53 protein-coding genes and 1 pseudogene (1 of these 54 cut by a window edge) are annotated in these 40,918 nt (G+C 49.5%); 19 read left to right on the top strand and 35 right to left on the bottom strand.

Annotated elements, in window-relative coordinates:
* Nucleotides 1–281 precede the first annotated feature (281 nt).
* The 6 genes from EDM52_RS10505 to EDM52_RS10480 form a co-directional block, all read right to left on the bottom strand.
* Nucleotides 282–1,640 carry an IS4 family transposase gene (locus EDM52_RS10505; RefSeq protein WP_122908952.1) on the bottom strand — a complete coding sequence of 453 codons (1,359 nt, stop codon included), beginning with the start codon at nt 1,638–1,640 and terminating at the stop codon, nt 282–284.
* 102 nt (nt 1,641–1,742) lie between these two features.
* Nucleotides 1,743–2,063, bottom strand: coding sequence for an SDR family NAD(P)-dependent oxidoreductase (locus tag EDM52_RS10500; protein ID WP_122908951.1), 321 nt, complete (start codon nt 2,061–2,063; stop codon nt 1,743–1,745).
* Between the two features lie 158 nt (nt 2,064–2,221).
* Nucleotides 2,222–2,818, bottom strand: coding sequence for a sulfite oxidase-like oxidoreductase (locus EDM52_RS10495; protein ID WP_122908950.1), 597 nt, complete (start codon nt 2,816–2,818; stop codon nt 2,222–2,224).
* Nucleotides 2,819–2,959: 141 nt separating this feature from the next.
* A complete protein-coding gene (locus tag EDM52_RS10490; protein WP_122908949.1) occupies nt 2,960–3,391 on the bottom strand; it encodes a CoA-binding protein in 432 nt (143 codons plus the stop codon).
* 44 nt (nt 3,392–3,435) lie between these two features.
* The gene (locus EDM52_RS10485; RefSeq protein ID WP_122908948.1) at nt 3,436–4,935 is read right to left on the bottom strand and encodes a leucyl aminopeptidase; all 1,500 of its coding nucleotides are present in this window, start codon (nt 4,933–4,935) and stop codon (nt 3,436–3,438) included.
* Between the two features lie 57 nt (nt 4,936–4,992).
* On the bottom strand, nt 4,993–5,364 hold the full coding sequence (locus EDM52_RS10480; protein ID WP_122908947.1) for a DUF309 domain-containing protein: 372 nt from the start codon (nt 5,362–5,364) through the stop codon (nt 4,993–4,995).
* 221 nt (nt 5,365–5,585) lie between these two features.
* On the opposite strand from EDM52_RS10480, the gene EDM52_RS10475 reads away from it, so the two are divergent.
* Complete coding sequence (locus tag EDM52_RS10475) at nt 5,586–6,065, top strand: divergent PAP2 family protein (protein ID WP_245996770.1); 480 nt, start codon at nt 5,586–5,588, stop codon at nt 6,063–6,065.
* A 25-nt stretch (nt 6,066–6,090) separates the two neighbouring features.
* Complete coding sequence (locus EDM52_RS10470) at nt 6,091–6,867, top strand: cobalamin-binding protein (protein WP_122908945.1); 777 nt, start codon at nt 6,091–6,093, stop codon at nt 6,865–6,867.
* Between the two features lie 129 nt (nt 6,868–6,996).
* Here EDM52_RS10470 and EDM52_RS10465 read toward each other — a convergent pair whose 3' ends face one another.
* The 3 genes from EDM52_RS10465 to EDM52_RS24620 form a co-directional block, all read right to left on the bottom strand.
* A complete protein-coding gene (locus EDM52_RS10465) occupies nt 6,997–7,617 on the bottom strand; it encodes a 3D domain-containing protein (protein ID WP_122908944.1) in 621 nt (206 codons plus the stop codon).
* Nucleotides 7,618–7,766: 149 nt separating this feature from the next.
* Complete coding sequence (locus EDM52_RS10460; protein WP_122908943.1) at nt 7,767–8,027, bottom strand: YuiB family protein; 261 nt, start codon at nt 8,025–8,027, stop codon at nt 7,767–7,769.
* Nucleotides 8,028–8,205: 178 nt separating this feature from the next.
* Nucleotides 8,206–8,349, bottom strand: a complete 144-nt coding sequence (locus EDM52_RS24620; protein ID WP_183184975.1) for a YuiA family protein — start codon at nt 8,347–8,349, stop codon at nt 8,206–8,208.
* Between the two features lie 215 nt (nt 8,350–8,564).
* Between EDM52_RS24620 and EDM52_RS10455 the strand changes: the two genes are divergently transcribed.
* Nucleotides 8,565–8,903 (top strand): MarR family winged helix-turn-helix transcriptional regulator, encoded by a 339-nt coding sequence (locus EDM52_RS10455; RefSeq protein ID WP_183184973.1) that lies wholly within the window; start codon nt 8,565–8,567, stop codon nt 8,901–8,903.
* 18 nt (nt 8,904–8,921) lie between these two features.
* Here EDM52_RS10455 and EDM52_RS10450 read toward each other — a convergent pair whose 3' ends face one another.
* Genes EDM52_RS10450 through EDM52_RS10440 form a run of 3 tightly spaced genes read right to left on the bottom strand, consistent with a single transcriptional unit; the run spans nt 8,922 to nt 10,903 of the window.
* Nucleotides 8,922–9,398, bottom strand: a complete 477-nt coding sequence (locus EDM52_RS10450; RefSeq protein ID WP_122908941.1) for an NUDIX domain-containing protein — start codon at nt 9,396–9,398, stop codon at nt 8,922–8,924.
* A gap of 58 nt (nt 9,399–9,456) precedes the next feature.
* Entirely contained in the window at nt 9,457–9,708 is a 252-nt protein-coding gene (locus tag EDM52_RS10445; RefSeq protein WP_122908940.1) for a hypothetical protein, read from the bottom strand.
* A 4-nt stretch (nt 9,709–9,712) separates the two neighbouring features.
* Entirely contained in the window at nt 9,713–10,903 is a 1,191-nt protein-coding gene (locus tag EDM52_RS10440) for an NAD(P)/FAD-dependent oxidoreductase (protein ID WP_122908939.1), read from the bottom strand.
* 386 nt (nt 10,904–11,289) lie between these two features.
* Here EDM52_RS10440 and EDM52_RS10430 point away from each other — a divergent pair, with 386 nt between their 5' ends.
* The gene (locus EDM52_RS10430; RefSeq protein ID WP_122908964.1) at nt 11,290–12,300 is read left to right on the top strand and encodes an NAD(P)/FAD-dependent oxidoreductase; all 1,011 of its coding nucleotides are present in this window, start codon (nt 11,290–11,292) and stop codon (nt 12,298–12,300) included.
* Between the two features lie 214 nt (nt 12,301–12,514).
* Nucleotides 12,515–12,793: a hypothetical protein gene (locus EDM52_RS10425; protein ID WP_057134107.1), complete on the top strand. Its 279-nt coding sequence runs from the start codon at nt 12,515–12,517 to the stop codon at nt 12,791–12,793.
* Between the two features lie 27 nt (nt 12,794–12,820).
* On the opposite strand, the gene EDM52_RS10420 is transcribed toward EDM52_RS10425, so the two are convergent.
* The 5 genes from EDM52_RS10420 to EDM52_RS10400 all read right to left on the bottom strand — a co-directional run bounded on the left by EDM52_RS10420 (nt 12,821) and on the right by EDM52_RS10400 (nt 16,948).
* Nucleotides 12,821–13,369, bottom strand: coding sequence for a hypothetical protein (locus EDM52_RS10420; RefSeq protein ID WP_122908937.1), 549 nt, complete (start codon nt 13,367–13,369; stop codon nt 12,821–12,823).
* 165 nt (nt 13,370–13,534) lie between these two features.
* Complete coding sequence (locus EDM52_RS10415) at nt 13,535–13,894, bottom strand: hypothetical protein (protein WP_122908936.1); 360 nt, start codon at nt 13,892–13,894, stop codon at nt 13,535–13,537.
* 160 nt (nt 13,895–14,054) lie between these two features.
* Entirely contained in the window at nt 14,055–14,441 is a 387-nt protein-coding gene (locus tag EDM52_RS10410) for a cupredoxin domain-containing protein (RefSeq protein ID WP_122908935.1), read from the bottom strand.
* 125 nt (nt 14,442–14,566) lie between these two features.
* Nucleotides 14,567–15,391 carry a metallophosphoesterase gene (locus EDM52_RS10405; protein WP_245996768.1) on the bottom strand — a complete coding sequence of 275 codons (825 nt, stop codon included), beginning with the start codon at nt 15,389–15,391 and terminating at the stop codon, nt 14,567–14,569.
* 54 nt (nt 15,392–15,445) lie between these two features.
* Nucleotides 15,446–16,948: a DUF4153 domain-containing protein gene (locus EDM52_RS10400; RefSeq protein WP_245996765.1), complete on the bottom strand. Its 1,503-nt coding sequence runs from the start codon at nt 16,946–16,948 to the stop codon at nt 15,446–15,448.
* 139 nt (nt 16,949–17,087) lie between these two features.
* Between EDM52_RS10400 and EDM52_RS10395 the strand changes: the two genes are divergently transcribed.
* A complete protein-coding gene (locus tag EDM52_RS10395; protein ID WP_122908934.1) occupies nt 17,088–17,546 on the top strand; it encodes a DinB family protein in 459 nt (152 codons plus the stop codon).
* Between the two features lie 84 nt (nt 17,547–17,630).
* Here EDM52_RS10395 and erpA read toward each other — a convergent pair whose 3' ends face one another.
* Together erpA and EDM52_RS10385 are read right to left on the bottom strand one after the other, a co-directional pair.
* Nucleotides 17,631–17,987: an iron-sulfur cluster insertion protein ErpA gene (gene erpA, locus EDM52_RS10390; RefSeq protein WP_122908933.1), complete on the bottom strand. Its 357-nt coding sequence runs from the start codon at nt 17,985–17,987 to the stop codon at nt 17,631–17,633.
* A gap of 180 nt (nt 17,988–18,167) precedes the next feature.
* Entirely contained in the window at nt 18,168–18,395 is a 228-nt protein-coding gene (locus EDM52_RS10385) for an aspartyl-phosphate phosphatase Spo0E family protein (protein ID WP_122908932.1), read from the bottom strand.
* Nucleotides 18,396–18,650: 255 nt separating this feature from the next.
* Between EDM52_RS10385 and mqnE the strand changes: the two genes are divergently transcribed.
* The gene (gene mqnE, locus EDM52_RS10380) at nt 18,651–19,754 is read left to right on the top strand and encodes an aminofutalosine synthase MqnE (protein ID WP_122908931.1); all 1,104 of its coding nucleotides are present in this window, start codon (nt 18,651–18,653) and stop codon (nt 19,752–19,754) included.
* Nucleotides 19,755–19,855: 101 nt separating this feature from the next.
* On the opposite strand, the gene EDM52_RS10375 is transcribed toward mqnE, so the two are convergent.
* Nucleotides 19,856–20,116, bottom strand: coding sequence for a DUF1450 domain-containing protein (locus tag EDM52_RS10375; RefSeq protein ID WP_122908930.1), 261 nt, complete (start codon nt 20,114–20,116; stop codon nt 19,856–19,858).
* Between the two features lie 174 nt (nt 20,117–20,290).
* Between EDM52_RS10375 and EDM52_RS10370 the strand changes: the two genes are divergently transcribed.
* On the top strand, nt 20,291–21,358 hold the full coding sequence (locus tag EDM52_RS10370) for an NAD(P)/FAD-dependent oxidoreductase (protein WP_122908929.1): 1,068 nt from the start codon (nt 20,291–20,293) through the stop codon (nt 21,356–21,358).
* Between the two features lie 104 nt (nt 21,359–21,462).
* On the top strand, nt 21,463–21,786 hold the full coding sequence (locus EDM52_RS10365) for an NUDIX domain-containing protein (RefSeq protein WP_276330106.1): 324 nt from the start codon (nt 21,463–21,465) through the stop codon (nt 21,784–21,786).
* Nucleotides 21,787–21,793: 7 nt separating this feature from the next.
* Here EDM52_RS10365 and EDM52_RS10360 read toward each other — a convergent pair.
* Nucleotides 21,794–22,375 (bottom strand): annotated as a pseudogene (locus EDM52_RS10360) (beta-eliminating lyase-related protein); the annotation flags it as partial.
* 231 nt (nt 22,376–22,606) lie between these two features.
* Here EDM52_RS10360 and EDM52_RS10355 point away from each other — a divergent pair.
* Entirely contained in the window at nt 22,607–22,864 is a 258-nt protein-coding gene (locus tag EDM52_RS10355) for a hypothetical protein (protein WP_122908926.1), read from the top strand.
* A 77-nt stretch (nt 22,865–22,941) separates the two neighbouring features.
* Nucleotides 22,942–23,799 carry an AraC family transcriptional regulator gene (locus EDM52_RS10350; RefSeq protein ID WP_183184971.1) on the top strand — a complete coding sequence of 286 codons (858 nt, stop codon included), beginning with the start codon at nt 22,942–22,944 and terminating at the stop codon, nt 23,797–23,799.
* A gap of 106 nt (nt 23,800–23,905) precedes the next feature.
* On the opposite strand, the gene EDM52_RS10345 is transcribed toward EDM52_RS10350, so the two are convergent.
* Nucleotides 23,906–24,247 carry a hypothetical protein gene (locus EDM52_RS10345; RefSeq protein ID WP_122908924.1) on the bottom strand — a complete coding sequence of 114 codons (342 nt, stop codon included), beginning with the start codon at nt 24,245–24,247 and terminating at the stop codon, nt 23,906–23,908.
* Nucleotides 24,248–24,357: 110 nt separating this feature from the next.
* On the opposite strand from EDM52_RS10345, the gene EDM52_RS10340 reads away from it, so the two are divergent.
* Nucleotides 24,358–24,687 (top strand): hypothetical protein, encoded by a 330-nt coding sequence (locus EDM52_RS10340; RefSeq protein ID WP_122908923.1) that lies wholly within the window; start codon nt 24,358–24,360, stop codon nt 24,685–24,687.
* 199 nt (nt 24,688–24,886) lie between these two features.
* Here the strand turns inward: EDM52_RS10340 and EDM52_RS10335 are convergent, their stop codons facing one another.
* Genes EDM52_RS10335 through cysK form a run of 3 tightly spaced genes read right to left on the bottom strand, consistent with a single transcriptional unit; the run spans nt 24,887 to nt 27,318 of the window.
* Nucleotides 24,887–25,222, bottom strand: a complete 336-nt coding sequence (locus EDM52_RS10335; RefSeq protein ID WP_122908961.1) for a YuzD family protein — start codon at nt 25,220–25,222, stop codon at nt 24,887–24,889.
* 36 nt (nt 25,223–25,258) lie between these two features.
* On the bottom strand, nt 25,259–26,392 hold the full coding sequence (locus tag EDM52_RS10330; RefSeq protein WP_122908922.1) for a bifunctional cystathionine gamma-lyase/homocysteine desulfhydrase: 1,134 nt from the start codon (nt 26,390–26,392) through the stop codon (nt 25,259–25,261).
* A 2-nt stretch (nt 26,393–26,394) separates the two neighbouring features.
* Entirely contained in the window at nt 26,395–27,318 is a 924-nt protein-coding gene (gene cysK / locus EDM52_RS10325) for a cysteine synthase A (RefSeq protein ID WP_122908921.1), read from the bottom strand.
* Between the two features lie 188 nt (nt 27,319–27,506).
* Between cysK and EDM52_RS10320 the strand changes: the two genes are divergently transcribed.
* Entirely contained in the window at nt 27,507–27,734 is a 228-nt protein-coding gene (locus EDM52_RS10320; protein ID WP_122908920.1) for a NifU family protein, read from the top strand.
* 58 nt (nt 27,735–27,792) lie between these two features.
* Here EDM52_RS10320 and EDM52_RS10315 read toward each other — a convergent pair whose 3' ends face one another.
* Genes EDM52_RS10315 through EDM52_RS10305 form a run of 3 tightly spaced genes read right to left on the bottom strand, consistent with a single transcriptional unit; the run spans nt 27,793 to nt 29,973 of the window.
* Entirely contained in the window at nt 27,793–28,701 is a 909-nt protein-coding gene (locus EDM52_RS10315) for an alpha/beta hydrolase (RefSeq protein WP_122908960.1), read from the bottom strand.
* Nucleotides 28,701–28,931, bottom strand: a complete 231-nt coding sequence (locus EDM52_RS10310; protein ID WP_122908919.1) for a hypothetical protein — start codon at nt 28,929–28,931, stop codon at nt 28,701–28,703. The genes EDM52_RS10315 and EDM52_RS10310 overlap by 1 nt, the downstream gene beginning before the upstream one ends.
* Nucleotides 28,888–29,973 (bottom strand): hypothetical protein, encoded by a 1,086-nt coding sequence (locus tag EDM52_RS10305; RefSeq protein WP_122908918.1) that lies wholly within the window; start codon nt 29,971–29,973, stop codon nt 28,888–28,890. The genes EDM52_RS10310 and EDM52_RS10305 overlap by 44 nt, the downstream gene beginning before the upstream one ends.
* A 132-nt stretch (nt 29,974–30,105) precedes the next feature.
* Between EDM52_RS10305 and EDM52_RS10300 the strand changes: the two genes are divergently transcribed.
* The gene (locus EDM52_RS10300; protein ID WP_122908917.1) at nt 30,106–30,648 is read left to right on the top strand and encodes a phosphatidylglycerophosphatase A family protein; all 543 of its coding nucleotides are present in this window, start codon (nt 30,106–30,108) and stop codon (nt 30,646–30,648) included.
* On the opposite strand, the gene EDM52_RS10295 is transcribed toward EDM52_RS10300, so the two are convergent.
* From EDM52_RS10295 to hepT, 3 genes are all read right to left on the bottom strand, one after another.
* Nucleotides 30,610–31,392, bottom strand: a complete 783-nt coding sequence (locus EDM52_RS10295; protein WP_122908916.1) for a TIGR01457 family HAD-type hydrolase — start codon at nt 31,390–31,392, stop codon at nt 30,610–30,612. The genes EDM52_RS10300 and EDM52_RS10295 overlap by 39 nt on opposite strands.
* A 65-nt stretch (nt 31,393–31,457) precedes the next feature.
* Nucleotides 31,458–32,087 carry a helix-turn-helix transcriptional regulator gene (locus EDM52_RS10290; protein WP_122908915.1) on the bottom strand — a complete coding sequence of 210 codons (630 nt, stop codon included), beginning with the start codon at nt 32,085–32,087 and terminating at the stop codon, nt 31,458–31,460.
* Between the two features lie 91 nt (nt 32,088–32,178).
* Nucleotides 32,179–32,613: a type VII toxin-antitoxin system HepT family RNase toxin gene (gene hepT, locus EDM52_RS10285; protein ID WP_122908914.1), complete on the bottom strand. Its 435-nt coding sequence runs from the start codon at nt 32,611–32,613 to the stop codon at nt 32,179–32,181.
* Nucleotides 32,614–32,855: 242 nt separating this feature from the next.
* On the opposite strand from hepT, the gene glpX reads away from it, so the two are divergent.
* The 3 genes from glpX to EDM52_RS10265 all read left to right on the top strand — a co-directional run bounded on the left by glpX (nt 32,856) and on the right by EDM52_RS10265 (nt 34,541).
* The gene (gene glpX / locus EDM52_RS10275; protein ID WP_122908912.1) at nt 32,856–33,830 is read left to right on the top strand and encodes a class II fructose-bisphosphatase; all 975 of its coding nucleotides are present in this window, start codon (nt 32,856–32,858) and stop codon (nt 33,828–33,830) included.
* A 10-nt stretch (nt 33,831–33,840) separates the two neighbouring features.
* A complete protein-coding gene (locus EDM52_RS10270) occupies nt 33,841–34,110 on the top strand; it encodes a DUF3055 domain-containing protein (RefSeq protein ID WP_122908911.1) in 270 nt (89 codons plus the stop codon).
* A 164-nt stretch (nt 34,111–34,274) separates the two neighbouring features.
* Complete coding sequence (locus EDM52_RS10265; protein ID WP_122908910.1) at nt 34,275–34,541, top strand: hypothetical protein; 267 nt, start codon at nt 34,275–34,277, stop codon at nt 34,539–34,541.
* Nucleotides 34,542–34,672: 131 nt separating this feature from the next.
* Here EDM52_RS10265 and EDM52_RS10260 read toward each other — a convergent pair whose 3' ends face one another.
* Nucleotides 34,673–35,302 carry a YutD family protein gene (locus EDM52_RS10260; RefSeq protein ID WP_245996763.1) on the bottom strand — a complete coding sequence of 210 codons (630 nt, stop codon included), beginning with the start codon at nt 35,300–35,302 and terminating at the stop codon, nt 34,673–34,675.
* 135 nt (nt 35,303–35,437) lie between these two features.
* Here EDM52_RS10260 and EDM52_RS10255 point away from each other — a divergent pair, with 135 nt between their 5' ends.
* Nucleotides 35,438–36,337, top strand: a complete 900-nt coding sequence (locus EDM52_RS10255; RefSeq protein WP_122908908.1) for a YhcN/YlaJ family sporulation lipoprotein — start codon at nt 35,438–35,440, stop codon at nt 36,335–36,337.
* Between the two features lie 63 nt (nt 36,338–36,400).
* On the opposite strand, the gene lipA is transcribed toward EDM52_RS10255, so the two are convergent.
* From lipA to EDM52_RS10240, 3 genes are all read right to left on the bottom strand, one after another.
* Nucleotides 36,401–37,288: a lipoyl synthase gene (lipA, locus tag EDM52_RS10250; protein ID WP_122908907.1), complete on the bottom strand. Its 888-nt coding sequence runs from the start codon at nt 37,286–37,288 to the stop codon at nt 36,401–36,403.
* A 99-nt stretch (nt 37,289–37,387) separates the two neighbouring features.
* Nucleotides 37,388–39,580: an ATP-binding protein gene (locus EDM52_RS10245; RefSeq protein WP_122908906.1), complete on the bottom strand. Its 2,193-nt coding sequence runs from the start codon at nt 39,578–39,580 to the stop codon at nt 37,388–37,390.
* A complete protein-coding gene (locus EDM52_RS10240; protein ID WP_122908905.1) occupies nt 39,577–40,701 on the bottom strand; it encodes a metallophosphoesterase family protein in 1,125 nt (374 codons plus the stop codon). Before EDM52_RS10240 ends, EDM52_RS10245 begins: the two co-directional genes overlap by 4 nt.
* Nucleotides 40,702–40,865: 164 nt before the next feature.
* Between EDM52_RS10240 and EDM52_RS10235 the strand changes: the two genes are divergently transcribed.
* Nucleotides 40,866–40,918: the start of a M23 family metallopeptidase gene (locus EDM52_RS10235; RefSeq protein WP_122908904.1), read on the top strand. The gene runs 955 nt beyond the window's last position; only the first 53 of its 1,008 coding nucleotides appear in the window; it begins with the start codon at nt 40,866–40,868; its stop codon lies beyond the right edge, outside the window.

Below are 40,918 nucleotides of genomic sequence, written 5' to 3'. Positions count from 1 at the left end.
TTTCACGTACTTGTCCTGATCCGTTTCGTCTATCCGTTATTGAAATTTCACAATATTAATGGGTGAAATGTATTTACCAAATGAAGAAAATAGGGTATTCTTGTCCATGGCTATGTCCTTTATGTTGGATTTGGACAGGAACTACCTGACCTTTCCAGTGTAAAGGATTTTTTTATGCTCGTGAACGCTTGAATACAGAAGATTATGGTGATTTTTAATGATGTGAAAAGATTTATGCAACGCTAGTGAAGAATTATATATTAATTTAATTATTTGGTAACTCAACTTTCGCAGCTCAAATTAGGTAGGTAACCCTTGATATAGCTGGGTAAACCCATGATCCATTGTTGGAGTTGCGTTTTAATCAGTTTTGTGATCTTCTTGTTTGCCTTTTGAGCAATGTCCTCGATGAGATCAATGAGTTGCTTTAAAGCAACTGCCCAATCCAGTTGACTCACTTCATCGCAGAGCAGATGGAATAACCCGCCCAGTGTGCGTTGATCGGTGCTTTGCCTATGCTGCCATGCCAGCAGAATGTAACGAGAGAAGACAATCGTTGTATGACTGATCAGCAGATCATATGATCTGCCCTGGGACTCTTTTTGTAACCGCAATAGTGATTTGGCACACTTAAAGAAAACCTCAATATCCCAGCGGATACTGTAGATTTTGATAACCTCTTCTTCCGTCAACGAGCAATCCGTACACAATATAGCGAGCCACTGCTTTTTATTCGAGCGGTGGCGCACAAACACCATGATGACAGGGATACCCGGAGACAATTCTGTGTGAATGGAACGCAGAATACCTTTCTTTTTTCTTCGTACAGGTGTTGCCGTATGATAAAGTTCCTGTAACGATAGGCGACGCTGACCGACAAGGTAGCGTTTATTGTCTGCCTTCACCATTCCGATTACGTCCAAATCTCGCGCACGAACCGATTGAATTAAGGGAGCGTGCGTAAACCAACTGTCCATAAGCACGTAAGAGGCACTCATGCCTGATTGGATAGCTCGGTCGATCATGGCAGGAATAACTTCCGGGGCAGGCAACAGCGCTTCTAAGCGAGGCTTATAGCCCGATGTTCGCTTGTCGATTCCCTCCATCATTCCGTTGATTTGAGATTTTAGAGAAGCGAGTAAAGAAAAATCAACGGGAATAAACGTGTGACCGTCAGACCATCCCAGCGTGAGCATGCGAAAGCCTTTGTAATAGCAACCTGTCGCATGGTCTTTGAATCGAGACAGCATCTCGACAGCCTTGCTGCGGTTACGTTCAAACATGGAATCGTCGACTACAAAAACCGATACACGGTGCATGGATGTGAGGGTTTGCACCTTATCGATGGTGGAGCAACTAAGCAGTGTTAAAAAGCGACGCCACGCATAACCGCTATGGTTGAGAAAACGGTATACCGTATCCTTGCCGGGGAACATCTCACCTTTCTTGCTCTCCAACAAGCGAAACCAGTTCTTGTGATGAAACAAGAGGACAAACACAAGTTGGAACAGATACGAGCAGGTAAAGCCAAAATTCTTTTTAAAACCTGCGGTTTTCAAGTGATGCAGCACTTTCAGTTCTTTCCAAGCCATTTTGATTTCGGCAGGGAGTTGATTGTTTTGTTGAGTTTGCTCTATCATAGAAAGGACACCTCTCCTGTATGGTAGTGATTCCTCGACACTTTCACTTTACCAAACGGAGTGGTGTTTTTCTATTTTTCAAGGAGTACTCTAAAATTGGTTTTAGACTTGTTGTACCAAGGGAATACGCTCATTTTCGCTCTGCGAAAGTTGAGTTACCAATATATGAACGGCTCCGTAAATGGAAACTACTTTTTGGACCATTGCCTCGACTTGCTCTTTGTTCGTGACATCTGCTTGGATAGCTATACAGTCACCACCGTGCCCTCGAATGGCTTGAACAGTTTCTGTCGCACCCTTTTCGTTTGAATTGTAATTGATAACAACCTTCGCCCCTCTTGAAGCCAATAGTTCCGCTGTCGCACGACCAATTCCAGAACTTGCTCCCGTAATAAGCACTACTTTTCCGTTCAACTCCTGCAAAGTTTCTCCTCCAACCTATTCATTTATTTCAATATTTTGATAGTACAGCAAATACAAATCAGTGTGTCAAAATCATCCTCTCATAACGAAACAGCAGGAGAAAATAATTTCTCCTGCTGCGCACTCTGCCCAAAATTATTATGTTGCTCGGTTAAGGACTAATCCCATGCAAACCTCTGCTCTTTCCACGGATCACCGTACATATTGTACCCATTCTTCTCCCAGAAGCCCTGCTTGTCTTTCTCCATAAACTCAATCCCGCGCACCCACTTGGCGCTCTTCCAGAAATACAGATGCGGAACGACAAAACGAAGCGGCCAGCCGTGTTCCGGGGTTAGCTCCTCGCCATTGTGCTTGTTCGCAAAGAGATTGCCAGGAGTGAGAAAATCCTTGAGTGGCAGATTGGCTGTCCAGCCGTGCTCCGCATGCAGCATGACGTATTTGGCTTCTGGCTTGATCCGGACCAGCTTGGTCACTTCTTCTACCGGAACTCCTTCCCACTCGTTATCCAGCTTGCTCCAGCCTGTCACGCAGTGGATGTCGTTGGTCGTATTGCCCTTTGGCAAAGCCATGACCTGCTCATAGGAAAGCGTTACCTCTTCCTCCACAAGTCCAAAAATGCGCAGGTTCCACTGGGTTGCCAGATCGGTATACTCGGGTACCTCACCGTAATGAAGAACAGGAAATCCTGTCGTTTGCTTCTGATTGGGAGGAATCCGATCCTGTTTCGTCTCCGCTGACGGGTTGAAAAACATGTTGCCCACTCCTTCCACGATGTTTTCGTATGCTTCTTTTCTTATCACATCAAGCCCTGCTCCGCAAGAGATGTTTCTCCGCGAAATGCGCTGGCTGCATGTGTGACAAAACCCCCGCGAGGAAGCGAGGGTTTTGCTTTCTTATTTTCCGATTCGCAGCAGTGCATGATCGACCTTGATGCACAAATCGCTGACGACCTCGATTCCAGCTTCTCTGACTTGCTTAGCCGCTTCGTCATTGGAAATCCCTTGCTGCATCCAGAACACTTTCGGCTTGTTCTTCATGTTCAAGGTTTCCTGCGCTACTGGCGGGATGTCCTCGCTTTTGCGAAACACGTTGACGATATCTACTGGCGAATCGATTTCAGCGAGTGTAGCTACTGCCTTTTCTCCCAGAACCGTCTCACCCGCAATCACTGGATTGACCGGAATGATGGTGTAGCCCGCGTTTTGCATGGCGGCTGCTACCATATAGCTCGTGCGGTCCGGTTTATTGGAGAGACCCACGACTGCGATTGTTTTCGCATCCTCAAGCAGTTGGCGACGTGTTTCATTACTTGGATTTTGTACCATGAACTCCACTCTCCTCTATATGATTAATGGTTTGAATGAATTTGTCAGGCTTTCGCTCGATTGGTCACGAACTGTGTGATGGTCCTAGTCATGACACCTGTACCACCGGCTGGCTGCATATCGCCCTGATTGACGTTGTAGGCTGTACCCGCGATATCCAGATGCACCCACGGCGTATCCTCGGCGAATTCCTGCAAAAAGACCCCACCGACGATGGCATGACCGTTGCGTCCACCCGAATTCTTCAGGTCGGCATAATGACTCTTGTTCAATTCCCGGTATTCTTCAAAAGTAGGCAGCTGCCACAAACGCTCACCCGCTACCTCTGCAGCATCCAGCAGCTCGTTCACCAGCTCCTGGTTATTGGTCATGGCACCGGAGCAGTAGTTCCCCAATGCAACGACAATTCCACCCGTCAAGGTAGCGGCATCTATCAGGCAGGATACTCCCTGCTCCTTGGCGTAGGTGATGCAATCTGCCAGAACCAGACGGCCTTCTGCATCTGTGGTGATGATCTCCACGGTTTTTCCGCTCATCGTGGTGATGACATCTCCTGGTCGGAACGCCGAACCCGATGGCATATTCTCGACCGTACCGATGACTGCAAGCACATTCACTTTTGGCTTGAGCTGACCCAGCGCTTCCAATGCGCCGATCATCGCTGCTGCCCCGCCCATGTCCGACTTCATATTTTCCATACCTGCGACCGGCTTGATGGAGATGCCGCCTGTATCAAACGTAACCCCTTTTCCGATCAAGCCGATCACATCATCCCAGGTTTCCCGTCCCTGGTAGCGAATGGCGATTACGTAAGGCTCCTCCACACTTCCCTGTGCGACGGAGAGGACGCCCCCCATGCCCAGCTCCTCCAGCTTTGCTTTTTCCAGCACGTCAACCTGCATGCCATGGCGTGTAGCCACTTCCACCGCCGCATCCTTCAAAACGCGAGGTGGCAAGTAATTACCCGGCTCATTCACGAGAGTACGGGCGAGATTCGTGCCCTGAACCAAGGCCCATCCGCGCCCAACGCCTGCGCTGATCACTTCGTTGGCATCTTCTGAAGCCAGGATGCGCACGTTGTCGACTGAATCCGTCTCACGCTTCGCTTTTTTGCGGTATCCCTCGTAATGATAGTCAGCCAGCCCGAATGCTTCTGTCGCCGCCTGCGCTACCCGATCCGCGTCCAGTCTGTCTGTCGTCGGCAGATCGATGGCTACCGTTTTGCTGCTTCCCTTGGAAAGGACGGTTTTCGCCGCTTTTCCCCACGCATTGCGAGCAGCGACAAAATCGAATTTCTCCGGTTCGCCCATGCCGATGACGATCAGCTTTTTCGCAGCTATTCTGCCCATTCCGTGGATCACCGCAACAGCTTTGGCATCGCCACTTATTTCCTTGTTCTCTTGAAGCGCTTCCAAACCGCCGTCAAAAGCCTGATTCAGCTCCGGGTAAACCTGCGCTAAAGACTCGCCTTTCCATAGAGGAACAATCAGTTCGTCACATTCGGTGCTCACGAGCTGCATCCGTTTTTCCACGATTACTTTCATATACTCTTCCCTCTTTCCCTAAGTTAGGATACAATTATCATCGCATTTGTTTTTTCACTAGCTAGTGTCTAATCGCAAACGATAAGTAGGATACGAGATGGCCTTTGCTTGGGCATAAGGAATGACTTCGACATCAGGAAGTGTAGCCTCACAGGTTTGTATGTATGTGATCACGTCATGGACATCAAGGCCCCAATGATTGGGACTATAGCGCAACAGATACTTGCGCGCGTTGCCGAGCATCCAGCGAGCACCTTTAATATTGCCGTACTCCAGATGGTATAGGCCGACAGACAGCTGCAAAAGTCCTTGCAGGAACTTGTCTGATTTATCCTCCATCCAGATTTCCTCCAGCAGGTCGTGGCACTCGTAATACTCGCCCGCATTGAACTTATCGATGAACTGAAGATATTGCTCGGGAAAATGCATCCCATGCACCCCTTCCGTTTCCCCTGTTCACTTTCATCGTATCACAGATTGTCATTCGCTGACATCCAGTAAAAAGGGCATCAACACTTTTGACGAATGCGTGAGCGATCATACGCACTCTCTAAAAAAGATCAAGCTTTTTCTTATAAAGTTAACGGATGATCCATACGCCCATCTGTTACAATAAACCTAGAAGCGTACATAGAAAGGAATGGAATTCTGTGGCAAATGACTTTCTCGATAACTTTCCCTTGTGGGCTGCGCTGCTTGCCATAGGAATTGCCCAATTCATCAAAATCCCGTTGCATTTTCTCACCACCAAAACGTGGATGTGGTCCTTGATGTTTAGTACGGGCGGCATGCCCAGCTCCCACTCCTCTGCCGTCACTGCTCTCTCCACTGCAGTAGGATTGCGCGAAGGCTTTGGCAGCAATATGTTTGCCATCTCCGCCATCTTGGGAGTCATCGTCATGTTTGACGCTGCTGGGGTACGTCGTCATGCCGGGATGCAAGCTGCCGTGCTCAATAAGCTGGTTGATGAGTTCAATCACCTTTTGGAAAACATGAAAGTGTTCAGAGCACGCCCTGCACAGGAAAAGGCAAAAAAATTAAAGGAACTGCTCGGACATCAGCCCATTGAAGTTCTGATTGGCGGTACGCTGGGCGTTGTAGTCGCACTGCTCGTCCATCCGCTTTTCTAGGAAATGCCCTGAAGGAGGAAGGTTCATGCGTATTGTATCCATCTGTCCGAGCAATACGGAAATCCTTTACTATTTGGGACTTGGCCAGCAGGTAGTCGGGCTCGATAATCATTCTGACTGGCCTGCTGAATGGCAGCATCTGCCGCGAGTCGGTCCTGACCTGACGATTGATATGGACCGGGTGGCTGCACTGCAGCCCGATCTCGTGGTCGCCTCGCTCAGCGTTCCGGGAATGGAAGCCAATATCGATGCGTTGCGCGCTCGCAGCATTCCGCACATCGTCCTGAACCCCTCTCGTATCGGGGAAATACCGGATGATATCCGGCTTGTCGGAGAAGCGACAGGAACACAGCAAAAAGCAGAGGAACTTGCGGCTCAATTTGACGAAAAAATGGAAACCATCCGGCAAAAAACCTCCTCCTATGAACAGAAACCAGCTCTGTACTGGGAATGGTGGCCCAACCCGATCTATTCGCCTGGCAGAGAAAACTGGCTGACGGATGTCAGTGAATGCGCGGGCGCCACAAACATTTTCGCTGATTATCCGGTCGCCAATGTAAAGGCGACACGTGAAATGGTGATGGAGCGAAACCCGGATCATATCTGTGTAGTCTGGTGCGGAATCGAGCTGAAAAGAATCAAGCCAAGCATGATTACAGAACGACCTGAATGGCAGAATATGAAGGCCATCCGTCTAGGCCAGGTCCATCTCTTGGAGGAAGGGCTCTACTGTCGTCCATCTCCTCGCATTCTCGATGGATTGGAGCAGCTGGTCTCTCTCCTTCACCCCAGCGAACATTAGATAATCCGCCTACGCCAAGCTTTTGGCGAGCCTTGATACCCAAAGGGTACGCGTGCACCTATACTTTCCAACAGTACAAAAAAACGTCCAAGGCCGATTGTCATTTGCCCTGAACGTTTTTTCCTTTTCTTACTGGACGGGGTCTGCCATAGCGGCTACTCCTCTTTGATTCAGAGAATTGAGGAAGGCTTCTGTGACCTTGCCCTCTCCCTTCTTTACCACGTAGACATCTACGGACTTTTTCCCCCACAATTTATACACATCTTGTTTCGTCTCGAAATAGAGATCAATCTTGTTTCCGCGAATGGCCCCTCCTTTATCGGCTACAACTCCGTACCCATAACCAGGAATGTACAGAATCGTCCCCAGTGGGAAGACACGCAGGTCAGCAGCGATCGTCGAATAATCATCTCTTCGCACTTTGACACCCGAATAGGTAATGCCGTAGGACGGGTGCGATGGGTCCTTGCCGGTAGATTCTACTCCGGCGTAATAGCCTGTAGCAACAACACGCACTTTTGGATATTGATCCAGCATGCTTTCCGTTTTATCTATCACCTGTGTGAGTGAGCTGGCGGATACATTCCGCTTTTTGACGACTCGCTGACCTTCCTTGACTTCCTTGATTCCAAACGCGGAGTTGGCTCTCAGACCATCTCCTACTGCGTTATAGCCGTACCCGTCGCTGGCAAAGCCACTCAAGAACATGACGCTCAGCATAAGGATACTTACTATCCGCTTTCCATTCATTTCTGATAACCTCCTCTCGGTTCTAGTCATGTCCCGAGGAGGAGGAAAATATACACAAATTTTGTTCCATTACAGAAATATTCGGTTTTTTTGTGATCTTTCCATTTGCATGAAAGTAAAAACAAGCCTTTTTCAAGGCCTGTCCGCTGTTAAAACATCCGATATCCTTTTTTGCGAAGCGTTTGAATCGTCCAGCCGCTGGCAATCGTACCGATCATTCCGCAGCCCAGAATAATAGCATCCCAAATGCCTGGAACAATGCCCTGGAAAATCAGAGTGCCTACCAATATTCCAATCGCGATGACAACAGGAAACCAGGTTGTACGTAAAATCATGTTAAAAATAAATCCGATCCCAAAGCCAAGAACGGAGAAGAGGACAATGGAAACGATAAATTGCAGCACACTCATGGACCTATAGACCTCCTGCCTATCTTTGCACCGAAAGACGAACCTATTGAAAAAAGATGGCTTGTTTTCGTATCTCAGTGTATCGAAATCAGTGGAACAGGTCAATACCACCAAGCGCGCAGCAAAAAGCCGAATCGCGAAATGCGATCGGCCTGTCAATTCCATTTGATCTCTTTCGTTACTTGCTTCCAGAGGTTACCGTCTCTTTTAGGGAATATTCCCCTGTGCCTTCACACCCCGGACAGCTCTCCGTTCCTCCCAGCAGCAGTTGAAAGTACCCTTCTCCCTTGCAGTATGGGCATTGTTCTTGATTCGTTCTCATGCTGATCTCCCCTTTCCAATTCATGCGCTGGCAAATATTGCATGTATTTTCTGATTATTTAGATGAATTCAATAATAACATTTGTTTTTTTCTTTTTTCAAACAGCTTCATCCCTAAAACAGCAAAAGTACCGCGGATGTAAGCGATATCATCTTTCTCTATCTACGTCATTCTCTGAATTTCTTGATTTTTTATTCAACCAATCAGCCGGTAAAGTGTCCACAGAGCAATGGATCATCCTCAATGAGCTATGGCGAAAGGATGGCTTGTCCCAGCTGGAGCTGGCTACAGCAACCATGCGTGACCAGCCAAGTACATCCCGTATTATCAATACGCTTACGAAGCGAGGTTTGGTCTATCGGGCCCAGGATTCCCTGGATAAACGAAAAAATCTCATCTTCCTGACTGACAAAGGAAAGGAGCTGCAAGAAGCCTTGATCGGGGTCGTCAAACAGACGATCGCCGAATCCGTGAAAGGCATTGCTCCGAAAGATCTGGACACTTGCATGGAGGTTTTACGTCTCATCAGAGCCAACACCCGTTCGAATCGATAATTCTCTCCCCTAGTCCTGTCATTTGAAGATCTTGTACGAGGTATAGGAAAACACAGGATCGATGTCGTGGCTTTGCCCGCTCAGCCCGCTCTCCCGTTCCTTGTATTTGGGCAGGATGATCTTCAGGTAAGTCGAAGAAAGCGGATGCGTCAACAGCTCTTCGATGGGCATAAACCGCGTCTCCAGAATCTCTCCTTCTTGTGGACGCGGTTCGCCGCTGACGTAATCCATCCAGAAGACCACCATGTTGTCGCTGATGCTTTCACGAATCACACCGGAGCGGATCGCAGCAACGTGACGAATGATCGCCTCGATGCCTGTCTCCTCCAAGACCTCTCGAACGGCAGCCACATCTACTGTCTCACCCTCCTGGACAAACCCCGCTGGAAACGACCACTGCCCCTTCAAACCGCTGTACGCCTTTTTCACAACCAGTGCTTCTTCACCGCGAATCACAATTCCGCATGCACCAAGCCATACCTTGCCTGCTCTCATCTATTTCGCACTCCTTCTCGATGCAAAACCCCCGAACTAAGGTCGGGGGCACATGTGTCTATTCGTCGTCTTCATCCAACAGTCCATTGTCGATCATATAGCGGAGGTTTTCTCTGTCCCGCTCACGCCCTTTTTCCTTCAACCGCTCTATCGCGGGCAAGATCAAAATGTCCACTTCGCGTTGCACATGCCAAGCCAGGTCGTGTCTGTGCTGCTCTTCCAGAAACCCGCCTACTTCCATTAAGGCATTGTAGCGATCAAGCTCTTCTCTGGTCATCAATCCTCTGACCTGTACACTCGCATGACGCATGGCTCTACAGCTTGACTTTCTTCATCGCGAGGCCAACGCCGCCGATTTTGTACAAGTAGCGCAGATCACTCGCTTTTTTCATCATCGCTGCCGTGCTGCCAAACAGCTTTTTCGAGCCTACCTGACCGATCCCTTCGCCTTTGCCCAAGGAAGCCAAGGTTCCTTGCAAATGAGGGGTAAACTTATGCGGCAGCTCGCCGCGCAGCATAGCGACCAGGTTGTCACCCAGGGTTTCGCCTTCCTGTACAGCGATCTGTGCCGTTGGCGGGTAAGGACGGCCTTCTTCATTGAAAATCAGGGCGCAGTCTCCGACGACGAACACATTTTCATGACCTGGCGCACGCAAGAATTCGTCTACCTTGACGCGTCCACGCATGACTTCAAAGCCTGCTTTTTCCACGATGCTGTTGCCGCGAACACCTGCCGCCCAGACGACGGTCTTGGATTTGATCTCTTCACCGGTCGCCAGCAGGACACCATCCGGCGTGCATTGCTTAATTGGTGTGCCGATTTTGAATTCGATTCCTTTGCGCTCCAAAACTTCCATCGCATAGCTGATCAGCTCTGGATCAAAGCCAGGCAAAGCTGTCGGAGCCGCCTCGATGCAATACACCTTCACGAGCGAAGGATCGACGTCGAATTCCTCGCACAGCTCAGGGATGCGATCGCCCAGCTCGCCGCAAAACTCGATTCCGGTAAAGCCTGCTCCCCCAACGACAAAAGTGATGTAGTCGGTGCGCTCCGGCTCGTTTTTATACTTGGAGAACATGTACTCGATGTGCTCGCGAATGTGGCGCACAGCGTTGATGCTGCGGATGCTGAAAGCGTGCTCCTTCAAGCCTTCGATGCCAAATGTTTCAGGCTCGCTGCCCAGTCCGATGACCAGATAGTCGTAGGAAAGGACTTCTCCGCCTTCCAAAGTGACAGTCTGCTCTTCTGATTGGATGGATTGAACCGTCCCTTTGACAAAATTGACCTTGTTTGTGTTGATGATGCCTTCCAGATTGACACGTGCATGATCTGCCGAAGAAGTGCCCGCTGCCGGCTCATGCAGCCAGGTTGTGATGTAGTGGTAGTTATGCTTGTTTACCAAAGTAACTTCTGCTTCGTTGTAATTCAGCTTCTTCTGCAGTTGCAGAGTGGTTAATAATCCTCCGTAGCCTGCACCTAGGATGAGGATTTTGGGTGTGCTCATGGTATCCCTTCCATTCGTTTGTTTGGTATTTGGTGGAAGTTTGTGCGAAATTTCACTTGATTAGTTAGTAGTAAGATGCCCATCATGATTACATACGTATGAACGGAATAATTGCCCTGTCACTTTGAACGTCCTACCTGTGAAAAAATGCACAAACTTGATCGAAGCAAAATGTGACAATTTTTTTACAGTCACTCCCATCATATCGGCAGTGATTCGCTTTTGCAAGGCTTTTTTGTATGATCTGAATATTTCGGGCTCTGCCAAAAGCTTGCCAGCATGCATTCTCTTTTCCAGAAAACCTTCATCGTTGGCGCTTTTTTTCAATTGGAAGTACAGGTATAATGAGGAAGGAGTTTGTTCAGAATATTTCGGAGGTGCTGAGATTGAATTTTCTGCAAAAGGACGAGCAAGTCTATGACATCACGATCATTGGCGGCGGACCTGCCGGCTTGTTTACTGCTTTTTACGGCGGAATGCGACAAGCTAGTGTAAAAATTATCGAAAGCATGCCTCAGCTTGGCGGGCAGCTTTCTGCTTTGTATCCGGAGAAATACATATACGATGTAGCCGGATTTCCTAAGGTTTTGGCCCAGGATCTGATCAATAATCTGAAAGACCAGATTTCCCAATTCCAGCAGAGCGTATGTCTTGAGGAAAAAGTGGAAAACGTGGTGAAAAATGATCAGGATGTGTTTGAGATTACGACCGACAAAGGCATCCACTACTCTAAAACGGTGATTATTACCGCAGGTGTAGGCGCATTTGAGCCGCGCAGACTGGAGCATCCAGACGCCGTCAACTACGAAAAATCCAATCTGCACTACTTTGTCACCGATCTGAACTCCTTCAAAGGTAAGCGCGTAGCCGTCATTGGTGGTGGCGACTCTGCCTTGGATTGGTCTCTGATGCTGGAGCCTATCGCCAAGGAAGTGACGCTGATTCACCGCCGGGACAAATTCCGCGCTCACGAGCACAGCGTAGAAATGCTGATGTCTTCCAAAGTGAACGTAACAACTCCTTATGAAATCTCTGCTTTGCACGGAGAAAACGATATTGAACGCATCACCCTGGAACACTGCACAACCAAAGAGCTGAAGGATCTCGAAGTAGATGCTGTCATCGTCAACTTTGGTTTCATCTCCTCCCTCGGCCCCATCAAAAATTGGGGACTGGAACTGGAAAAAGGCTCGATCGTGGTCAATTCCCGCATGGAGTCGAATATTCCAGGCATCTACGCAGCAGGAGACATCGCGACATATCCAGGTAAAGTAAAGCTGATTGCAGTCGGCTTCGGTGAAGCTCCTACTGCCGTCAATAACGCCATTGCCTACATCAACCCCAACGCAAAATTACAGCCTGGGCACTCTTCCAGCATGGATAATTTCAAATCGTAATTGTACACGTAGAATTAGATTTCTCTACATTCTGACTAGACGAACTCCACTAAAGCCCTGCTGCCACTCGCCTAGAGTAGCGCAGGCTTTTTTTCATTGAAAACGTCCCCTCTCATCGGGGGATCGAAACCAAATAAACGGTCCGTTCATCCTGCATATCCCCTCCCGCCATCGCACACAGTAAAAGAAAAGAAAGCACGGGGAGGTTTACACCATGAGTCATCTGTGTCCAGTTTGCAATGGCTTTGATACGTTGCAGGAGGAGTGTCCCCGCTGCCAGCAGCCGTTGATCGATGGTGGGCGCCTGTATGACTATTACGGCGACTACAGTCCGTACCGGGAGATTGACGATTCCAAGCTGGACAACGGATATGCAGATTTTATCCACCACCAATGCCTGCATGCCTGCTGGTGTCCCGGGTGCAGTGCGGAACAAACCGTCATCGTGCAGGAGTGGAATGCGTTTGAACAGCAAAAGAAACAGGACGTATGAGCTTGTACGTCCTGTCGGTGTCCAACCTTATTTTTTGGTCTCTGCCAGCTTCTTGGCCATCCGTTCATTCTTGGCTTTCAATTGCTCCAATAGCTTTGGCAGCACTTCCTTGATTTTCGCCGCATCCTCGGTCTCGATTGCCGTATCGAACTCTTCATGCACCTTTCTGAACTTCTCCATCTTCGCACGTCGATTTGTATCCTCGCCTTGCTTCTCCTTGCGATCAGCGGACTCCGGCGCTTTTCCTTTTTCCTCTACTTTTTCTTCCTGACCAGATGTTTCTCGTGCGGCTTTCAGCTCGGTGATCAGCTTTTCACGCTCTTTCAGTACAGTTTGCCATTCCGCTACCTGGGACGGTGTGTACTTTTCTGCCAGGAGCGTCATGTACATTTTCTGGTGGGCGCTCATACGCATGCGGAATTTATGGTGACCGTGATGGTTATTTTCCTGCTCGGGAACCGATGTGTATGTACCTGCTTTCGGCTGTACCTGATGATCAGCTGCCTGAGCGCCGAAAGGCATCACCATCCCCATCAACAGCACAGTTGCTACTATTCCTTGTTTCCAATGCTTCATTCTTTTCACTCCTTGTACTTTTGTTTGGTTCTAAAAATAGGTCACAGGAAAGCAATGCGAAGAAAACCTCGCTGGGGCCCCGCTCAAATTAGAAGAGCATGTTTTAGAGGGGGGCTTGCTTGAGGCATCGGACTGATTACGCTTGAGAGCTTATTACCGATACGATTAGAAAGGCTTTAACTCTTCTCGATCCAATCCAAACAGCTTCACGATTCCCATCTCCTCCAGATCGTTTCTGGTTTTTGGGGTCCCGTTCTGATAAATGATCTGGTAAATCGCGCGCAGGTTGTCATCGTATTCATCGTTGTCCCGGTCTGGCATATCGGACCAAAGTGTGTGGCCATGCATCCACATCATGAAATCTCCATGAATACAGTTGTTGAACAAATCACGCAACACCCCTACTTCTACTTCAGTCGCCTCGATTTCATAGTCGTACGTAGAAGAACCTTTGACGTTGCGGATCTCGGCAACCGTCGTCCCGGACTGCAATGTGACGTAATAGTGTTGTTTCTCCAGGTCCATCCATCTCCTTTTTTCCTGCTTCCATGTTCGACCTGTTCGCTTCCTGCAAACCTGCTTTCTTACCTTGCACCAATTCAAGGTAAAATATGTATAAAAATTAAAAAGCACCCTGCCCGATGACGGACAAAGTGCTTGGTAACAAGGTTATCGGATTGTAGCCTTACTTCACGACCAGTGTGGCAACCATCTTGCCGTGGTCAGGACCGCAAGTGATGTTACAGAAGATTTTATATTCTCCTGGCTGATCTACTTTCAGTGTTTTGCTGCCGTCCTTTTGCAAATCTACATCGAGGCCTTCAATTCCGATTCCGTGGAAACCCTCTGTGGACTTGAAGTTGATGGTGAATTCTTCGCCAGCTTTTACTTCAAATGTATCCTGATTAAATTTCCAGTTGCTTGCTTCGATGTTTACCTGTGTTCCAGAAGAAGCCGCAGCGGGAGCCTCGTTGCCACTGGCAGCCTGGTCTTTTGTTTCTCCACCACATGCTGTCATTAACATCGCGGATACGGCTACTGCCGACACCAGCAAACCCCACTTCATTTTCATAAGAGACCCTTCTTTCTTAAAATCTTATTCTAATCTTTACAATTCCATTGTACTGAACAGTTGATGTCCAATATATGGGAAGCTGTGAACGAATCATGACAAACTGGCAAAGGTTTGGTGAACTTCTATCTTTTCTCATCCTTATTGATGCGATAGATGGTGACTTCCGGAAAACAATGCATGCGCACCGGTATTTTCGTCGTTCCGAGACCTCGGCTAATCGCAAAGATCCCGACCTGCTGATCCGCTTTGGCACCGATGTGAAAATGCTTGTAAGCACCTGCCGTTTTGCCCAGGATCCGGATTTGTCCGCCGTGTGTATGACCCGTCAACAGCAAATCAGCAGTCAGTTCGTGTCTTTTTATAGAGGAAATGATGTTTGGCGAATGCGCGAGAAACAGGGTGAAGGCCTTCTCTTTTCCCTTTCCGTCATGTTCGCCCGTATAGCGCTCATTTCCGTACTCCGAGTTGTCAAAGCCGTACACCTCGAGCTTCCCCGTATGATAGGAAAGGCTGGCACCACTGTTTTCAAGTACGATCATGCTTTGCTGCCAGACTTGCTTCATCCTGTTATACGTGTCTTTCGGGTACTTTCTTTTTCGAAAGCCTCGCAGCTCTTCCCGCTCGTAATTGCCTGGCACAAAAAAGATCCCGTCTTTCGCCCGTATCCTGGCTATTTCTTTCATGACCCCCTCCAGCTGCTCTGGATGCTGCGCCAAATCCCCCGTCACACATACCAGATCGGGCTGCCAATCGTTGATGAGACGGTGCAAGGAACCGTTGAGAAAACGGGTACGGCCGTGAAGATCCGAGATATGGACAATGGTCAAGGCCGGGAGTCGGGCATGGTTCATGTCCACAACCGTCGTTTGCACGAACAAAGTGTGAATGAGCAGCCAAGCAATAACGCTGATTCCTGCAATGATCGTTGCGATGAGACCAATCTCCACGCCCTTCCCCCCTTCCCTGATCCGTTGCCTGATGAATCCTTCGAAAAAAGCTGGCTATTTTCCTGCTGACTGGCTCACCCATTTTTTTGCCTGATAGGTGGAAAAATTAAAGGACTGCCATTGGTCATTCGCTGGGAGCTTTGCAATTCGCCTCTCCAGCTTGGAAACCACCTCGCTCCCAACCCTCTCATCCTCTGCTAGCGAAAGTATGATCGGAACTGCGTCATACGACAGCTCTGTCAGATAATCGATGTCGAGTATCTTTGAGTCGTGATAACGGGCAATGTTGTTTTTGGCAATGATGGCATCCATGTTGACATAGTTCAAGAGAACGTAGGAAGCCAGTCCAACAATCGCAAAGGATTGGATCAAGGAAAATCTGTCGTGCCAGATCTTGACCAGCGAGATGACCAGCAAGACGGCCAGGAAGATCATAAACGCATGGCCCAGCAGGCGCGAATAGGTATACCCGTAGTACGCTTCATACAAGGAAAGGCGGAAATACGCAGAGAACAGCATGAATCCGGTACCAACGGTCAACAGGCTGAGCAGACCTTGAATCAACCGATACAGCAAGCGCTTTGCACGGGAGGCAAAATGCATGGTCATCAAAAGAATGGCGAAGTTGATCAGAGTGACCATCACCAGCTCGTTGAACCCGTTTTTTGCATACTCCGCGTATGTCATCCCCGCAGGTAGAAGCATTTTGTTTCCCGTGAACAAATAGGAGATCTGTATCACCGTAAACGCGATGTACACGATATTGATCATCGTCAGGACTGTCACCATGATAACCCCATCCCAGACGATCTTCTGCTCTTCGCGGGTAGGATCCGGGATCTCGACATGCTCCTCACGCTCTTCCATCAGCGCATGGAAATAGGCGAACAGCCCCAATGCCACCAGCGCAATTAAAAAGAGTCGCCATAACGTCTCAAATGAAGTCCAGGACAGCAGTACCCGAGGAATTTCACTCAGATAGAAACCAAACACCCCGTCTGCTTGTGACAGAAGCGACAGCACAACGAGCAAGATAGGAAGTGAAATTCCGATTCCCGTGGCGACCTTCAATCCGACACCGTACTTTTTTTGATCGACTCTGCTTTTGAGCCACTCCTTCATTCCTGAAAAAGGTGTCCTCACATGCCGCAGGGTATGAATGAACACGATCCCGAGCAGCTCGCCCAAAAAGTCCAGTGTGTACCATTTTTTGCGATTGCTTTCCGTCAGCAGAATCGTCTGGACGATGAACAAGAACGGAATCAGCAGACAATTGATGAAGTGAAACAGCGTGTTGGAAAATAAGGGAAAGGTCGTGGAAAGCAGAAGAATCGGCAGCGATAACCCCCAGGCGAAGTGATGGCGACGCCGGAGAACCAGCATGCTCTTCTGTTTCGCCTGCCAAAAAAACAAGGCATAGACGCTGAAGACAAACAACATATAGGAGATTCCAATATCCTTGCCGAAGAACAGAAAATCTGCCCAGATCCCGATCACAAGTGAGGCTATGCCGAGACGCAGCATCCCTTTTTGCGCGGTTGTTTCTTCCATCATCATTCGTCGCACTCCTCTAATGGATATTCGCTGGTAAATACGAGGAGGACAGCGTGTACGATACAGCCAGGTTCCAAAATCCCCCAGACAGTCCTTCGCCAATCGCTTACACTAGTAGAAAGATGATGAGGGAGTGATTCCTTTGAAGGTTCTTTTTCGCTACAACTGGGAGGTACGGAGGGAGTGGTTTGAAAGATGCAAACAGCTCTCGCACGAGGAATTACTGAGAGATCGCATCGGTGGGGCAGGCAGCATTCTTTATACCCTCTATCACATTGCGGACGTGGAGTATAGCTGGATTCGCGGCATTCAGGGGAAGCCGGACGTGCAGGTGCCTTTTGAAAAAGTGAAGACTCTCCAGCTCATCCGGGAGTTGTCTGATACCTGGCTAGAGGAGGTCGCCCCCTTTGTCGAAGGCTGGTCGAGCGAGCTGGACCGCGAAATGGTTCACATCTCCTGGAATGAGCAGCCCTATGCACAAGGCGATATTCTGCGCCACCTGATCGCTCACGAAATCCATCATATCGGACAGCTATCCATCTGGAGCCGGGAGCTTGGGCTTGCGCCAGTGTCGGCCAGTTTGGTGGACAGAAAGCTGTAGATGAAAAAGAAGACCTCTTTGACGGCAATTGAATCTCGCCAGTCAAAAAGGTCCTCTTTTCTCTATTCCATGTTCATGCTCGGATTAATCGCACTTCTCTTCCTTGCCCTTGGCCAGCGCCGTCTTGAACGACGACCCACAGCCACAAGAAGCGATCGCATTCGGGTTGTTGACGGCAAACCCACCGCCCATCATGGACTCCTTGTAGTCGATTTCGGTACCTTTAATGTATAGATAGCTGTCCTGATCGACAACGATTTTAATTCCGTCCTGCATGAAGGTCTCGTCGCCTTCCTTCATCTCTTTATCCCAGCCAATCCCGTAGGAGAAGCCACTGCAACCGCCTGGTCGGACACCCACTCGCAAAAACACGTTTGGATCATTTTCTGCAGCCAGCATTTCCTTTACCTTCAGGCTGGCTTGCTCTGTCAATGTAATCATGCTTGTTTCCCTCCTTTGCCAGGTCACTTGGAGCACCTGCTTCCTTATACTCAGTATACAAAAGAAGCATCCTCTCCCACAAGGTTCCCCTACACTTACGGAGCCCATTCTCTCCCCCAGAGGGCAGGACTTCGATTTCTGGGCAGGGAGACAAAAGAAAAAAAGAGAGGCTCTCCCTCTCTATGCAAAATGCGCTTGGTTTTCCCTTAGAAAAAAGCGATACTGTTTCTTATTGGTATTGTCTACTGCCTGAGACAGAGAATGATCGATATGGTTTAATTCGTTGTGTAGTTTGTCAATTTGTATGCTGTATTCTAGGACTTTTGGATGATCCAGTCCAAACTCCAGCCCGAAGTTAACCATTCGCTGTCGAAGGAGTTCGATATTTTCGAGTAAAATGTCCCGCATTTTGGAGCTCCTCCTAAAAGTAGATCGAACTAACATACCTATATCTTACAAGAATAGCCTAGATATAGCAAACAAATTTTACCACCATTCTCCTATCTTTGGTTGCTTTTTGCCGAGAATTGTTAGAATTTTACAGTCGACACTTGGAGAACTTATGATATTGTTCGTGCATGGTAAGAAGTTTATAATATAGATGCCCTTGTGTCCGATTTTCAAGCCGATTTTTTTATGACTAGTAGAAAGGAAGTGATTGGAATGGCACTCGGTACTATTGCCATCCAAGACAAATCGCTTACCGGTGTAGCAGAAAAAGTTCTCCACGGCGAACGCTTGACCCTTGAGGATGGCGTTGCACTGTTTCATTCCAACGACCTGCTCACCATTGGTCAGCTAGCCAATTTCGTGAACCAGAAGAAAAATGGTGACAATGTTTACTTTTTGCAAAACCTTTACATTAATCCGACGAACGTCTGTGAAGCGCATTGCAAGTTTTGCGGATTCCGTCGAGATCAAGGTGAAGATGGCGCCTATACCATGAATATGGAAGAGCTGCTGCACTATGTAGAAACGCGCTTCCATCCAGGTATCCGCGAGTTCCATATCGTAGGTGGCCACAACCAGCACATGCCATTCGACTACTACCTGGATACCCTGCGCACGCTGAAAAAAGCATATCCAGATGTGACGATCAAATCGTACACAGGTGCAGAGATCGAATTCTTCTCGCGCATCTCCGGCCTCTCCATTCGCGAAGTGCTGCAAGAGCTGATGAAAGCAGGTCTGCAAAGTCTGACTGGTGGCGGTGCGGAGATCTTGACCGAACGCTATCGCATGAAGATGAGCCCGGAAAAAGCGAGCACGGACATGTATCTGCAGGTACACCGTACTGCGCATGAGCTTGGTTTGAAAACCCATACTACCATGCTCTACGGTTCGATCGAGACATTGGAGGAGCGCGTGATCCACATGCTGCGCCTGCGTGAGCTGCAAGACGACACCAACGGCTTCATGGTATTCATTCCGCTCGCTGTACAGCCGATCAAAGCAACAGCTGGAATCAAACGCCGCAACTCCGCGATTGATGACCTGAAAACGATGGCGATCAGCCGCCTGATGCTGGACAATTTCCAGCACATCAAGGCTTACTTCATCAACATCGGTACCCAACTGACTCAGCTCTCTCTGACGATGGGAATCTCCGATGCTCACGGTACATTGATCGAGGAGCGCATTAGCCATGCTGCAGGAGCTTTGACTCAACAAGCGCTGACTGTCGATGAGCTGGTATGGCTGATCAAAGGTGCAGGCAAACGCGCCCTGGAACGCGATACCTTCTACAACGTAATCAAAGAGCACTAATTCAAAGAAAAAAGCTGATTCCATCTCTTGGGAAAGATATATGGAATCAGCTTTTTCTTTTTTTGCCATAGTAAGAGGAAGCAAGATCAGCTGGTTTACGTCTACAACGGCAAATCGCCGTAGATGTCTTCCTCATCCTGCAATTCTTTCTTGATTTTATCCAACAACGCCTCTGCACTCGGCGCTTGTACCAGTTTCCCGTTGACCAGAGCGAACGGCTCCATATAGCACTCTCCGCAATAGCCTAAACAGCCGTATTCGAGTACGTCCACATCCAGCTCAGGATCGTTTTCCAGCGCATCCACCACGGCTTGCGTGTAAGAAGCGACGTTGCTCGCGCAAAATTCTACCAAGGGCTTCACCGTTTGTCACCTGCCAATTGCCAAGACATATTCATGACCTTTATTGTACCTCGTCTTCGGTAAAAATCCAGCGGAGATTACGGGAAAAAGATTCTGCTTGCAATTTTGGTGAAAGAGAACTAAAAATAGAATGGGTGCTGTAAAAAACGGACAGAAGAAAGGACTAGACCTTCTATGAAACGACTTGTGATCCTTGGCGGAGGATACGGGGGTCTTCGTATTATTGAGCGAGTCCTGTCCCCGGAATTGCCGGACGATGTAGTGATCACACTAGTAGACCGGATGCCGTTTCACGGTTTGAAGACAGAGTATTATGCTCTGGCTGCAGGGACACAGCCAGAATCCCATCTGCGCGTCGCCTTTCCCAATGATCCACGCCTGACTGTGAAATACGGCGAGGTATCAGCAGTTGACATGGATGAGCAACTGATCAGTTTTGCCAACGGGGACAGTCTCTCCTACGACTGGCTGGTGATCGGTTTGGGCTGTGAGGACCGATACCACGATATCCCCGGAGCTCAGGAATTTACCTGCTCCATTCAATCCATGCGTTCCACTCGTAACACATACACAGCAATCAACGGTCTGAACCCGTATGGTACCGTTTCTGTAATTGGTGGCGGTCTGAGCGGTGTGGAATTGGCAGCCGAGCTGCGCGAGAGCCGTCCTGACCTGAATATACGGATTATAGACCGAGGACAAAGCATTTTGAGTCCATTCCCGAAAAAGCTGCAAGAGTATGCATCTCAATGGTTTATTGAACATGATGTACAGCTCGTTTCGATGGCTAGCGTAACGCGTATCGAGCCTGGTGTGGTCTACAACCACAATGAGCCGGTAGAGAGCGATGTCATCGTCTGGACAGCAGGAATTCAGGCCAACTCGATACTGCGAAATCTTCCTATTGAAAAAGACAACATTGGACGTGCCAAGCTGAACTCGTACCATCAAATTCCTTCCCACCCCAACGTCTATGTCGTAGGGGATTGCGCCAGCACAGAAATTGCTCCAAGTGCGCAAACCGCAGAGCTTCAGGGTGATCAAATCGCCATGATTCTGAAGCTGGATATCAAGGGAGAAATGTTCCCTACTGCCTTGCCACCACTCAAGCACAAGGGCTTCCTTGGTTCGCTGGGGAAAAAAGAAGGCTTTGCCAGCATGGGAAAAGTCTCTTTGGTCGGTCAAATGGCACGCGTAATCAAAAGCGGACAGCTGTGGATGTACAAAAAGCATATGGGATAGCTGAAAAACCTATTTGGCCCACTAGCCGGATAGGTTTTCTTTTTTGTGAAGAAATGTGCGCTCGTAACGTTTGATCGTCCGAAACGTAGTGTCTTCCCGGTGGCTTGATGGAAATTGGGGAAACCTTTCTGGAAACTCTACTCCGTGAAGTTCAGGAAGAATCAGGCCTCGTCCTGGAAAATCCGACCCTCTTCGGAATTTACTCTGGTCCTCGCGGTTACAAGAAATATCCCAACAAGGACAAGGTCTACAGCGTGCAAGTGATCTTTCATACGACATCTTATCACGGTGAGCTGAAGCAAGAAGGACCAGAGAGCTATGAACACGGATTCTTTGAACGTGACTGCCTCCCCCACCCTCTCAATGAAAATCAAGAGCCCTTTATCCGGGATTGGGCACGAGGTATCGAAACACCTGTTGTCCGATGAGCGTCCACTAGGCCTGGAGCGCTTTTATTCTCTCATTCAGCAATTGAAACGCTCTCTTCAAATCTTCCTTGGGTACCTGATCATAGCGATCTCCAATGCTCACCTCATAGTAACAACCCGTCTCTTTGTCATCTCTCAGATAATGAGTCAGAGCAACATCCGTCTCCTCGTAGATCGTGACCAATAGCGGCTCCAGCTTCTCTTTTGGCACTCCGACATGGACATGAAACATGTTGGAGACTGGAATCGCGGGTCGAGTGACAATCGCGTGGCATTCATTATACAATTGGGCAAGCTCGATTGCGTTTTCGTAGTATTTTGGAAAACGATGCTTCCTTTGCTCGAAGTTGTGGTCAGCGCTGACAATATACGGGTACAGACTGATCAAATCTCCGCCGTGACGTCTTTTCCACACCTTGGATTCGGTAGTAAAAGCTTCGTCTCCTGCGAGGATAGCTCCCGCGATACCGCCAATTCCTTTGTAGAAGGACAGGTAAACACTGTCGAACAAAGCGCAAACCTCGGCTGCCGTCTTTTGATAATAAGGGAGAACCTCCAAGAGTCGTGCGCCATCCAGGTGGATTTTGATTTCCTCGTTCGGTGACCGGTCAATGGGTATTTCGCTCGATCATAGGCCTGTTGCAAATGCGTCATTGGACTCATCGGGTACAACTCCTTTTCTGTTTCAAAGGGTAAAGCTCTACTCTCTCCTCTGACTATACACCTACTTTCCTTAGGGAACAGCATAATCACATGTTTTTTTACTGAAGATTTCAACAGGTCGTATTAGATTACCCCATTTAGTAAGGAGTGAGGAAGCATGGAACCCATTGACAAGCGAAATCGTTTAGACGACGAGCCCTTTAGCTACCGCATTGCCAAAAACAATACGATTTTCCTCGACTATCTAGGCAAGCAGGTAAAAATGCTGAAAGGAAACGATGCTGAGAAGTTTCTCCAAAAAATCAACGCAGCACAGGATAGCAAGGAGGTACAGCTCATCCTGGCGAAAATTACTGGAAACTTCAAAAGAGGCAATGAACGCTTGGCCTCTTCTAAGAATAAGAGATTTCCCTAGCATTATCCGGCAAAAAATGCACGGCGACCATCGGAGCTATCCGTTATCGTTGATTTGTGGAAAGGATGACAGTGAAAATGAATGGGGTCACGAGAATGAATGATGTGATTGACTACATCGAAGAGCATCTCACGGAGGAAATCAACTATTCGCAAGTAGCCAAAATCGCTTGCTGCTCCATCTACCACTTCCAGCGCATGTTCTCTTCGATTACGGAGGTTTCGCTGGCAGAGTACATCAGACGGCGCCGCCTAACTCTCGCTGCCTATGAGCTCCAGAATAGTCCGATCAAAGTGGTCGATCTCGCTCTCAAGTACGGCTACGACTCACCCGAAGCATTCACCCGTGCCTTTCACAGCATGCATGGAGCCACTCCGACAGCAGCGCGTGCACGAGGGACGAAGCTGAAAGACTATCCACGCATGTCTTTTCAAATCAGTATTAAAGGAGCTGTGGAAATGAACTATCGCGTAGAAAAACTGGACGCTTTTCAGATCGTCGGAGTCAGCGAAAAGGTCAACATGAAAGAGGCTTTTCAGGTGTTGCCACAGCGTTGGGAGCTCGCGAGCAAGCAGGGGATTTTTGAAGCACTCTGGAACATTCGCCGGGAGAACCATCCGATCAGAGGGATTTTGGGTGTCTGTGCCGATGGCGACTTTGGCAGGAATGAGGAGTTCGATTACATCTTATCCATCGTCTCTGAAAAAAATCCTCCAGAAGGCATGGTCAAGCTCGACTTTCCAGAAGCAGCATGGGTGGTCTTCGATGTTCCTGGCGCTCCGGACGCCATGCAATCTGCTTGGCAACGCTTCTATGCGGATTGGCTGCCAGCCTCTGCATTCGAGCTCGCCTACCTGCCAGCCATCGAATGTTACCTGCCGCCTGAAGAACAGCGCAATGAGCTTTGGATTCCTGTTGTAAACAAAGACAAGTAGAAACAAGTAAATTTTTGCTGGTTCTTGATTCATGTAATCCCAAATAAAAAAGGGTTGGGCATGCTCACACCTCATGCCCAACCTGACCGTATTCTTTCATGCTCCATTAACGTTTTTGCACCCGTACCACGGGTACCTTGCGCAGCTCGTAGGTCCCTGTCAGCCATTGTTCCTGTACGACGTTCAGCTTCAGCAGGCTGGCAATTTTGCCGGTGTCTGCTCTCGACATGAGCCGCCACAACGATGCGTCAGGCAGTGCGTTGAATACCTTGTCATCGTTGTATTCCCGCCGCTCCTGGTGGTTGATGGTGAGCTGGTACTTCCCTGCTTCCGCTTTTCCCGCTTCTGCATATGCCTCCAGAAGCTCGTTGCGCAACAGATTCAGCTCTTCTTCTATCAGCTTTTGTGTTTCCTTCAATTCGTAATATCGGGCCAAAGGATTGTCCATTCGTTCGTCCCTCCATCTGATTACGCCTTCATCAAGGACTATATGACCCGACAAAAGAATGCAGAACCTTCACGCTAGAACCGATTCAAGACGTTCCTCAGGAGGCCGCGATGTTTGTAAAAGTATACAAGTACCGAATTAAGCCTGACCGGGAGCAAGAGTATCTCGAGATCCAGAAAGCAGCCGAAAGCATCTACGAAAGGTTTGTAGATAAACAATCTGTCCATTTAAAAAGCAAGGAAGATGACTCCACGTGGATGGAGATCCATTGGTACAAGGATGAGCCAACCTATGATCAAGCGGTCCAGCTCATCAATGAGCAAGAGGAACTGCAGCAACTATACAGGGAATTTATGGATATTCTTGTCTCAGAAGAAAACGTGCTTGAAGAAAACTATTTGCAAGTCCTAAGATTTGTTCGTTTTATCCATCGTGAATAACCATTTTCTCATCATATCGGGACTTACCCAAGCGTCGAATACTTTATCCGCTGTGACCTGAAAACGCCGCCATACTATTTTAACCATTGCACGTGATGGTCTGCATCATAGGACAGAAATACGACTAAAAAAACGACCAGATGCTTCACCCCCTCACGAGTGGGAGGCTGAACATCTGGTCGTTTGCTATAAGAATGCTTTATTCACTATCTACGGCTTCGACAACCGGCTGAAGACCCATGCTCTCCAGCTTCGCGTAAATATTCTTCAGCTTCGGATTTCCCTCACCGACAATTTCCCCGGAAATTACGACAAGCGGATACCACAAATCTTCCTCAATAATACGCTTCGACCAGCTTTTGTCTTCCTCTGTCTGTGGTTGTTGAAAATCGCTGTAGGTGATGCAAATGCTGTCGCTCCCGAATTTGCGGGATAGGGCTGCCTGCAGCCATTCAGCTGTTTCCTTGGCAGATGGCAGATTGACGCAGCTCGCACATAATTGTTCTGTCCCGTAGACCTTGACTTCGACACTCATCGCTTTGGTCACCTGCCTATTCGCTTCCTGAGGCTTTTAGGAGAGAGCTTGCTCCAGATCCTCGATCAGGTCCTGTACGTCCTCGATCCCCACAGAGATGCGAACGAGACCATCTGAAATGCCCAGCTCTGCGCGACGCTCTGCCGGAATGGAGGCATGTGTCATCCGCGCTGGTACGCTGATCAGACTTTCTACTGCCCCGAGCGATTCTGCCAGTGTAAAGTACTTCACCTTTGCCAATACTTCATCGGCGCGCTCCGCACTGCCTACGTCAAAGGAGATCATGCCGCCAAATCCACGCGCTTGTTTTTGAATCAGCTCATGACCGGAATGACCGGACAGACCTGGGTAAATCACACGCTTGATATCACTGCGCTCGGACAGCCACTTCGCCAACGTGCGTGCGTTGTGCTCATGTTCTTCCATACGCAGACCCAATGTTTTCATACCGCGAAGCAAGAGCCAGGAATCCTGCGGTCCAAGGACGCCGCCAATCGCGTTTTGAACGTAGTGCATCTCTTCACCCAGCTGTGCGTCCTTCACTACGACCAGACCTGCTACGACGTCACTGTGTCCGCCCAGGTATTTGGTCGCGCTATGGAACACGATATCGGCTCCCAAATCGAGTGGATTCTGCCAATAAGGCGTCATGAACGTATTGTCGACCACCAGCAGTACATTTTTTGACTTCGCAATGTCTGCAAGGGCGGAAATATCACTTACTTTCAGCAACGGGTTGGTTGGCGTTTCCATGACGATCGCCTTGGTTTCCGGGCGAATGGCTGCCTCCACTGCCTTCAGATCACTCGTATCTACATACGTAGCTTCCAGACCCAATCGGGAGAACACGCGGGTGATGACACGGTATGTACCGCCGTATACATCGTCCCCTACTACCAGATGATCCCCTTTGTTGAACAGGGAAAGAATCGTCGAAAGTGCTGCCATACCGGAACCGAAAGCAAATCCACGCGCTCCGCCCTCAAGCTCGGCGATGTAGGTTTCCAGTGCATGGCGTGTCGGGTTGCCCGTACGGGAATATTCAAAGCCCTTGTGTACACCGATTGCTTCTTGCTTGTAGGTGCTTACTTGATAAATCGGAACCGAAACGGCTCCTGTATTCGGATCTCCCTCGATTCCGCCGTGGATCAGACGTGTTTTGATTCTCATGGTTAAATACCCCCTTGGTAAATTTTCTTACTGAGATAACGCTCACTGCTGTCCGCGAACAGCACGACGATGTTGGTACCAGGTGCGGCTTCCTTCGCTTCCCGCAGGGCAGTTGCCATTGCAGCACCAGCAGAGCTGCCGACCAACATACCTTCTTTGGCTGCCAGTTGCTTGACCCAATCAAACGCCTCGACATCCAGAATGGTGTGGATCGCGTCGAAATAGCTGGTGTCCATGAATGGTGGCAAGAATTCCATTCCAATGCCCTCTGTTTTATGTGGACCGGATTCGCCGCCATTCAAAATAGAGCCTTCTGGTTCGACAATCACGGTTTTGATGCTAGGATTTTGCTCCTTCAGATAACGAGCTGCACCCATGAACGTACCGCCTGATCCCGCACCAGCAACAAATACTTGAACTTGACCTTCCATTTGTTTCCAAATTTCAGGTCCGGTCGTTTTGTAATGGGCATCCGGGTTGGCAGGATTGGCAAATTGTTGTGGAACAAACGAGCCTGGAATGGATTCCGCCAGCTCCTGTGCCTTGGCAATTGCCCCTTTGATGCCTTGTTCTGTCGGCGTATTGACCACCTCGGCTCCAAGTGCACGCATGAGCTCTTGCTTTTCCTCGGAAAACTTGGCCGGTACGCAGAAAATAACTTTATAACCCGTGCCTACCGCAGCTAATGCTACCCCAATACCTGTATTTCCTGCTGTAGGTTCAATAATGGTGCCGCCAGGCTTGAGTTGTCCATTCTCTTCTGCCGCCCGGATCAGCTCCATTCCCAATCTGTCCTTGACGCTGCCGCCAGGATTGAAATACTCCAATTTGGCAAACAGGCGAACTCCCTCTGGCAGTTCAAACTGTGTAATTTCCACAATGGGCGTGTTTCCGATCAGTTCCTTGACATTCCGATATACGTTCACGTCAATGACTCCTTATCACAAAGTTCTTTTTTCTTGTCTATTATAACATGTGATTTCGTTGAAAAGGGGATACACTGCATACAAGAAGCATATTGCCATCCAAAGTGTAGACCAGGCATGTAAGGCGTGGATTTATCATCGCGTAATGATTATAATAAAGGAGAAGCTGGGAAAGGAGTGAATGTAGCATGGAAGTTATGGATCAAGTACAAGAAGTACTCGATAAACTGCGTCCGTATCTGCAACGTGACGGTGGCGATGTACAACTCGTCGATGTGGAAGATGGCATCGTGAAACTGCGCCTGATGGGAGCATGCGGTAGCTGCCCATCATCCACGATCACCCTGAAAGCCGGGATTGAACGCGCTCTGATTGAAGAAATCCCTGGTATTAAGGAAGTACAACAAGTATTCTAAGCCGATACAGGCGTAGAAGCAGCTAACGGATTTTTCCGCTTAGCTGCTTTTTTCATTCTCAAAGAACCTCGTTAAAAAAGTGAATCACTTTTTGCCCGTACTCTTCCGGGTAACGGGCATAGCTGCGTACATGTCCCGTCTTGGGCACCAGCCAGAGCTCCGTTTGCTCATTCGTCGCCAAGGCACGAAGCCGCTCGCTGTTCTGGCAAGGCACGGTTTCATCTCCGGTTCCATGAATGAAAAATATCGGCTTTTTCGCCTGTTTTACAGCTTCGTAAGGCTTTACTTCACGTGGATTGGCGCCCAGCAGGATCGGACTTAGCGTCAAAATAAACCAGTTGAAAGGAAATCGTGGCAGGCCCGTCCATTTTGGCAAGTTCTCTTCCAGATATTCTCGCAGGGAGTAAAACGGCGAATCCGCAACGATCGCCTCAATTCGATCATCCATTCCCCCCACCAGCAAAGAAGTGGCTGCCCCCATCGAAAATCCGACTAGCCCCAACGCATGTCCCGGTCTGCTGCTCTCTACGTAATCAATCGCCGAGAGCAAGTCCTGCTGCTCGCGAAGACCGATTGTCGTCAAGGCATCACTCGATTCTCCTGCATTGCGAAAATCAAACATGAGCACGTCATAGCCATCCTTTACCAGCTGTGCGGCCAATGACAAGGCTGGCAGATGTGGCTCCTGCCTGTTCTGACTGTAGCCATGCGAAAAAATCAAGGTTTTCTTGCGTGAATGTCCCGTCTCACGCTCGGCAGACATATACCAGCCTGCCAGCGAAATCCCTGCTTCTCTGCTGGAAAATCGTACGTTCTCCACATGTTCCAGCCCAAAATCCTTCGGGTCCATATCCAGCGGCTTTCGCTTGGGGTGCGTCAGTTTCCAGGTAACTTGGAATGCGATCAGTGCGATGATGACAACGATTGCCAGCAATAGGCCGACTACACTGTAGAGTATAGTACTCATCATGAGGGGAACGGCTCCTTTCCAATCAGCACGTGGACGAAGACGAACAGCGACAGTGCCTTGTCACCGGTTTTCTTTTGGGACACAGCGACAGACACGGCCGTCGGTTTCAACAGCGAGCATTTCCGCTTTTCCATTAACCGCCGTGTCTGTGCTGTCAGCTGTATCAGCCTAAACCCGATGGATTTATTCGCTTTGAGCCTCGTCACGATTTTGAGTGGTATTTTCATCTTCCAACCTCCACAACCAGTCAATGTGTGGAATGGACGTGCCGTACTGTTGTGCGATCATCTGAGGATACCGACGGAGTGCAGTTTCCATGTGAACAAGCTCGTCTTCCAAATGCGAATGCCAGACTTCTGCGTTTACATCAGCGCGTTCTTCTTCCGGAATCTGATGATACGACTCCACCAGCTTGAGAAAACGGCCCGGATACAGCATGAGACCGTAGATGATGGCATATTCGCTATCGAGCAGAGGAGATACATCGTTGTACCCGTCGAGGAAGCGGATCGCCGTCTCATCCTGCCATCCGTTGCGCCTGCTCTCTGCCTTTAACCACTGTCCAATATCACGGGTGCGCATGTCGAACACCCAGTCCCATTCCCCAGCCATCAGTCTGCTTTTCTTTTCATTCCAAAGCATAAACCCTTGATCAAAATTTTGGTAGGCTACTTTTCCAAACTGAGCCGTCTCTTTTACGACCTTGTCGTAGCCTGCCGCATACAAATATTGGACAGCCGTTTCTCCCAGCTGATGGACGTAGGTATAGCAGGTCAGCAAATACTCATCCATAGCCGTAAGCTCTGCCCTCACATCGTCCAGTTCATCCCGATATTCGTTGTATCGGCGGAGCTTTCGCCGCCACATGCTGGGCCAGCTTCCCAATGAACTGTAGGGAAGAAAAATTTTGTCACCGGTGAATGAAGCCGTTGATTGGTGAAATCGAGCCAATGATTGACCACTGGCATAATGAGGGTCCTCCAGCTCTAGCTCCCGGATCCCTCGATACAGATAATACAGCTGCTCGTCATGAAAGGTATGTGTATGACCCCCGACAGTCTTTACCAGCTTCAGCATTCCGATCTCCTGCTGCTGGCTGATATGCTTTCTTACCCGCTGAATCATTTTGCTTTTATATTTGTAACCTGCTGGTGCAGTAAACAGATAAAACAAACCCTGGTCCGTTTCCAATACACGGCCGGCGCCTGATTCACGCGATCCGTTAATGACGAATCCGTATTCCTCTTCCAAAAATTCTTTTTCCTCCATGTGATGCCAACCTCCTCACGCACCTTCACCCTCATGGCCCATTGTATGTAAGAGCGGTAGGATAGGTGCCTACCTGGATGCAGATACTAGATTCATGCCTGCTCGGTACATAACTGGAAAGGTGGCGAAAACATGGAAGATCATCCGTTGAACAGTACGTCCTGTCTACATATCGTCATCGATCTGCTCAAACAGCGCGGCGTCACTCTGGATGATATCGCAGACATCGTGATGTTTCTACAAAAAAATTACATCCCGGATCTAACCCTGGAATACTGCCGCGAAAGCGTCTATTCCGTACTCAAAAAACGGGAAGTCCAAAACGCGCTTTTGACCGGCATCCAGCTGGATATCTTCGCAGAGGAAAAACGGATTCTCCCGCCTCTCCAGGCTATCATCGAAGCCGATGAACCGCTCTATGGAGTAGACGAAGTGCTTGCCCTGGCGATCGTCAATCTGTATGGCAGCATCGGATTTACCAATTTTGGCTATGTGGACAAGCTCAAGTACGGGAAACTGGAGCAGCTCAACGACAAGAGCGCTGGTGTGCATACTTTTCTCGACGATCTCGTAGGCGCGATTGCAGCTGCAGCCTCCAGTCGTATCGCGCATCGTCAGAAGCAGCGCGAGGAGTGTCTAGACACCCCTGCTGATTCTTCGCCGCCACGCAGTTAAATCCTCTGTGATATAAGTCGGCTGTACGGCGTGATCTTCTGCATCCTCGCGAGTCGAATAACCAGTCAATACGAGCAGGCTGTCCAGTCCGCTATTGGCCCCCGCTTCAATATCGGTATGCAGGTTATCCCCCACCACCAGAGTCTGTGCAGCTTCAGTCCCCAGCCTTTCCAACGCATAGCGGACGATGATCGGCTCTGGTTTGCCGATCACGATCGGCTTTGTTGCAGCTGCTACTGAAACAGCGGCAATGAGAGAGCCATTCCCTGGCTGAAGCCCTTTTTCGGTCGGAATAGCGGGGTCAGGATTGGTTGCGATCAGTTTGGCACCTTTACGTACAGCGGTCGCAGCAATCGCCAGTTTTTCGTAGGTAAATGTGCGGTCAATGCCCACGACGACATACTGTGGCGATTCTTCCGTCAACACAAAACCATGCTGAACAAGCTCTTGGCGCAATCCCTCCTCCCCGATCATGTACACCGTACAGCCTGCTTCGTGTTCGGACATGTATTGGGCTGTCGCCATGCTTGAGGTGTACACCTCATCGGGAGAAGCATCTATGCCCATCTTTTGCAAGCGAATAGCCACCTGCTGCGGGGAAGCAGACGAATTGTTGGTCAGAAAAAGATACGGAATGTGCTGATCTTTGAGATGACTGAGAAATTCTTTGGCTCCCTCTATCGCTTCTGTTCCGCGGTAGATTGTCCCATCGAGATCAAGCAGATAGCCATTGTATGATTTCACTCTACTGCACTCCTTTATAGAAAAACAACATCCACTCAAGCAACGAGTGGATGTTGTTTTTCAGCTTACTTCGCTTCTTTGATCTCAAACACGCATTTTTCTCCACCCTTGGCCATACACGAGGTCTGCTCCACCTGGGCGTTCAACACGCGTCGAAACAGAGAAAGCTCACAACTGCACGCTTGGTTGTATTCACGAGCTACCTGTGAGATCGGACAGTTAAACTCCTGGATGCGGTACCCGTCACCTGACGAGTCCTTTTCCCATTCCACCATATACCCTTTATCATTTTGCAGTTCGGCCAGCTTGGCTACACGTTCCTCCAGGTCTCCCTGTATTTGAGTCCGGTACGTTTCTTCCAATCGATTTTCGCGACGACGGAACAGCATTTCCACTTTTGACAATCCATCTATATCTTGCAGATCACGCAAAAAATCCAGTGTCAAATGAGAATAATTGCGAGGAAACAGCTCATCTGCCTCCTGCGACAAGGAATATACGTTGGTTGGGCGTCCCATCGCTTGGCGTACAAGCGTAGACTTGATTAGATTATCCCTCTCCAGGGTATTCAAATGACGTCTCACTGCCATTTCCGTGATCCCAAGATCGACGGCCATGTCGCTGACAGAGAGTGATCCTTTTACCTTCAGCATGTGCAAGATTTGATCACGGGTGGATGTTCCTTCATTTGTCATACGTATCACCGCCCTTTCACATTATTGTAGCGGATTTCGATACGTTAGTAAACTAATGAAAGCGTTTTGTATAAAAAATCCGCACACTGTACTAAAACAGCTCTTTGTCCAGATAAGCACGAACAGCAGGTTCAAACTGACGCAAGGTAGGAAGCGAATCCTGCACGACCTCAAGCATCTGTGGTACAGGCACATCGGTGTACTCGTTGACCAGGTGCTTGCGGAAATCGGTCACTTGGGTCAGTACACGTGCCTGATGCTCGTCGATCACCTGCTCATCGCGAAGGATTTCGACAATATCACTGTAGCTTCCCGGATCACGCATGATAAAACCGTCGATGAGGGCATTGCCTACATCAATGACGGCTTCAATCGACAGATGCAGTCCCCGCTCCATCGCCGCTACCGCTACTTCATCCGCTACGACGGCTTCCTTTCCACGATCATTCAGTGTTTCCAGCAATTCCAGCATCTTGTTCATATGGACAAAAACCTGATCTATGCGCTTTGTATTTACGTCGTACATGGAATTCTCCTTACTTTCGCTTTTTGGCTTTTCTTTTTGCATAATATATAGTGATGACGAATGTGAGTACAAGGACGAGAAGAACCAATTCCCCTTCCTGCAGATAGGAATTGCTCACGGCTTTCACCTCTTTTCATCCATCAGTATACCAAATTTGTACACGCTGTCACGAATCTGCTTGTACTTTATGTTACAATGGTGTGGTGTATTTTTGCCGGGATGAAATAAGGGAGGAAACACTTGTGGAACGCGAACTGGCACTGGAAATCGTACGAGTAACGGAAATGGCGGCACTCGCATCATCCCATTGGATGGGGCGCGGCAAGAAAAACGAAGCAGATGGAGCCGCTACAAGCGCCATGCGGTCCATGTTTGATACCATCAACATGCGGGGTACAGTGGTCATCGGTGAAGGCGAGCTGGATGAGGCCCCCATGCTCTACATTGGTGAAAAATTGGGTCATGCGGATGCAAACGGACCCGAAGTAGACGTGGCTGTTGATCCCCTAGAGGGCACGACCATTGTCGCCAAAGGGCATAACAACGCAATGTCCGTCATCGCCATCGGAGATCGTGGCACTTTGCTGCACGCTCCTGACATGTACATGATGAAAATGGCCGTAGGCAAACGTGCCGCCGGGAAGATCCAACTCCACGATCCAGTGGATAAAATGATAGAAATCGTTGCAGAGTCCAACAACAAGCGCATACAAGACGTTACAGTCATCATCCAGGAACGCGAGCGTCACCAGGCGATTATCGACGCAGTCCGGGAAAAGGGAGCACGAGTGAAGCTGTTCGGTGATGGTGACGTCGGAGCGGCAATCGCAGCCTGTTTGCCACAGACTGGAATTGACCTCTTTCTTGGGATCGGAGGCGCTCCAGAAGGCGTCATCAGTGCTGCTGCGATCAAATGCCTGGGTGGCGACATGCAGGCTCAGCTCAAGCCGCAAGACGACGCGGAAAGGGATCGCTGCATCCGCATGGGGCTGGCCAATCCAGAGCAGCTTCTCACCTTGAACGATCTGGTCAAAGGAGAAGATGCCATCTTTGCCGCAACAGGTGTCTCGGATGGCGAGCTTTTGCAAGGTGTCCGTTACCTTGGCGACGACATGGTAGAAACGCATTCCATCGTCATGCGCGCCCAAACCAAGACGATTCGCTTTGTACGTGCGCTGCACAACACAGAGCACAAACCAAATTTCAACTGGAGATAGGGGGATTCGCATGTCTCAAGAATTGTTCTATTTGTACGACGACGTGGAGGAAACCAAAACCCGCTTCGTCAGCTTCATGGCAGAGTCTACTCGATTTGATCTGGCGATTACGACAACCAATCGTTTCTATGGCAAAAAACTCGTCATCAACATCCAAAACGGCCGTTCTGCTATTATTGGACACGACGATTTGAAAGAAGAAGGTTACCTGGAATACGCTTTTAACCTGAGCGAGTCTGAAGCAGAAGAGCTGCACTCCTTTTTGGAAACCATCATTTAAGCCATTATCCTGTTGTTCTCATGAAAGGGAAGAGCTATCCATGCTCTTCCCTTTTTGCATTGGCGTGTTGGCGCCCATTTCACGGGGGACAACGCTCCTCTAGGGCAAATATCCCGTATAATGCTACTGCACATACAGACATCGAGAGGAGTGCATATCGCACGATGCAACCTTATCAACCTGACTATCACCAACAACAGGCCATGACGCATGAACAGGATTATCAGACCATTCCAGAAGATCAATATCACCCCGTTTTTTTCCGCGGGAGAAGAAATAGCCCTGAAGTCATCGTGATCCCGTTCTATCCCTATCCCTATCCGTATCCCTACCCTTACCCGTACTATCCCTACCCTTATCCGTATTCGGGATTCGGTGGGATTGGGGGATTCGGCGGACCCGGTGGAATTGGCGGATTCGGCGGGTTTTGACGGTAATGGAGGATCTTGTTGCCTCCCCATGATAGCGAGATTAAGCAAACAGCCCCTCTCTCCATAGGAAAAGGGGCTGTTTGGTTTGCTTTTCAATCATATGATCTAAAGGTTAAGCGATGCCACATGGTTTACGATTCGCGCTTGGGTTGGTTGGAACCACTCGACACTTTATCTCGTTCGCGATTGGGGCGTGCTTGATTCGGACGCCGATCCTTGGAGGAATCCCGTCCATTTCGCTCAGACTTTTCTTTGTTGAATCTGGGCTTGTCAGACCTTTCATTGCGACCTGTCGCTGATCGTTGCTCAGGTCCATTCCCATTGCTATTTCTATCTGCCCGATCCTGTTTGCCTTGTCGGGGATGAAAACGGCGGCGTTCTTTGCGCTCTGTCTGGATCGTTTCGTCACGACCCTGATCCTGCCGGAAATCAGCTTCTACATCCAATCCCGATTGATCTATCAACTTGGTGTCATCCGTTACCAGAACACCTTTTACCTTTTGCAAAACAAAGTACGGACATCCAAAGTTGCAAAATTCGTGCAGGTATTCATCCAAAGCGGAAATTCGCTGCTCGAACGGCACTTTGCGATTCGCGTCGGAATAAAACCCCCGCAGACGGAGCTGACCGTAACCCCAGTCGCCTACGATGTAGTCGTATTTGTCGAGTATATCGCTATAGCGCTCCTTGAATGCTTCGGGGTTCCAGCCATCACGATTTTCTTCCATGATTTCATAAGTACCGGCTTGCGTGCGAATCAAGTCCGCTTCCTCCTCACACATGCATACTACAACCATCTTACCATATTTCACCCAACAACAAAATTCTTATCGACTAAAATTCCCACGAAAACGCCGATGACTCCGTGGACATTCTATCGTGTAGGAGGTGTTCCAATGAATAAGAAATGGCTCGTCCCAGCAATTGCAGGTATCGCTTTGATGGCTTCTGCTTGTGGTAATAACGCAGCTCCGAACTACACCACTCCGAACAAGACAAACACCCAGTCTGTGCGCAATTTCGATGGCATGCACGGCCTGAGTATCGATGGACTGCGCAACCGTACCAGTGATGGCAGAGGAACCCAGAACAATGCTGGGAACTACAACAGCTACTCCAATGCAGGAGCTGGCAGCTTTGCCGGCATGGGTACAGCAGCCAACAACAACTACAACGCCTTTACCAATGGCAGCCGACCTTACAATGCCTTTTCCGACGGCCATATCGGCAGCAATTACAGCTACAACAGCGGCATGAGAGGTCACTCGATTTACCAAAATACAGAAAACCGCGGAATGGGCACTATGAGTACAAGTATGCCTCAATTGGGATATGCCCAATTCGTGAAGAATACGACTGGCAACACAGCTGGCGTCAGGGGCATGAACAACGCCAATCATGTCTATGTTGACCGCGAAGCTTTGGCACAAGTTGTTGGCAATGTAACCTCCAGCTGCCCAGGTGTTCAACGCTCAACCGTATTGGTAACGGACCGAGAAGTTCTTGTCGGTCTGCAGACAGATGGCAAAAATGTTCGCGAAGCCAAAAAACAGGCGAAAATGAACGCGATGTCCGTCTCTCCTCGTTACTATAAAGTACATGTGACCGACAACGCAGCACACATCAGGGAAATAACGCAGCTGGCCAGCCGTTCCAGCAAGTTTTCTGTAGCAGGTACGAATGGAAACCACCCTGTGCGAGCTTTGGTTCAACGCATTACAGGTACGGATGGTAAGCACGCTGGGGTTAAAGCAAAAAATACCTCCATATCCCCTATCGGCATTTCCAGCCGCTAAATGAGAAGTAAAACAAGCCACCCATCCTGCACTTTGTGGTCTGGATGGGTGGCTTTTCCATTCTTATTGGGCTTGAGCGATTGTTTCCTTTGCCGCGTTGGCTTGTTCATGAGCGTGATAAGAGCTTCGCACCAGAGGTCCAGCCTCGACGTGGCTGAATCCGCGTTTCATGCCTTCTTCCTTCATTCGGGCAAATTCATCGGGATGGTAGTAATGCACGACATCCAGATGCTTTTTCGTCGGCTGAAGGTACTGACCGATTGTCATAATATTGACGTCAGCTGCACGCAGGTCGTCCATGGTCTCCAAAATTTCCTCCACTGTCTCGCCCACCCCGATCATCAGGCTGGACTTGGTCGGGACATCCGGCTGCAGCTCCTTTGCTTTTTTCAACAAAGCGAGTGTCCGATCGTATTTTGCCCGGGCACGTACACGGTCTGACATGCGGCGTACTGCCTCGATGTTGTGATTCAGAACGTCCGGTCGTGCATCCATCACAATTTTCAATGAATCCCAGTTTCCAAGAAAATCAGGAATCAGTACTTCTACAGAGGCGAGCGGCAATCTGCGACGTATTGCCTTGATCGTTTCCGCAAAAATTTGTGCGCCCCCATCAGCCAGATCGTCACGAGCTACAGAGGTCACGACGACGTGCTGCAACCCCATCTGCTCTGCTGCTTCCGCTACACGTTCTGGCTCAGCCAGATCCAGCTCCGTGGGCAGACCGGTTTTGATTGCACAGAATCTACAGGCACGGGTACAAATATCTCCCAAAATCATGAACGTAGCTGTCCGATTGGCCCAGCACTCATGAATATTGGGACACTTTGCCTCTTCACATACCGTATGTAAAGTCTTGCTCCGCATCGTCTGTTTCAGTTCTTTAAAGTTGGCCAGTTCTTTGCCTGATACAAGGTTGATCTTGAGCCACTCGGGTTTCCGTTGCGACATAGGGCCCACTCCTCATCTGACTTATTCCTTACGAACATTATAGAGGTTGGTCATGGGTGGGGCAACCTCTTTACCCATTCCAAAGGTTTTGCCCAAACCTTAGGCCAGCTGATGGATGGCATGTCTGTCATGGGCACGCAGCCATTTGGCTAAAAAAAGCTGCTCGCGCTCCACACAGGTAAACAGGAATATCTGGTGCTGTTCACCCAATTCGAGCAGGTACATCAAGGCTCTTTCCAATCGATCTTGATCGTAGTGAACAAAGTGATCATCGAGAAACAAGGGCAATGGCTCCGTCTGCTGACTGACGTGCTGCAAAAGTGCCAGCCGCTGCGCAAAGGTGAGTTGGTCCTGGGTACCCGTCGAACACTGCTCCTGTTCTAGAATTTGTTTTCTGGCGGGTTCGAGCACACGTACTGCAAAGCCTTCCCGTGGATCGAGCCGTACTTCGCGATAGACGCCCGCCGAAATTTTGTCCATCACCATGGAGGCGTGCTGGTTTACAGCAGGAGAGACGTCGCGGTTCCACTCCTCCAGCGCTTCCTGCAGCATATCCCGCGCGAGCTTTAGCGCTTCACGCCTAACCTGCAATTGCTCAAGGCTCATCACCGCGTCTTCATATTCACTCCTGGCTTGTGCCACGAAGACTCCTTCATGGGCTTCCATCTGCCCATTGGCTTTGGCAATCTGCTCCCTGATCTCCTGTAATCGCTCTTCACTGCGAGACAATTCCGTCTGCCAGTTGGTGCGCTCACTTTCCCATGCTTCTTTTTCCCGAGCCAGACAGGTACGCACCTTCCTTCCCCACTCTTGCAACAAGGTGCTTTCTTCCTCTTTTTTGGCGATCTCAGAAGTCAACCGCTCTGATTCGTGCGAGCGCAGCTGATGATGCAGCTCTTCTTTTCGCTCCAGAAACGCATCCCAATCAGTCACTTGCCATTTTCGCAGCAGCATCCCCAGCTTTTCGTCCAGCTGAGAGATCTCCTGCTGGATGTTCTGCCATTCCTCCGATCTCCCGTCGTCCGTCGCTTTACGTGGTGCTTTCGACTTGCTTTTCATCCACCAGCCGTATCCTGCTGCAATAAAAGCCAATGCCAGAGCAATTCCACCACTGCCAGCTTGATCAAATAAAAAGGAAATACATCCAAGTCCCGCCAGTACAACCGCAATCGCCCAAGGCCAGACAGCTCCTCCAGAAGATTGTCGAGCTTCCCTCCCGATTGAAAGCCTCGATGCTGCAGCCTGTCGCGCCAGCTCCATGTGAGCCTCTTCCCAGTGACGCCTGAGTCGTACGCCCTGTTCGTAATCCTGCTGGATATGCTCCAGTTCTCTTCGCTGCTTGATTTGCACAGAATTAGACAGGTTCACGGAAAGCTCATCCTGCATTGTCGTTTGAAGTCGCCTAAGCGCCTGTCTCGTCCCTTGATGCAAGCTACGCTCCTCCTGGGACTGGGCGCTGTTCTCCCACCATACCCACTGCTGTTCATCCGGTGCCGTATAGCTGAGCTGCCATCGTTTCTGCCATTCCTCATCCTTTTTGGCCCAATGCTCTCTGCCTTGAAGCAGTCGCTGGCGCTGCTGCTCCTGCCTCACCCGCTCCATCTCCCAGTCAGCGATCTGCCGGGACAACCTGCCGACCTCGTGCGAGACGGACTCCGCATGCCGGAGTTCTTGTTCCTTCTGGGCTACGAGGGTAGATGCCTTGCCCAGCAATGTGTTTTCCGCCCGTTCCTTCTTTCCGATCGTGCTCACCTCTCGATCCAGCTCACCCAGAATTTTGTGAATCATCGGGTTGGCTTCCTCCGTCTCTGCCTTCAGCGCCGGCATGAGATGTTCACCTGCTGTCAGCGGCTCTCTCCTGATCCAAGTCACATCTGTAAACAGGCTGCGGCCAAGCCCCAGATGCTTCTCCACAAAATTGCGTTCCTTGCGTCGATCCTCCTGATACACATCGGTCAATTCCGTCCATTCGGGATCGAGAAACAGGCGTGCCTGTTCTCTTTCCTTCAACAACGAGCGATGCAACCGATACGTCTTGCCAGCCAACTGGTAGGTAACGATCGTTTCGTATTCTCCCTGATGCCACGGACGGTATTTTTCATATTCAGGCAGATAGCGCGTAGTTTTCACATAATCGCGCTTCATCCCGTAAAGTGCAGCGAAAATGCCCTGCAACAAAGTGGATTTGCCCGCTTCATTCGGCGCATAGAAAAGATTGATCCCCGGGGCAAAATGAAACTCGGCATCCTGCCACTTGCCAAATCCCTTTAGTTGAAGCTCGTCGATTCTCACCCTGTATTCCCCCCAATCCGGGCCAACGCTTCCCTGCGAGCCATCCGGACGATCTGGCGCTCCTCTTCAGCTACTGCCTGAGCTTCCGTTTCTGCCAGCTTAGCCAGCCACCTGCCCAGTACACCGCCTTCCGAGATCAGCTTCTCTTCATCCACATCCGGCCAGGTCTGATCGCGGAATTGAATGAGAAAAAAATGGCGGAAGCGTTGTTGCAGCACGGGAATAGCCGGGGTGAAATGAGCTGCCCTCTCGCCGGTCAACGTGACGTACACCAAATTTTCCACAGGTTCGTTCGCCAGTTCGCATTGCAGCCGTTCCACCAGCTGCTCCATCGTCTCGGCACCATCTAGCGTAATTTCTCTTTTGCTCACCCTGCGCTGGGCGACCGGAATGGACTGCAGCAACAGCTTTCCCGTATGGTCCAGCTCACCATAGAGGACACAGCGATCTCCTTCTTCCTTGACCGTTATCGCTTCAGGCGTTCCAGGGTATGCAGCAAATGGCTGCCTTTTGACAGGATGTGAGAACTGCATGGGCTTGTGGATATGCCCCAGTGCAATATAATCCATCCCGGTATCTGCCATTTCCTGTACGGAGACTGGAGCGTACGGATGATGCTCTTCCCCTGCTCCATGGAGAACATGGGCATGCAAAACCATCAGGTGATGCCGGTACCCGTCCAGCTTCCCTGGGAACGTGTTCAGTGGCGACTCGTAGAAATGAGGCTCCGGAAAACCCCAACCGTAGACCACACAGGATTTTTCCGGAAATTCAAAAGCTCCCCACTCCGGTGTGAACCAGTAGACATTGCCAGGCCAGCTCAGGCTTTGATAAAAAGAATCGGCTCTCCAGGGGTCATGGTTGCCTGGAGCGATACATACTGGCACCGGAGCTACGCTGGCAAAAAGATCGCGGAGAAACAGAGCAGTCGAGCGACGTCCTCCGTGATATTCCAAAAGATCCCCTGCGACCAGCCAGAAATCTACCTGCCTGTCCACCACAAGATCGCGAATCTGGCGCATCGTCCGTCGAAAATCATCCTGTCTGAGCTCATACACATCAGACAAGGCTTGCAGCGGCGCATCCAGATGCACGTCCGCCGTATGAATAAATGACAGCAAACCCCTCAACTCCTCATCTGCAGCCAAAAACTACGAACATATTTTCCCTTTTATATTACAGGATGCAGGGAAGCGTTGAAAAGCCCTTCCAAAAAGTATCTGGGATAATTCACGGTCGCTGTCAGAAACTACAAAGGAAACTACCTTGGGTGGAGGGAGACGGCATGAGAGTGTTCCGCCTCATCATTTCGATCAGCTTGTGCGTAGCATCCGCTGT

Origin of the sequence: Brevibacillus invocatus, from assembly GCF_003710915.1 — a bacterium.
GTDB classification, from domain to species: domain Bacteria; phylum Bacillota; class Bacilli; order Brevibacillales; family Brevibacillaceae; genus Brevibacillus; species Brevibacillus invocatus.
This window is presented reverse-complemented; position numbering and strand designations above follow the sequence as displayed.

Bases quoted from the DNA above. Each gene is read 5' to 3' on its own strand.
- EDM52_RS10505 (WP_122908952.1), bottom strand. From the start codon at position 1,640: ATGATAGAGCAAACTCAACAAAACAATCAACTCCCTGCCGAAATCAAA.
- EDM52_RS10495 (WP_122908950.1), bottom strand. From the start codon at position 2,818: ATGTTTTTCAACCCGTCAGCGGAGACGAAACAGGATCGGATTCCTCCC.
- EDM52_RS10490 (WP_122908949.1), bottom strand. From the start codon at position 3,391: ATGGTACAAAATCCAAGTAATGAAACACGTCGCCAACTGCTTGAGGAT.
- EDM52_RS10485 (WP_122908948.1), bottom strand. From the start codon at position 4,935: ATGAAAGTAATCGTGGAAAAACGGATGCAGCTCGTGAGCACCGAATGT.
- EDM52_RS10480 (WP_122908947.1), bottom strand. From the start codon at position 5,364: ATGCATTTTCCCGAGCAATATCTTCAGTTCATCGATAAGTTCAATGCG.
- EDM52_RS10470 (WP_122908945.1), top strand. From the start codon at position 6,091: ATGCGTATTGTATCCATCTGTCCGAGCAATACGGAAATCCTTTACTAT.
- EDM52_RS10465 (WP_122908944.1), bottom strand. From the start codon at position 7,617: ATGAATGGAAAGCGGATAGTAAGTATCCTTATGCTGAGCGTCATGTTC.
- EDM52_RS10460 (WP_122908943.1), bottom strand. From the start codon at position 8,027: ATGAGTGTGCTGCAATTTATCGTTTCCATTGTCCTCTTCTCCGTTCTT.
- EDM52_RS24620 (WP_183184975.1), bottom strand. From the start codon at position 8,349: ATGAGAACGAATCAAGAACAATGCCCATACTGCAAGGGAGAAGGGTAC.
- EDM52_RS10450 (WP_122908941.1), bottom strand. From the start codon at position 9,398: ATGAGAGCAGGCAAGGTATGGCTTGGTGCATGCGGAATTGTGATTCGC.
- EDM52_RS10445 (WP_122908940.1), bottom strand. From the start codon at position 9,708: ATGCGTCATGCGAGTGTACAGGTCAGAGGATTGATGACCAGAGAAGAG.
- EDM52_RS10440 (WP_122908939.1), bottom strand. From the start codon at position 10,903: ATGAGCACACCCAAAATCCTCATCCTAGGTGCAGGCTACGGAGGATTA.
- EDM52_RS10425 (WP_057134107.1), top strand. From the start codon at position 12,515: ATGAGTCATCTGTGTCCAGTTTGCAATGGCTTTGATACGTTGCAGGAG.
- EDM52_RS10420 (WP_122908937.1), bottom strand. From the start codon at position 13,369: ATGAAGCATTGGAAACAAGGAATAGTAGCAACTGTGCTGTTGATGGGG.
- EDM52_RS10415 (WP_122908936.1), bottom strand. From the start codon at position 13,894: ATGGACCTGGAGAAACAACACTATTACGTCACATTGCAGTCCGGGACG.
- EDM52_RS10410 (WP_122908935.1), bottom strand. From the start codon at position 14,441: ATGAAAATGAAGTGGGGTTTGCTGGTGTCGGCAGTAGCCGTATCCGCG.
- EDM52_RS10400 (WP_245996765.1), bottom strand. From the start codon at position 16,948: ATGATGATGGAAGAAACAACCGCGCAAAAAGGGATGCTGCGTCTCGGC.
- erpA (WP_122908933.1), bottom strand. From the start codon at position 17,987: ATGATTACATTGACAGAGCAAGCCAGCCTGAAGGTAAAGGAAATGCTG.
- EDM52_RS10385 (WP_122908932.1), bottom strand. From the start codon at position 18,395: ATGCGGGACATTTTACTCGAAAATATCGAACTCCTTCGACAGCGAATG.
- mqnE (WP_122908931.1), top strand. From the start codon at position 18,651: ATGGCACTCGGTACTATTGCCATCCAAGACAAATCGCTTACCGGTGTA.
- EDM52_RS10370 (WP_122908929.1), top strand. From the start codon at position 20,291: ATGAAACGACTTGTGATCCTTGGCGGAGGATACGGGGGTCTTCGTATT.
- EDM52_RS10355 (WP_122908926.1), top strand. From the start codon at position 22,607: ATGGAACCCATTGACAAGCGAAATCGTTTAGACGACGAGCCCTTTAGC.
- EDM52_RS10350 (WP_183184971.1), top strand. From the start codon at position 22,942: ATGAATGGGGTCACGAGAATGAATGATGTGATTGACTACATCGAAGAG.
- EDM52_RS10345 (WP_122908924.1), bottom strand. From the start codon at position 24,247: ATGGACAATCCTTTGGCCCGATATTACGAATTGAAGGAAACACAAAAG.
- EDM52_RS10340 (WP_122908923.1), top strand. From the start codon at position 24,358: ATGTTTGTAAAAGTATACAAGTACCGAATTAAGCCTGACCGGGAGCAA.
- EDM52_RS10335 (WP_122908961.1), bottom strand. From the start codon at position 25,222: ATGAGTGTCGAAGTCAAGGTCTACGGGACAGAACAATTATGTGCGAGC.
- EDM52_RS10330 (WP_122908922.1), bottom strand. From the start codon at position 26,392: ATGAGAATCAAAACACGTCTGATCCACGGCGGAATCGAGGGAGATCCG.
- EDM52_RS10320 (WP_122908920.1), top strand. From the start codon at position 27,507: ATGGAAGTTATGGATCAAGTACAAGAAGTACTCGATAAACTGCGTCCG.
- EDM52_RS10315 (WP_122908960.1), bottom strand. From the start codon at position 28,701: ATGAGTACTATACTCTACAGTGTAGTCGGCCTATTGCTGGCAATCGTT.
- EDM52_RS10310 (WP_122908919.1), bottom strand. From the start codon at position 28,931: ATGAAAATACCACTCAAAATCGTGACGAGGCTCAAAGCGAATAAATCC.
- EDM52_RS10305 (WP_122908918.1), bottom strand. From the start codon at position 29,973: ATGGAGGAAAAAGAATTTTTGGAAGAGGAATACGGATTCGTCATTAAC.
- EDM52_RS10300 (WP_122908917.1), top strand. From the start codon at position 30,106: ATGGAAGATCATCCGTTGAACAGTACGTCCTGTCTACATATCGTCATC.
- EDM52_RS10290 (WP_122908915.1), bottom strand. From the start codon at position 32,087: ATGACAAATGAAGGAACATCCACCCGTGATCAAATCTTGCACATGCTG.
- hepT (WP_122908914.1), bottom strand. From the start codon at position 32,613: ATGTACGACGTAAATACAAAGCGCATAGATCAGGTTTTTGTCCATATG.
- EDM52_RS10270 (WP_122908911.1), top strand. From the start codon at position 33,841: ATGTCTCAAGAATTGTTCTATTTGTACGACGACGTGGAGGAAACCAAA.
- EDM52_RS10265 (WP_122908910.1), top strand. From the start codon at position 34,275: ATGCAACCTTATCAACCTGACTATCACCAACAACAGGCCATGACGCAT.
- EDM52_RS10255 (WP_122908908.1), top strand. From the start codon at position 35,438: ATGAATAAGAAATGGCTCGTCCCAGCAATTGCAGGTATCGCTTTGATG.
- lipA (WP_122908907.1), bottom strand. From the start codon at position 37,288: ATGTCGCAACGGAAACCCGAGTGGCTCAAGATCAACCTTGTATCAGGC.